A 57,671-nucleotide genomic window follows, 5' to 3' on the forward strand; every position below is an offset into this window, starting at 1 on the left:
CTAAAATCACTTCCTTTACAATGATACAGTATCTGAATTTTTTCGTTTTTAAAAGAAGTATAAATAAAACAAAAATTAATTTATGCTAAATGCACAACAGGTTCATTTTACTATTGTTTATTACGCTGAATTGTAAGAATGCTAAGCTGAAAATTTTATCTTTAAAAACTACTATTTTCTCTGGAGATCAAATTCCTGCCACCCTTTTAATGAATTGATGCATTAAACCGTTGATAGCGTTTAATTTGAGACCGTCTCTTGAATAACATACTTTATCTACTTCTCTTTCTGGCGAATAAAAAATAGACCAAAACCGCACTGATGGCCATTAATACAAATCCTAGAAAAAACGGTGCTCCTGGAAATATAAACGGCGCCGAATCCTGCGTAAAATAATAAAATATATTCGTCATTAATGGTGGTCCAATAATCGCGGTAAAACTAATTAAACTCGCTAAGGCACCTTGCAATTCGCCTTGCTCATTTTTGGGAACTTGGGAAGAAATCACCGATTGTAAGGCGGGTCCCGCAATTCCCCCTAAACCATAGGGAATCAAAAAGGCAAACATCATCCAGCTTTCACTGGCGAAGGCGAACAGAATCATTCCGGTAGCATACAAGGAAAGGCCGTACACAATGGTTCGCTCATTCCCCAATTTGGGCTGGATAATTCGGATCAAATAGCCTTGTACCAAGGCGGCCATCAAGCCTACAACGCCCAGGGAAAGACCGACAATTTTTTCGCTCCAACCAAATTTATACATGGTAAAGAAGGTCCAGTTGGTTTGTACGGCGTGCCCCGCAATGTAAACCAGAACCAAAGTAGAAATTAAGCCTAAAATCTCCGGATGTTTTTTTAGTTGCAGCAGCGAACCCACTGGATTGGCACGTTTCCAGTTAAATGCCCGGCGATGCTCTTTGTCAAGACTTTCTGGTAGAATAAACCATCCGTAGAGAAAGTTGACCAAACACAAAACAGAAGCTGCATAGAAAGGAACCCGTGCGCCGTACTGCCCCAAGAAACCACCAATCACCGGACCAATGATGAAACCCAACCCGAAAGCAGCGCCAATCATTCCAAAGTTTTTTGCACGATCTTCATCATTAGAAATGTCGGCGATATAGGCGCTTGCCGTGGTAATACTGGCTCCGGTTATGCCGGAAAATATTCGTCCGACAAAGAGCCAAAAGATGGTTGGCGCAATTGCCTGGATGAAAAAATTCATTGAAAAGCCCAATAAAGAAAATAAGATGATGGGTCTTCGTCCAAACTTATCGCTTAAGCCACCCAACACGGAAGCGAAGATAAATTGGGTCCCGGCGTAGGCAAAACTGAGCCAACCACCATACCGCGACGCAACACTTAAATCTGTGGAGCCAATTAACTCCTGAATCAGGGCTGGTACAACCGGAATTACGATTCCCCAACCGGTAATATCAATGAGCAGGGTGATGAATATAAACCCGATAGCAGCAGATTTTTGATTTTTTTTCATTGCGGAAGCAAAGATAGTTTTTTTCGGAATGTAGGGTGTAATTGCACCGCAAGAAAAATTGTGAACAGATTCGCATGGATCGGTTCAGTATGCAAAAGACGTCATTTTATACAGTTTCTATCTAAATGTATTGGTTTAATACGTAATTATCAGTCAGCGAATTACACAAACGGAATTGGTAGCAGAGCTTCAACTGAAGAAAATCAAAGTTGCTGATTTGGAAAAAGAAGTCCGGATTTACCGGTCGGCTTACGGTATTAAAGAGCGCTAATGGCTATGAGTTGGGAGGGTATTGCATGTCTTGGTTTAAAAGTTGGAGGTTTTGGCAATTAAAAAACCACAACATTTGCTTGTGGTTTTGAATGATGACGACTAAGAGGCTAGATGGATTACATAGCGGAATGCACGGATTTTAAATCTGCGCCATCGCGAATTAGGGATTTTTTTTAATCTTTTTCAATTGATCTGTATGATAAAGGCTAACTCTCGAATATGCACCGTTTCTCTAAATTAAAAAATAGTCTTATAAAAAACAACAACGCTGCAACCCGACTTGAGTGGAGCTCTTTTTGCGGAGCGTAGTGGAGCAAAAAAGCGGGAACGGAAGGCGGATAAGTTGCCCAATAAAAAAATACGATTACATGCTGTACAAAAAATGTCCCTCTTTCGAAGGACATTCATTTTTATATTGCAGAAAAATCTAGTGTTTCGCTGGTAATTCTTCTTTGTCTACGGAGGTTCTGCCGTGTAATTTTTCTTCTTTTCCTTTTCCTTTCAAGAAATCATAAGCGATTGCTGAAGAGACGAAAATGGAAGAGTAGGTTCCGAAGGCAATACCTAGCAACAAGGCAAACATAAATCCTCGTAGGTTTTCTCCACCGAAAATAAAGATGGCTAAAATAACCAAAATGGTGGTGAAGGAGGTATTAAATGTTCTACCTAAAGTACTGGAGATTGAATCATCAAATAATCCGGCTAAGGTTAGTGATTTTTTGTCTTTTAAATATTCACGGATTCGGTCAAATACAATTACCGTATCATTGATTGAATATCCCAATACGGTAAGAATCGCCGCAATGAAATCTTGGTTAATCTCCATATTGAATGGCATGAACTTGTGCAGTAAGGAATAGGTTCCCAAAATAATGATCGCATCATGGGCCAAGCCAACGATTGCTCCCAAGGAGAATTGCCACCTGTTAAATCGAATAAGGATATAAAGGAAGATTCCTGCCAACGCGGCAATTACGGCAAACATACCGCCGGTTTTGATATCATCGGCAACTGTTGGGCCTACTTTGGTTGAGGACACAATCCCAGCATGCGCGGTATCTGCGGATTTAAATTGCTGCAAGGTGAGATCTGCTGGCAGACTCGATTTTAAGCCTTCATATAATTTTTGCTCAATCGTTTGATCTGCATTTAAGGAAGAATCATCAATTAAGTAATCGGTAGAAATTTTCAATTGGTTATCGTTGCCAAAAGTTTTGGCTTCTACTGCGGAATATTTACCATCTTCTGTTTGGAAGAATTTGGCTAGACTTTGTTCAACTTTGGTTGCATCAATCGGTTGATCGAATTTTACAACATAGTTTCTACCACCGGTAAAGTCGATTCCGTATTTGAATCCGTTCACCGCGATTGAAATTAAACTCGCAACAGTTAGGAAGGCAGAAATCATATACGCGTATTTTCTTTTTCCAATAAAATCAATCCAGACATTTCTAAATAAATTTTTGGTTAAAGGGGTCCATACTGAAAGACTCTTGCCTTTATTTAATCTTGCAAAAATCATCACTCTTGATAATAATACCGACGTAAAGAAGGTCATCAAAATACCGATGATTAAGGTAACTGCAAATCCTTTGATTGGTCCGGTACCAAAGACATACAAGACTATTGCGGTTAAAATGGTGGTCGAGTGACCATCGATAATTGCAGAAAGTGCATGCTTGAAACCATCTTTATAGGCTTCTAAAATATTTTTTCCGGCGAAGAGTTCTTCTTTGGTTCTTTCGTAAATAATTACGTTGGTATCCACCGCCATGGCCATGGAGAGTACAATACCTGCGATCCCTGGCAAGGTTAAAGTCGCATCAATAGAATCCATGATTCCGAAAATGTAGAACAAGTTGATGATCATCGCGATGACCGCATACACACCAGCTCCACCGTAATAGAAAATAATGTACGCTACGATTACCAAGAAGGCAATTATAAAGGAAAGCATCCCTGCATCAATTGATTGCTGCCCTAAAGACGGCCCAACAACATCTGCCTGAACTATTTTCGCACTTGCAGGAAGCTTACCCGCTCCAAGAACGTTTACCAAATCCTGTGCTTCTTCTTGAGAGAAGTTCCCAGAAATCTGTGTTCTACCGTTGGGAATTTCATTCATTACATTGGGTGCGGTATAGACTACATTATCCAAAGAAACGGCAACTGATTTGTTAACATTCTTCGCAGTCATGGTTTTCCATTCTTTGGAACCTTTAGAATCCATTTGCATATCTACCACTACTCTTCCTAATTCATCATAGTTTACTCTGGCAGATTCTACGGCACCATCAACAGGCGCTTTCTGCGAAATATTACCACGAATTGCATAAAGAACCAAGTTATTTTCGTCACCAGACTCTGGCTTATAACCCCACATAAACTGGGTGTATTTGATATTTGCCGGACGAAGGTCTTTGGCAATTTTTGAATTTAAAATCTTGTTAACCGCAGCAGTATCTGAAAGCTTGATATTTCCCACGCCACTAGCTTTAAGCGAGTTCAACTGAAGCATGTTCATCAGGTTGACATTTTTTGGAACACCAATAGAATCAGCTTTTGCAGCTGCTACTGTTGATAATTGATCCAGATAAGGCAAGACCTCTTGAATGGTTTGCACTTCCCAAAACTGTAATTTTGCTGAAGTTGCAAGCATTTTTTTCACACGGTCGATGTCTTTAATCCCGGGCATTTCTACCGAGATTCTACCTGTTCCTGCTACACGCTGAACATTAGGCTGGGTTACGCCCATTTTGTCGATACGGGTTCTGATTACTTCATAAGCAGATCCTTCGGCAGCACTAATTTTTGTTCTAACGATATTTTTAACCTGCTCGTCGGAAGAGTTAAATTTAATTTCGGTAAGGTTGGTGTTTCCAAAAAGTTCTGGATCAGCCAATTTTAGGTTGGTTCCTTTTTCTTTATTTACCGCATCAAATTCGATAAAGAAATTATCGATATAATTCCTCGTAGAATTTCTCTGGGCTTTATCCGTTCTGTCCAGGGCTTCCAAGAGAATTGGGTTAGGAGAATATTGGGTTAAATCATTTACCAAATCTCTTTGGTTGATTTCCAACAGGACGTTGATCCCTCCTTTCAAATCCAGACCTAACTTCATTTGTCTTTCTTGAGCTCTGGAGTAATACAACTTCGTAAATCCAAGGTTAAGAGTGTCTTTCGAAAGACGAGCGATTTCCTTGTTATATTTTTCGGGGTTGTTTCCCGCAATGGCAGTAGCTTGTCTTTCAATTTTACCAGCATACCATGTTGGTAACAATTCGTTAAGACAAATAAGTCCCAGAATAACCGCAACCAGCGTAATAAGTCCTTTTCCTTGCATTGTTAATAGTTTACAACATTAAAATTATAGTCGGCAAATATAATGATTTTCAATATAATTAAGAATTATTTAACAACTCATTTTGAAAATTTCATCAAGTTCAAGCTGTAAAGCGTTTCAATACGGAAAAAAAGCAACGCTTCTACCGTCTAATTTGTGAATTTCCACCCTGAACTCACGCTTAAATTAGGCATTTTCCGCTTCTATATGCCAAATAAATTAAAGATAAATGAAGTTATTTCACTTGTAAATTCTTAAAAGTTTTGAGGAACTCTCCTCGGTTTTTAGCTTCTGATTTAGAAAATTTTCTTTCTATAAAGCGATCCATTACTCCTCAACGTACTTAATTTTGAAGTTGATTTTTTTTGTGCTATTGTTTGATATCGAGCCCATTCTCTTTGGCAATTCTGAGAAAATCTTTTTCACTGCCCTTTTCCTTCATCTGGCTGTAAATTACTTTGATCATTTGAAGAGAGTGGGCTTCATAGTCTGATTTTTCACGGCCATATATTTTATGCGCTTTGATCATGTACCGCAGGGCATTTTCGTAATCTCCTAGAAAGCTTAGGTTTCTGCCGAAACCATAGTAGCCTTCTGGATTTTGTGGTTGATATTGAATCAGTTTTGCATAATACTCATTAGACGTTGCATATTTTTCTTGTAGATTATAAACCGCTGCAATATTCATTAAGGCAAAATCACCTTCAGGAAAAATGGCCAATGATTTTTTATAGTAGCTGATGGCTTCATCAAAATGATCCAAGCGACGATGAGAAAGTCCAAGATCATCGTAAGCGATTACAAAAAGTTGATCATGTTCCAACGCTTTTTCAAATGATTTTACCGCCCATTCGTAATTGCCCTGTTCCATAAAATCTTTACCAATATTGTATGAAATATTCGCCTCGTGGTTTGGAGAGGAACCATAAAAAATTTCTTTTTTTTGATCGATTTCATTGCTAGGGTCGAGCACACAATTATTTTCAATCATGGTGTACACTTTTTCCAAAGTCAACTTCATCCCTTTCACCGTTCCGATTTTTTTCATATTCCCTTTTACATCGCCTACCATTAAGGATTCGGTTAAGGAAGTTGAAATGCAGTTTTGATAATTTTCATCATTAAGCACGGTTAATTTTTTAAGACATTCACATGATTTTTCCGCCGCAGACTGCTCTAAAGTTTGACTAAAATACATTGAGCCAAAAAATAAAATAAAAAAAAATAATAATGGTTTCATAAAAGTTGCTTTGAAGAGTTAGGTGAAAAAAAATGCTATCCAAAAGTATAAAAATAACCCCAGTTGAGTTTCATTAAAACGAGTCTAAATCCTTGATTAAAAAATGAATTGCATAATAATTGATTGTTATCACTCATCAATTTAATAAATACAATTAATTATTATGAAAAATACAGAAAAAAAATACGGTGAATTACGTGGTAAAACAGTTGTAATTACGGGTGGAACAAGTGGTGTAGGCAGAGCTGCGGCCGAAGCTTTTGCGTTGGAAGGTTGCAATGTGGTAATCGCTGCCAGAGGTCAGGAAGGATTAGATGAGACCGTTGCTTTATGCCATGATTTAGAGGTGGTAGCGTTGGGCGTTCCCACCGATGTTTCCGACGCAGAGCAAGTTAAACATCTGGCAGAGCAGGCCTTGCAATTCAATGGTCGAATCGATATATGGGTAAATAATGCCGGCGTGATGGCCAGCGGAAAGTTTGAAGAAATACCGGTTGAAACCATGGACCAGGTTATTAAAACCAATTTATTAGGATTTTTACATGGCGCTCATGCCGTGCTTCCTGTTTTTAAAAAACAGAAAGAAGGAATTTTAATAAATAATGTTTCGATTGGTGGGTGGATGCCGGCTCCCTATTCTACGGCATATTCCAGTACAAAATTTGGAATTCGCGGGATGGTCGAAGGTTTACAAGGTGAAGTTTCGGATGAACCGAATATCCACATTGTGGGCTTATATCCGGGTATTCAACAATCAACAGGAAATATGCACTCTGCAAAATATTCGGGTTTAGATTTTAAAATCCCGCCTTTTTCCTCCGATCCTCGTGAATTAGCAGCTCAAATGGTTAAAGCCGCAAAACACCCAAAGAAAAGTATCATTACCGATGGTTATGCACAAATAATGAAAGTGTTGTACGGTATTTTTCCGAGCGCGATCATCAACACCGCCTCCGCAGCTTTACGATTGGTGATGAAACCTGGCGCTGAAACCAATACGGATGGCAACGTGAAATATCCCTCCAAAGAACCTATGCGAATCTATGGGGAAATGGCTATGCCTGTTCCGTCTAAAAAAACAAAAACCGTGATGATGATGGTTGTAGGAATAGTGCTGGGATTTCTTTTGGTTAGATCCAATAAAAAATAATGTCCTCCGATTTCAAGAAAAAAATAAAAAAGCAAGAATTTCATCTTGCTTTTTTTACACTATTTAATTTTTTAACAACAAGTCGGGCCGCAACATTGCTCCAGCTTCTCGGCGTAGACGGTGATGCTGAATATGATATTTTTATTTGAATTATACGTTTCTATTTCGTCTTGATTCAAATAATTTTTTAAAATATCTGTCGGAATAATAATGGGTTTTTCTTTTTGAATGGTGATGTTCTTAAAGCCAGAATTTTTAATAATTTCTAAATAATCCTCCTTCTGAATAGCACTTGCCACGCAACCTGCATACATTTCGGCGGCATTTTTAATTCGTTCCGGAAGTTCTCCTGTTAAAACAATATCAGATATACTGAAATGCCCACCAATTTTCAAAATCCGATGGACCTCACTAAATGCTTTAGGTTTATTGGGTACCAAATTCATCACGCAATTACTCACCACGACATCTGCAATATTGCTCATGGTCGGGATATTTTCTATATCACCTAAGCGAAATTCTACGTTGTTGTATTTTAACTTATCCGCATTACTTCGAGCTTTATCTATCATTTCCGGTGTGAAATCAATTCCGATTACTTTTCCGGTTTCCCCCGTTTCATGTCTCGCCACGAAACAGTCGTTCCCAGCTCCACTCCCTAAATCAACGACGGTATTTCCGGGTTGAATCTTGGCAAATTCCGTGGGTAAACCACAACCTAATTTTAAATCTGCTTCAGCACTATATCCTTTCAGATGATCATATTCATCGCTCATTACATTATAGACTTCGGTCGTGCATCCACCGCTGCCACAGCAAGATGCCGCATTCGTTTCCTGATCCTGCAAAGCAATTTCGCTGTATTTTTGCTTTACCATTTCTTTGATTTGTTCGTTGGTATTCATTGGGTGTTGGGTTTTGGGGGCTACATTTTATTTTAAATTAAATCGAAATTAACAACACGATTTTCTACTCATTAATTTGTTTGATATTTCTTTTAAGTAGAGATGTAGTTGTTCAATCGTAGCTTCATTAAGACAGTAACAAACGGAATTTCCTTCAATATTTCCCTTGATGATTCCAGCATTTTTCATTTCTTTTAAATGTTGAGAAACCGTGGGTTGAGCAAGTGGAAGTTCAGAAACAATGTCGCCACAAATGCAGTCATTCACTTTTAAAAGGTGCTCTAGAATGGCAATTCGAGCTGGATGAGCCAAAGCTTTCGCTATTTTTGCCATTTCATTTTCCTCCTCTGTAAAGTGCTCTGTTTTACTTGCGCCCATGGGTTAAATTCTATATTGCAATATTACGATAAAGAATTTATTTTGGAAACAATTTGTCGATAAAATTTAATTATTTCAAGAAATTACATACCAATTCATTTTAAAAAGGCTCAGTTTTGTTTCAAATCAATACCTTTACATTCCATCAAAATAAAAAAAGTGATCACCAAATTAGCACTCAGACCACCCTTAGATATTCCCATTTTAGAAAACAGTAGTGAGGTAGAAACCTTTCAAAATCGTACATTAAGACCCATCTTAAAAGTACAGAACGATCTTTATTTGGCTCATTTTGAAAGTTATGCAATACGACAGAAATCAGATTACGAAACGCTATCGGGTGCTAAGAAAAGAACCTTTATCGAACAAAGTATTCAAAAAGATAGTGTTCTTAAAAACACTTTGATTGGAATGACCATTGGTCTTTTTACCATTGAAGAATTCGCTGTTTATGGAGCGCAAGCCAAAGATTATAACAGAAGAATCATCACCATGTTGATCGAGCGGCTCAAGAGTATCACGAAATAACCGTGTTGGTGAAATCATCAAAACGGAATAACTCCCATTAACAAAAAAACAGCATTCTGATCAAGAATGCTGTGGTGTACTATAAGAGGTTCAATCACTATCCGTGGGTATCAATCTCATCGTTAACTTCTTCTTTCTTTTTTCCAAAGAAAAACTTCGCTATAATTGGAACTGTGGTAATTAAAACGATAATGATAATGATCATTTCTAAGTGCGATTTTAAATCAATATCGAATTGAGTTTTGAATAACGCATCTAAATAATGTCCGGCAAAAATCAAGGAGAACGACCACAAGAAAGCGCCAATTATGTTATCGATTAAAAAGCGGGTTTTATCCATTTTCACAATTCCGGCAACAATGGGTGTAAAAGTTCTTACGATGGGTAAAAATCTCGCCATAATTACGGCCAGAGCGCCATGTTCTTCGAAAAAGTCATGTGCTTGAAAAAGATATTTTTTCTTAAAAAGAAATGAATCTTCTCTTTTGTAAAGTGCGGGACCTGCTTTTCTACCAAACCAATATCCTATTTCGTTACCAATTATGGCAGCAATTGCGACCGATGTTGCCAAAATGGTGGTATCTAGTAAATCACTTCCTGTAGAGCCAAATGTTTCTTTAATGATCTCAACAGCGTAAATTCCGGAAACAAAAAGTAAACTGTCACCCGGCAGAAAAAAACCTATAAATAAACCAGTTTCTGCGAATACAATAAATAAGATGAGCCAAAAACCGCCCATTTGGATATAAAATTCAGGATTTAAAAGATCCTTCCAGCTTTCGAAATTTTCCATGGATGCAAAGATAATAAAAGACAGCGTCTATCAATATGAACAAATTGTTAAAGTTTCCTAAATTTTAGAGTAAAAAATCATCGTCCGACACGGCAGTTCCATCTGCCATCAAAAATGCTTTAAGAAAAGGAGTTAGGCCACCGTTCATCACGCCATCTACATCAGAAGTTTCATGACCCGAACGTACATCTTTTATCAATTTATACGGGTGCATTACATAGTTTCTAATCTGGCTTCCCCACTCAATTTTCATCTTTCCGGCTTCGATTTCGGTTCGGGCTTTCATGCGATCTTCGAGTTCCATTTCGTATAATCTTGAGCGCAACAACTGCATCGCTTTTTCTTTATTTTGAAGCTGAGAACGGGATTCAGAATTTTCAATAATAATGCCAGTAGGTGCGTGGCGCAACCTGACCGCAGTTTCTACTTTATTTACATTTTGGCCACCCGCTCCACTGGAACGCATGGTTTCAAAAGAAATATCGGCGGGATTAATATTAATATCAATGGTATCATCAACGAGCGGATACACATATACGGAGACAAAACTGGTATGTCGCTTTGCATTGGAATCAAAAGGAGAAATCCTAACCAAGCGATGCACACCATTTTCGCCGCGTAAATAACCGAAGGCAAATTCACCCTCAATTTCTAAGGTTACCGTTTTGATGCCGGCAACATCTCCTTCCTGATAATTAAGTTCACGTATTTTGTACCCTTGGTTTTCTGCCCACATGGTGTACATTCTCATCAACATGGAAGCCCAATCGCAGGATTCTGTTCCACCAGCTCCGGCGGTAATTTGCAGCACTGCAGAAAGTTCATCACCTTCGTTAGAAAGCATATTTTTAAATTCTAAATCCTCAATTTTTTGAACCAGTACCGGAAAAGACTCGGTGAGTTCCTTCTCTGATTCTACATCTTCTTTCGCAAAATCCATTAAAATCTGAATATCTTCAAAGCGTTTAAATATTTCTTCGTACTCATTGACCCATTTTTTTTTGGAGCGAAGTTGCTTCATAAAAACTTCGGCCTCCTTGGGATTGTCCCAAAATTCTGGCGCGACGGTTTTCTCTTCGTCATTAGAAATTTCGATTGTTTTCCGGTCGATTTGCAGGTGCTTGTACAATTCTCCGATTCTGGCTTGCACGTCTTTTATTTGGTCGCTGTTGATCATAAGTGTTGCAAAAATAATTAAAATAGTTTTAAAAATGCATTAAAATAAAGGAGTGTAGAAAACACAACAACTGAATTTTATCTCTTAGTAATCAAAATATTTTGAGTTATACGATATAAAACAACAAGAGGACGCACCACTTAAAATAATCATATTAGCAATAAAAACCCCTATGAAAACAGTAATACACCAAAGAAAACATTAAATATCTTTATATTTGATAGATTTTATTAAAAAATATTGTACATTTGAATTAAACTAATTAAAACCTTTATCATGAAAAAACTTTTATTCTTAGCGATTGGTCTGGCAACTTTTCAGGTTGCTCATGCGCAAATCTACAACAACGGAGGCCTGAGTACCGGGACAACTTCTAACAGTGGAGCTTCAGCACCAGCGGGTTATACCTGGGCGGAAGTTCAGAACAATACAGGTAACACGACTGAATCCAATACCTCTTCAGGATATTCTGCTGTGGTTACGACCAGCACAGTCTTTTTTGTTGCTGACGATTTTACGATTCCTGTTGGCGAAAAGTGGAATATTACGGCAATGGAATTCTATATTTACAGAACTGGCTATACTGGAGCAACAGCACCTTTTGATATCGTTCGCGTAAATATTTTCGATGGCGATCCTGCGGTCGGCACCAGCACGAGCGTTTTTGGTGATGACACCACCAATCGTTTTGCGTCTGGAACAGATTCCAAAATGTATCGAATATTTAATTCTTCAGTTCCGGCTCCGGGAAGTACTACGGGAACCACAAGAAAAATATGGAATGTAAAAGCAAATGTTTCTACGACTTTGAATCCTGGAACATATTGGGTGAAGTATCAATTTGAAGATGCTGCGAAAAATGCAGGTTTTGCACCAACAGTGACTATTCCTGGAACTCGAGGTTTACCTGAATTTAATGCGAAACAATGGACTGGAAGCACCTGGGCAAGCATCATTGATGATGGAAATCCAGCGACCGCACCAGATTATCCACAAGATATGCCATTTATCATTACGTACACGGCGGAAGCTTTAGGAACCTCTGAAATAAGACAAATGGATAACCGAGTAAGAGTTTACCCTAATCCTGCAGCGGACTATTTTAAATTAGCTTTACCAAGCGAAACAGATAAAGCAAAAACTACCGTTTCATTATATGACATGAGTGGAAAAATGGTAAAAGAATTTAAAGTAGCTGATCAATATGACATTTCTACGTTAGGTAAAGGTGCATACATGGTTAAGGTGAAAGATGGCTCTACCGTTAAAGTTACCAAATTGATTAAAAATTAATCTTTCTGAAAGATTATTTAAGCAAGAAGCCGTTTCACTTGTGAAACGGCTTCTACATTTTTTCTTTAATCTAAGAAATTATTTTTGAAGATCTTCCATTTTCTGCGTGGCTGCCATAGAAACCATCAGATCATTGAGTAAATTACTGGCTGAACTTGGTGAGTTCGGCAACAAGACCAAACTGCTCTTGTTACTGGATCCGATTGCTTGGAGCGTATCATAATGCTGGGTAACCACGATTAAAGCAGACGCTTCCTGCGCATTGATATTTGCATCGTTGAGCATTTTCACAGATTCTTCTAAGCCTTTTGCAATTTCTCTTCGCTGGTCTGCAATACCTTGACCTTGAAGTTTTTTCGATTCTGCTTCTGCTTTTGCAACAGCTACAATTCTAATTTTCTGGGCTTCAGATTCGTATTCTGCGGCAGTTTTTTCACGTTCGGCAGCATTAATTCTGTTCATCGCATGTTTCACTTGTTCATCTGGATCAATATCCGTTACCAAAGCTTTGATAATATCGTAACCATAACTTTGCATGGCTTCCTGTAATTCGCTTTTTACCGCAATGGCGACATCATCTTTTCGTACAAATACATCATCCAATTTCAACTTTGGAACTTCAGCTCTTACCACATCAAAAACGTAGGAGGTAATCTGATTTTCCGGATTTTCTAATCGATAAAATGAATCTGCCACTTGCGCTTCAATAACTTGATATTGTACAGAAACTTTCATTCGTACAAAAACATTATCCAAAGTTTTGGTATCAATAATTACATCCAACTGTTGAATCCGCAAATTCATTCTTTTGGCTACTTGGTCGATAAAAGGAATTTTTAAGTGCAGACCAGATTGGCGCACGACGTGAAATTTTCCTAAACGTTCTACAATCGCCGCTGTCGCCTGCTTCACTGTAAAAAATGAGGCAAATAAAACAACAAGGCCGAAAAAGATAATAAATCCTAAATAAGTCATAGGTCTTTTTTTTATGGTTTTTGTTAAATCATTTTGATTTCGGATAAAGATAATTAAAATTTGTCGATTTTACATGGTCATTCCAATATCAATTCCTTTGATCTTTCGGTATAAATCGGTAGCGAAATTATCGGTCATTCCGGAGACAAAATCAATCACGCCAAGAACCTTCTGATAATCGCTTCCCTCTTCATAAAGAAACTGTTTGGGCAATAGTTTTAAGGCCATTTTATCATATGATTTACGGGCATATTTTTCTGTTAAAATTGGGGGTATAAAGTGATTCAATAATTCATACATGACATTAAAACCAGCGTTTTCGATTTCGACCACATTTTTCTGATTGTAGATTTTTTCAATGGAAAAATTTTCAATTTCCTGCAAAGAGGGATTGTCGGTTTTATAAATATCCAAAAGCGCTTTATCTAAAGTTCCTGCTAAAATATCATCAAACTGTTCTTGGTAAATCTGGATCGATTTATTTATTAAAGCATTAATCACCTTCGCTCTTAAATAAGAAATTCTTTCGTTCGCATTGGTCAGAATGGCGAGTTTATCTTCCACTCTTTTTGTGTTCTGATTCTCTGATTTGATCAGGTCAAAAAATAGGTTTTCACAATCATTGGTCGACACAATTCCCAAGCGGTGCGCATCTTCCATATCGATAATATTATAGCAAATATCATCTGCCGCTTCAACCAACCATACAAAAGGATGTCTCTTAAAAATCATTGGATCCTCACTTTCCTGCGACAGATGAACCGATTTTGCAATATTTAAAAAGGTTTCTTTTTCATTCTGAAAAAAACCAAATTTCTTACGGTGAATGATGCCTTTTTTCTTAGCGATTGCCTCGCAGGGATATTTAGCAATACTTGCTAGCGTTGTATAAGTGAGTTGCGTACCACCTTCATCTTTGCCAGTTTGCTGATGTGTTAAAACTCGGATGGCATTCGCATTTCCTTCAAAATTCACCAAATCTGCCCATTCTTTTTCATTGAATTTCGCCTTTAAATCTTTCTCATTTTTTTCAAAATAACTGGCGATTGCATCTTCACCGGAATGTCCGAAAGCTGGGTTTCCAACATCATGGCACAAACATGCGGCGGCGATTACATTGTGTAAATTATGCTGATAAAAATTCTGAGCATTTTCATCAAGATCATTTTTATAATTATTAAAAATAAAATCTCCAACGGCACTTCCTAAACTTCGTCCAACGGAAGAAACTTCCAGAGAATGAGTTAAGCGGTTGTGCACAAAAACACTTCCCGGTAGTGGAAAAACCTGGGTCTTATTTTGTAATCTTCGGAAGGAAGCAGAAAAAATAATTCGGTCAAAATCCCGTTGAAAATCAGTTCGCGACGCCGAAGTTGCCGGGTGATTGCCGGTTCGCTGATGGGTAAAAAGGCTGTTTAAAATCATAATACTTTCCCAAAAATAAGTCTTAAATTTAACTAATAAAAGTTTTTAATATGAAAGTTTATTTTTTACTGGTGCCTTTGCTTATTTTGTCATGCGAGAAAAAATCAGAAAGTGGCGAAAAAGCCCAATTGAGCACCGAACAACAATGCTTTATTTTGAATGAAGGTGCTAATTTTGATGAGATTGTAAAGCCCGTGCCACATCCTACGCATGCAGAGATTCTTAAAAATCTGCCCGCTCACATTCACATGAAATCGCTTACTGACTTTAAAAAATTTAATTATGATTTAAAAATAACGGAAGCATTGCAATCAGCTGAAGATAAATACTTCGGTTCTGAAGAATATCAACAAAAATTTGGCGAGTGGATTGCTGCTTTACCTGAATTTAAATATTTATCCGTTCAGGATCAGTACGCTTTAGCAAAAAATAAGTATGGCTTATGGCTGGTTGAAAAAAACAAAGGCGATTTTAAACCTTACTTTTTAGGATTAACTCAGAACGTTTATCTTACCGAGTTTTATGGAAAAGATCAAAAATTCTTGGATAATAATCAATTTTCGATGAAGGGAACACTGGTTGATATTCAAAGATTGTCGCGCATTCCAATGCTGCCGAAATATGATGTTATTAAAGAGGGTGTTCAGTTTACAATCAATCTGGAAGATATAAAGAAAGACAGTGACCAAGATGGTTTCAATGACCTTTTTGAAAAATTCATCGGTTTAAACTCAGAGGCAGCTGATACCGATGGAGATGGTATCGCAGATTTTATAGATCCGAATCCTAAGTTTAAATCTGGTACCGATAAGTTTACAGTTATGTATGAAACTTTGGTTGACCATCCAAAACCGCCGACCAAATACTCTTTTGTAGAAATCCTTACCAATTGCGATTATTTTCAAGCCATCAATCCCAAACATATAAAAGTTTTGGTGTACAATACCGCAGAACAAGCACCGATTAAAGAAGATGTACTTGACCATTTCTTCCCGGGGAAATACAGTAAAATGAAAAGTTATAAAGGTTATCCTGAGGTCTATTTCACAGATTTTTCTGATGAAACTGGCGACGGAACAATCTCTGCAGAATTTGTAAATGGCAAATGGAAATTTGATAAAAAATACACTTTAACTTTCGGGATGTAATTTATTTCATCCTTATAAAGCCTGCTTAAGTTTGCCCAAAAAAGAGAACTTTTCTTTTTCCCCAAGCCTAAACGGGCAGGAAATTTCTTTAAAATTAATCAAAATAAGTTCTAAAATTATTTTAGTAGAGAACTTTTTAAACAAAAAAATTCCTGAAGATAATCTTCAGGAATTTAAATTTTATGCAAATTTGATTACATATAACTTTCAATCGGAGCGCACGTACACACCAGATTTCGGTCTCCATAAGCCTCATCAACCCGAGAAACGGAGGCGAAGAATTTACGGTCTCGAACCCATTCCAAGGGATAGGCAGCTTTTTCACGGCTGTATGGTCGATCCCAATCATCTGCAATGACGACCTGTTCGGTATGAGGTGCATTTTTAAGAACATTATTGACCGTGTCAAATTTCCCATCAGCGATTTCATCAATTTCTCTTTTAATTGAAATCAATGCTTCTGCGAAACGATCCAATTCTTCTTTGTTTTCAGATTCCGTAGGTTCGATCATCAAGGTTCCTGCCACAGGGAAACTCACTGTTGGAGCGTGGTAACCATAATCCATCAAACGTTTTGCAACATCTGCAACTTCAATTCCCAGGGGTTTAAACTGGCGGAAATCAATGATACATTCGTGGGCAACTCTTCCTTTTCTGTTTGAGTACAACACTGGGAAATGTTCACCTAAAACTTCTTTTAAATAATTGGCATTAAGAATAGCATGACCCGTCGATTTTTTCAAACCAAAGGTTCCGAGCATTTTCACGTAAGCGTAAGAAATATTTAAGACCAATGAGGAGCCGTAAGGCGCACCAGAAATGGCCTCAATTGATTCTTTTGTTCCGATTTTAATATTGGGATTGCTCGGCAAAAACTTAACCAAATGTTCTGCCACACAGATTGGGCCAACACCAGGGCCACCGCCACCATGTGGAATAGCAAAGGTTTTGTGCAAGTTCAAGTGACATACATCTGCGCCAATATTACCAGGCGAGGTGTAGCCTACTTGTGCATTCATATTCGCCCCGTCCATATAAATTTGTCCACCATGGGAGTGAATTAAATCGGTAATTTCAATGATATTATCATCAAAAAAACCGTAGGTTGACGGATAGGTAATCATCACTGCAGCAAGATTGTTGCTATGCAATTCGGCTTTTGCTTTTAGATCTTCGAAATCGATTTCACCACTTTCAAGATTTTTCACCACCACCACTTTCATCCCTGCAATGACGGCTGAAGCAGGATTCGTTCCATGTGCAGATTGCGGAATCAAAGCAATATTACGATGCCCTTCGCCACGGGATTTATGATATTCACGAATTACCATTAACCCTGCATATTCCCCCTGTGCGCCAGAGTTGGGTTGCAAAGATGTTCCTGCAAAACCTGTGATTTCTGCTAAATCCTTTTCTAATTCTTTAATTAAAATCTGATAGCCGCCTGCTTGTTCGGTTGGTACAAATGGATGCACGCTGCCCCATTCAGCCCACGACAAAGGCAACATTTGCGTAGCTGCATTGAGTTTCATGGTGCAAGAACCAAGAGAAATCATAGAATGAGTCAATGAAAGATCTTTTCTTTCTAAACGCTTGATATAGCGCATCAACTCTGTTTCTGTATGGTATTTGTTGAAAACTTCTTCTTTAAGGATTTCATCTGTTCTTAAAAATTCCTGTGGAATCTGAACTTCATCTTTAAAAATTAATTTAAAACTTTGCTTATCTAAAAAGCCAGCAAAAGCATCAAAAAGATATTGAACTTTGGCTTCCGTTGAAGATTCATTTAAAGAAATACTGACGATTCCTTCAGAGAAATAATTCAGATTAATTTTTCGATCGCGCATCACTCGGATGAGTCTGATCTTATCTTCTTCATGAATTCTAAATTTCACCGTATCAAATATTGATTCTTCCACCATATCATAGCCCAACATGGACAGGCCATTTCGCAAAGCAATTGCTTTGAAGTGAATTTGATCTGCGATGAAATTCAATCCTTGTGGCCCATGATATACGGCATACATTCCTGCCATTACGGCTAAAAGAACCTGCGCTGTACAGATATTTGAAGTTGCTTTTTCTCTTTTAATGTGTTGCTCTCTGGTTTGCAGTGCCATTCTAAGCGCTCTTTTCCCATAAGCATCTTGGGAAACTCCGATAATTCTGCCTGGAAGATCACGTTTGTATTCGTCTTTACAAGCGAAAAAAGCAGCATGAGGACCGCCATAACCCATCGGAATCCCAAATCTTTGGGTGGTTCCAACCGCACAATCGGCACCCATATCCGCTGGTGATTTTAATTTCACCAACGCCATAGGATCACAGGCTACAACAACCTGTAATTCAAATTCTTTATAATATTGTATGTTTTCTGAATAGTCGATAATAATCCCGTTTTTACCAGGATATTGTAAAAGGATGCCGAAATACGAATCATTAAACTGATGCGTTTTGTGATTTCCGATGATTACATCGATTCCTAGGCCTTCTGCTTTGGTTTTTAAAACTGCAATGGTTTGCGGAAATACCAAATCGGAGACGAAAAATTTCTGAGAGCCGGCTTTTTTCTGCGTTTTCGTTCTGCTTTCAAAGAACATGTGCATGGCTTCGGCAGCAGCTGTAGATTCATCTAATAGCGATGCATTTGCCAATTCAAATCCGGTTAGATCACAAATAACTGTTTGGAAATTTAATAATGCTTCTAATCTCCCTTGTGCTATTTCTGCTTGGTAAGGCGTATAGGCGGTATACCAAGATGGATTTTCTAAAATATTCCGTTGGATGACACTGGGCAAAATGGTATTGTGATAGCCGAATCCGATATAGTTATCGAACATTAGATTTTTTGCAGCCAACTCTTTGGAATGGGCTAACATTTCTTGCTCCGAAAGTGGCTCTGAAATATTGAGTTCCTCTCTTAGTCGAATCGAATCTGGAATGGTTTGACCAATTAGTTCTTCCATACTCGCAACGCCAACTTTCTCTAACATTGCTTGTGTATCGGCTTGATTCAAGGAAATGTGGCGATTTACAAATTGTGTGGTATTCATATATTTTTACTAGATTATTTCTGAAATATAGGTTCGTAAAAATACAAATTTTTAAGCATTGTCGCAATTGACAAATCTCATTTAATTCTAATCAAAAACTTTAAAAAAAATAAAAACTTTTATCATTGACAGGAAGAGAAAACCCGTAATAATCTCACCTTAAAATATTTAGCAAAAAATAACACTCTTATTTTGATTTATTCTAAATTAAATTTATATTTGCAAGATGAATGGTCAGATTATCCCTTTTAAAGTATTGCCGCTAAGGCCGTTTAATGAAATCAATGAGGAAATAGCATGTGGCAAGAAGAATTGCTGTAAAAAATTTAAGAAAGGAAAAAGGTGCAAGAAATGCCCTGGAAGGCTTAAATTGGTTTGAATTCTAGCGTGTTTTAGCGGCTTTGAAATATCGCCAATAAAATAACAAGAATAAAAATAATGAATAATCCTATTCTCACAACTCTCGGAATTCCATGTGGATTTGAAAGAGTACGCTTTTCGGTTTTGAAAAGATTTTCTACCTCACTTCGAAATTCGTCGTTTTTATTTTCAAAAATTTCGGTAATCGTAATTCCTTGAACAACGGTTTTATTCAGTAACGAATTGGTCACATGCAATAACAACTGAAATTGGCCGTCTTTAAATTCTGTAATTCGAATTATTTTTTCACCATATCCCTTTTGCAAGCCAAAGGGTAACACTTTAACAATATCTGCATTTTGCGTTTGCCAAGTAATGATGACTTCTTCACCTTTTTGCACCCGAACTTTATTTGCAGAAAACGATTTGATGGACGGTGGTAAATTGGGTCGATAACTTCGGTTTTGGTGACTTAAATTATCATCATAAATTCTTCTTTTCTCCGTATTAATCAATATTTCGTAGGCTTCTTGAATTTCAATGAAACGGGTTTCAAAAAAATCATCATCGGGATTTTTATCGGGATGGTATTTCAATGATAATTTGCGATACGCCTTTTTAATGTCTTCTTCAGAAGCATTTTCATTAACACCGAGAAAATAATAATAGTTTTTCATTCGAATCAAGAAGGGAATTCGGAGTTGCGTTATTGGAACGGCAAAAGTAAGAAATTAAAAGTTTTTACTGCTGACAATTTAAGATAAATAAATCCCAAAAAACCAAGTCCACACCATTAGAATTATTTGCATGGGAAGTCTTTCTTTATACAAATAAGCCATACCAGGACCGGTAAAATCAGCTTTAAAAAGATTGATCCTTTTCTTGGAGGAATTGATATTTGCAAAAAAGATGATTATAAAAAAGAAAATTAATACCACCGCGGTATTTTCTCGCAGAGCTGGAATCATCAAGCCAACTCCGGCTGCTATTTCTAAAACTCCGGTAAAATAAACCAAGAATATTTTGGCGGGAAAGATTTCCGGAATCATCATCGCCATTCCTTGTTGATATTTAAAATGGGCCAAACCTGTGAAAATGATAAAAACCGCCAGTGCTAAATTCCCTGAAAATACAAAATTCCAAAAACCTTCTATAAGTCGGGTCGCCACCAATGATAAAATAAACGTGACCGCAATGATTGATAAGAGTTTCATATTTTTTCTGCCAGATTTTTGAGCAGCTCAAACCCTCTATTAAACCCCTTTGTCATCTCTACCTTATGCGCACCATCACTATGAACTATTGCACGAAGTTCCGTTATATTTTCGTCAATAGCACGTAGAAAGTATTTTTCTTCGGCGCCACTCCATTCTTTCACTTCTTTAGTTTCGGTATCTTCTACTCCATTTTTCACCAATCCTAAATGGGAGAAAATAACTTCAAAAGGTTCATTTAAGCTTTTGATGGTAGAGACCATTCCCTCTCCTTCTTCATTGGTAAAGTAGGTTTTACCCCCAATTTTCCAATCAGATTTCATCATTGAACCAGAGGCGAAAAATTGAGTCCAAAGTGAATAGCTTTCGGGAGACCAAAGCAAATCCCAAACTTTCTGAATGGGCGCGTTGATCTGAATTTCATAATTTAAAGTTTCCATAATAAAGTTTTAAAATAGTTAAGCGATTGATTTCAAAGAGATTTAATCCATAGAAATTTACGAATTATAGGCCGATTCTAAGTCGGAAATTTCTATCTTTTGCATACTCATCATGGCTTCTACAACTTTTTGTGCTTTCTGTGGCTGGTCAAAATCATTCATCAATTCTAACAATCTTTTAGGAACAATTTGCCAGCTGACACCAAATTGATCTTTCAACCAGCCACACATTGACGCTCTGCCGCCAGCAGCAAGAAGTGAATTCCATAAGTGATTGGTTTGGATTTGATCATCGGTCATAACGACGATCGAAATTCCTTCATTGAAATCAAAGGGATGATCGTAGGAATTATCCAAGCAAAAAAATGTATATTGATCGATTTCAAATTGAGCATGTTGCACATTTTCAGCGTCTTCATGGGTTTCATTTCCCAGACCTGCACCATATTTTAATACCCTGCCAATTTTAGATTGCGGAAAAATAGAAGTGTAAAATTCCATCGCCTTTTGGGCTTTCCCATTATTTTGATGAATAAACATTAAGGTCGGAATTATTTTTTGTTCCCCTTGTTTTTCACCAAGATAAACTTGCCAGGTTACCCCGAATTGGTCCCTAACCCAACCGTACATTTTTGACCAAGCGTATTCACCCAAATCCATTAAAACAATTCCATTTTTGCTCAGCTGAGTCCAATATTTCAGAACCTCATCTTCGTGTTCACAAAGAACCATAAAAGAGATGGAGGCGTTTTTTTCGAACTGTGGCCCGGCGTTGAGAAACATTAGTTTTTGCCCGAATAACTCCAGATTTAAAACAACAGGGGTATCTGCAGTAATTTTTCCGCCGAAGGTTTCGCAGTAAAAATCCGCAGCCTCCTTGCCATCGCCATTAAACCAAAGACAGGGAAATATAGTATTGTTCATATTTTTCAATTAGATTATGTAAATACTTATCGAATTTGCGACAAATATTTCAGTCACGCACGACAAAGATTTACTTATATTCATGCTATTTTTTAAATTGTTCGGTATGCAATTAAGAACCTGTTTAAATTTGCTTTAAAAAAGAAATTTTCTTTTTCCACAACTCAAAAGGGTGTAAATTTCTTAAAAATACCTCAACTTTAAACCCTTTACGGATTGGGGAAATTAATTTTGATGAATTTTAAACAAGCTTTAAGGCTCATTGAAATTAAAAAACAGCATTAAAAAACGCTGTTAAATGGATTAATTATTCTCGACGTATTTATGAAAACGATCCAGAATTGCGTAGTACCCTACTCGTTGCATTTCTCTGGAATATTGTTGTTCCGGCTCGAAAACCTCTATAATTTCAGTGGTATTTTCATCGATTTCTTTAAAATAGACTTCAATGGTTCTGCCATCTTTTAGAATACTTTTCACGTATTCTTTATCTCTAATTTCCACAATGTCACCCGCAAAGTTATATCCGAAGCTTTTGTCTTTATATTCTAACCGATAATCAAATGATCCTCCTTCACGAAAATCAATATCGGCATTGGTGCAATGCCAATTTGGTGTGGTGAAATTCCATTTTACAATATGCTTTGGATTGTAAAAATAATCCCAAACTTTTTGAATGGGTTTTAAAATTGTAATGTTAATCGTTATCGGCTCCATAGATTATTTTTTATAAAAATACGGAATAATTTTCATATTTGTGAGGACGGTGTAAACGCACTGGTTATTTATTTATTTTTTGCTAAAAATTCTGCTAAATTATGAGCCTATTTAAATTTGCTTTCAAATAAAATTTCTTTTTCCCCAAAACTAAAGGGTGGAAAATTATTTAGAAATTCATCTTAAAAAAAAATTCTTGCCAGTTTTGTATTACTAACAAGAATTCCATCAATTATTATATAATTATTTTAGAGCCTCTAATGCCTTTTCGTAGTTGGGTTCTTGTGCGATTTCTGGTACTTGTTCTGTATACAGAACTTTTCCGTTTTCATCGGCCACAATAACTGCTCTACTCAACAATCCCTGCATGGGTGAATCCTTGATTGTAACGCCATAATCCTCACCAAAAGTCCCACGGAAGTCTGATAAGCTCACTACATTATCTAGACCTTCAGCAGCACAAAAACGTTTAAGTGCAAAAGGCAAATCTCTGGAAACATTGATCACCACAGCATCTTTGTATTTGGCAGCTTCTTCATTAAACTTCCTTGCAGAAGCGGCACACACGCCCGTATCAATGCTTGGGAAAATATTAAATACTTTTTTCTTGGAAGAAAAATCCTGATTCGATTTGGTTTTCAATTCCTCATCAATTAATTCAAAAGTTTTTACTGTACTTCCTACTTCAGGTAAATTCCCGCTGGTTTGAACGGGATTACCGTGCAATGTAATATCTGCCATAATTGTATTTATTTATATTGATTCAAAATTAGGAAAAATAAAATCATTGAGGAAAAATTGAAAGTTAAATTAATCTTAATATTGAGGAGTTTAAAAAATTAACCGATCACTCTTCTACAATGTTCGATATTTCTAAAATCTTTAGTAAATCTATTGCAGTCATATAGCCTGTGTGTTGGAAAACAATTTCATGCTTGGGATTTAACAATACTAAAGTAGGATAAGAAACTTGCCCAGCGGAACTTCCTAAGGCCAGTGCTAATTCATGATACCCAGTTTTGACGCCCGTTGGCTGGTAAGTAAAAACAGCATCAGCAAATGCAATAGTCGATTTTTCTTCCCCATTAAGCGCTACGAAATAAAATTTTTCTTTTAATAAATCCTGCACTTTATTATTTTTAAAGGTTGAATTTTGCATGGTTTTACAGTACGAACACCAATCGGTATGAAGAAAAACAAGGAGATTTCTCTTTTCAGTCTTTTGAAGATTTTCTACATTTTCAAGAGGATGAATTTTTGATTGCGAAAAACCCCGCATCAAAGTTCCTATAAAAAAAAGTGTAAAAAATAAGGTTAGCGGTTTCATCGAATTATTTTAAAGTAAATTTCAGCCCAAGAAAACCACGTATCCCCTGATTTGGAGCATATACGTAATTGGGATCAAAAGTTAGTGCGTACGGGTTTTCTGGCGTTGCCACGGCTTGGCCATCAGCATCAAATTGTACTTGTTTATCAAACGGATCATGTGCTCTTGAAATAAGAAACGGATTTCCTTTAGTCGGCGTCCAGTTTAAAATGTTTTTCACACCAGCATAGATTTCAAAGTTCTTAAAACCATCAAAAGTAAACTGAATATTTTGAATACTCCACCAGGGCGAATACGGTTTTCTAGGATCTAAATCTCCTAACAAAGGTAAACGCATGGGCCCATAAATGTTTCCGGTATAATCAATCACCATTTTCCACGGCCGTATTATATAGGAAACCGCCCAGGTTCCTGTGAAATTTTCTGTTAAGATCTGATGTTCAGTAAATCCGTCGGAGGTAAGTGTATTTTCCATGATTGTACCACCCAAAATAACCTTTAACCCGTTTGCAAAATTAAAGTCAGAATTTAGACTGACTCCTCTACTGACTGCGAAACCATCAATATTATCATAAATAATTTGCACTGTATTGGTTTCGTAATCGGGCACAATTCTATAGGTAAAATAAGTATAAAAAGCACTCGCATCTAAAGTAATATTGGAGCCTGAACCGAAATACATTTTTTTAATGTAGTTAAGATTGGCATTATATGATTTTTCTGGTTTCAAATCAGTTAAAACCACCACCTCTCGCGCACCGGTTAAAGCAGCATGATCTTCTGTGAAGAGGTTTACCACGCGGAATCCGGTGCCCGCATTGAGTCTTAAAATATTATTTTGATTGATGGACCATTTATAAGCCAGACGAGGAGTAAAGATATTTCCATGAATCGTATTATAATCATAGCGAAAACCCAAAAGTAATTTATGATGCGCTGTTAAATTAATTTCATCCTGAAAAAAGATTCCTGGAAGAACTATTTTCTCGGAATCGTTTTCGCCTGAAATACTTGAAGTTCCCACCGTATTATCATCATAAAAGGTATATCGCAACGCGGCACCCAATAGCAAATCGTGTAATCCTGCTTTTTTATCCCACGTCAACTGACCGAAACCAATTTTCTGCGTAGCGATATAAGAAGTTTCCCCATAACGGCTGTCCTGTTCGTGATTTACGAATGAGAATCCTAAAAATAGGTTCTCTTTTACAGGAAGTTGATAATTTCCAAAAACCTCAACACGGTTGGTATAGATGCTTTCACCATAAATTTCATCACCACCTCGGAACGATTTATTCCAGCGCATATCCCCGCCCCAACGGTCTTCATACATATATCTAGCAGCTACGGAAAACAGTCGGTTTTCTTTTCGGTGGAAATTCCATTTTTGGAAAACAGAAATTCGGTCTTGCAAGGTAATGTCTGTGAAATTATCATGATTATCATCAATTTTGTTTTGGTAATTAAAGTAGTTAATTCCGGTGAGGACTTTTGCTTTCTTTCCTGCACTAAACTTAAAACCTAGATCTAAATTATATTCTCCCCAAGTGGTCGAAAAAAGATCAGCACTAAATAAGGGAGCATTCTGAGGATTTTTCGTAATCACATTGATCAAACCACCCACTGCTTCACTACCGTAAAGTGAAGATGCAGGCCCTTTGACAATTTCAATTCTTTCTACCAATGAATTTGGAATGCCAGCCAAACCATATACGGTTCCGAGTGAACTTACAATCGGCATTCCATCAATCAAAATCATGGTGTAAGGACCTTCTAAACCATTGATGTGAATATCGCCTGTGGAGCAGATATTACAATTCAACTGTGGTCGTACCCCATTTACATTTTGCAAGGCATCAAAAATACTGGGTGTCGGGTTTTTCTTAAAATAAGCGGGCGCATATACTTCTACCGCAACCGGACTATCTGATCTTCGCACTGATTTTAAAGTTCCGGTGACGACTACATCTTCAATATCAGCACCTCTGTCGAGCGGTTCTAAATTAATCTCAAAATTTAACTGATCCTCTTTCTTTAACAATATCTCTTTATAGAAAGCTTGAAAACCATCTACTTTTACGCTTAACTTATAGTGGTCAGGTGGGATTTCATCAAATCGGAAAACACCTAAGCTATCTGTAAATACAGCATATGGTGTTCCTTCTAAAGAAACATGAGCGGCAATTTTTGTTGTTCCCTCTCCATTAATTCTCCCCGAAATCGCAGCATTTTGACCAAAACTAAAATTTGCCATCAGCAAAAGTGCCCCAAACATTAATCCTTTTATCATTATATTTAAGTTATAAAGGCAAAACTACAAAAGTTAGCCTAATCTAACAAATAAAAAAAAGATCGAAATTAATTTTTAGTTTTCAATGACAAGATCGTATTGATCTAAAAGGCCGGAGATTGCCATCAGCGAGAATTTGGCTTTTTTTAGGCGGTTTTTTTCGGGATCGATAGAATAATTGTAGGCAGTGCGAAAATCTGCTTTATCTAAAATGCTGTTTATAAAAATAGATTGAGCAAGATCACATTGATCAAAAACAACTTGAGTCAGATTGGATTCTGAAAAATCGATTTCACGCAATTGGCAATCTTTAAAAATAGTTTTTTTGATATTCATTTGGAAAAAAGTCGAATGATTCACTTGGCAATTTTCGAAAGAAAACGAAAGTCCAAAATCGTTACAAGTCTCAAATTGCAGTCCGAGCATTTTACAGCCAATGAATTTCACCTCTCGCAATACCGTTCCGTGCAAAAGCGCCAAGCTGAAATTACACTCCTGAAATTCACAATCCAAAAATTTGAATTCACTGAGATTTGCTTCTTCAAAATTGCAATTTCTAAAAACACAGCTTTCATATTCTCCTTTAAGAAAAGAAGTATGGGTAAAATCTAGTTTGTTAAAATTTTGATTTTGTGAATTCTGTGACATTGATATTTCCTTATTTCAAATTATTTTTTCGGAGCGGTCTAGCAAGAATAGTCGCCAATTTATCAGGAGCTTTAAGGCAATTTACTTTTTCTTATTTAACGACTTGACCGTCTTCCCATAGACTTTTTCGAAGCTTTTGTCTTTGTTTACATTGATAATCCCTTCAGAAAAATAAGCAATAAATCTTGACGGATCAGCTTTGGTCTCATTTTAACAATCTCTCTGCTGCGCATCAAAAATTAAAACAGAGGCGTACATTTCCGTCCAATTCTCTTTGCCATCGCAATAAACGGTGTATAGATTTACATCATCATCAAAAAGCTTTACTTTTTCCCACACTAAAATAGGATGCCTTTCTGCAGACGGTTTAATTTCTTTGCTCCATTTCCCAAACCGTTCAAACATTACCTTTTTCGTATTCATCGCTGAACTTACAGCGTGAAAACGCAATTCATTTACAGCAATAGCACTATCTTTAAGCTGAATTTTTTCCAGCGTATAATTTAGGTACCCGTTTTCGAAAATTACGGGTGTATTAGGATTTGCTGTACTACGCGGAACTCCTACACCACTTATCTGACTGCTCCCATTTTTGGAATTATCTTGCGCTTTAGAATAAACCGTTACTAAAATTATCGCTAAAATAAAAAATTTGTTTTTCATTTTGATTTCGAAAATTAAAAATTAAAATTGATTATACTCGTCAATAAATAATTTGGTCATTGACTATAGTTCCACCGATTTTCTCCATCTTTTTTCACGCCACACCTTTTGCTCTTCTTTGGTTAAAAACGACCACGCGATAATCCGGCTTGATTTATTACCTGTTCCCATAGGAATGGTTTTAATTTGCACTACTTCAAGCGCATTCAATGCTTTATAAATTCCTTTTAGATTCGATTGTTTCGAGACCAAAGTCGAAAACCAAAAAAAGTTCTGCGCAAATTCCCGACTTTCGCTAATCATGTCGTGAATAAACTGAGACTCGCCACCCTCACAAATCAGTTCATTGCTTAGGCCAGCAAAGTTAAGTTCTGGTCGGACGGTTTTTTTACCAGCTAGATTTTTCACTTTACGGTGACTTCCTTTTTGCGCTTCCTCGGTCGAAGAATGAAAAGGTGGATTACACATTGAAAAATCAAATTTTTGATCATTATTGATTATTCCTTTAAAAAAATATTGTGAATCTTCCTGTAAGCGAATTTCTATTTTTCCTTCTAATATTGAATTTGAACTGACAATATTTTTGGCCGCCTCAATCGATTTCGGCTCAATATCAGTTCCGATAAAATCCCAACCGTAGGCGGAAACACCAATAATTGGGTAAATAGAACTGGCGCCAACACCTATATCTAGAACTTTAATGGTTTCACCAGAAGGCAATTCACCAAAATTACTTTGACTTAATAGATCAGCCATATAATGCAGATAATCAGCTCTGCCAGGAATGGGCGGACATAAATTCTCATCCGGAAAATCCCAGTTTTTAATATCGTAATAATGATTTAACAAGGCTTTGTTGAGTAATTTTACCGCTAAAGGATTGGCAAAATTAACCGATTCAACACCATATTTATTAATGGTTAGGTGTGCAGACAATTCAGGCACAGCGATTTTAAGCGCCTCTAAATCATAGCGCTCGCGGTTTATATTTCTTGGATGAAGTCTTATTTTTTCTGATGTATTTTTCTCTGTGGACATAACTTAGGGTATTTTTTGAAGGAGACCTAGCGTAACGCTACTGCAAAATTTCTTATTTGCAAAGAACGAAAAAAGTAGGTTGGAAACCTAACAAACTTCCTGCGTTCTTTATATTTCCACCATTATACCTTCGTTTGACAACGATTTTACTTTATTTAAAGTGGTCATTATAATTAAAGGCTATAGAAACAAAAATCATAGCGTACAAAATTTAATTGTAAGGAAATAGAAGTAAATTTAGCGGCTAATTTATTATTAAAATAAAAGATTTTTAATGGCTAAAAAACATTCAAATCGCTGGTTTATTGCGATGATGGGAACGCTTCTCCAGGTCATACTAGGAACGGTTTACGCTTGGAGTTTTTTTCAAAAACCCATCATGATTGCATATGGTTGGACCAACGTGCAAACAATGTGGATCTTCAGTATTGCCATTCTTTTTCTAGGGCTAGCTGCTGCTATTGGTGGAATGATTCTCCCCAAATATGGGCCTCGAAAACTGGCAACCTTTGGAGTCCTATTTTATGGATTAGGTTATTTGGTCAGCGCTTATGCAATGTCTATAAACAGTTTGCCGCTTTTCTATTTGGGCTTCGGTTTCATTGGTGGAATGGGGCTGGGTTTAGGTTATGTAACGCCAGTCGCAACTGTTTCCAAATGGTTTCCTGATAGAAAAGGACTGATTACCGGAATGGTTGTCATGGGATTTGGTTTGGGTGCTTTGGTGATGTCGAAAATTATTGCTCCTCTATTTATAAAAAGCGCTGAAGGAGATTTGATGCACGTATTTATTTACATTTCCGGTGTTATTTTGATTTTAGGAATTCCTGCCGCATGGTGTTTGAAGAATCCACCTCAAGGATTTGTTCCGAAAGGCTATGCGCCTCCGACAGCAAATAAAAACAATCAAGAAGTTGAAAATAATCTAACGGTTAGGAAGAGCTTACTTTCACCAAAATTTCTGGGCATGTGGTTGGTTTTTTTCTTTAATATATCAGCTGGAATTATGTTGATCAGTATGCAGTCGCCCATGATGCAGGATTTAATTTTGAGGGAAAACCCCACGATCAATACAGAATCTCTTGCTGCGACAGGTGCAACGCTCATTGCCATCAGTTCTTTGTTCAATGGTTTGGGTCGATTTCTATGGGGTGGACTTTCAGATTACCTCGGGCGAATCCAGGTTTTTCGACTGATTCTTGGCTCCCAAATAATCGTTTTCATCGTATTAATATTTACCAGCAATCCTTGGGTTTTTGGTGCCGTGGTTTGCTACATTCTGCTTTGTTATGGTGGTGGATTTGGCGCAATGCCTTCATTTATTCTCGATGTTTTTCACGAAAAATTGATGCCTGTTATTTATGGGATTATGCTCACCGCTTGGTCAATGGGCGGAATTGTCGGGCCACAAATCGCCGCATTTATTCGAGATTCTCACACCCAAAACCCGGAGCAAATCGGCTCCAGAACGTATCTGACAGGAATTGTTTTATTAGGAATCGGCTTTATTATCAGTTTAAGATTAAGCAACACCTCCATCATGAGCCAAAAAAAATAAAATTATAATACCTTATTCTCCTTATACGAAATCACTTTTTCTGGCAGCGACTATTTAAAAGATGAATTAAAATCGATTAAAAACAGCTCCTATTTGCCTAATTCTACCATATATTTAATGATTGCCAAGCGGGAATCTGACCTTGGATCTGTCACACTGGTGGAAGTAGGATAAATTTTAATGATATCCGGATGGTCTTTATTTAAAAAGCCCATATTTGCTTCACCACCAGTCATTAAGAAATCGGCGAGCGCGACGTGATAGTTTTTTTTAGGATCTATCGCAACTTCTTTTAAAGTCCAACCGCTTTTTTCTGGATGATAGTCCACTGCTGAAGAATATTGAAGGAATCCGCCGGAGCCTACATTATTTCTTCCGGCTTCTAAGACCTGAATGAGGAGACTTCCTTTCATATCAACTTCCATAATTGATCCGCCATAGGGCAAAGTTCGAATAATATCATATTCTGTCACCGGCATCTGAATGATATCATCCACCCGGATAGAACCGGAATTTAAAAGCACCACATCAGCGGTTGGCACCGCTTTTTCCATCGCAGCCACAGCAATTCGCGTCAAATTTGTTTTTCCACTTCTAATCATTTCTTCCCGGCCATCTAACGGTTCTCCTTCGTCCCGAATTATGCGCTGTGCATTAAATCCTAAGGCAGCAAAATTGGTATCACCGATGTCCATCCATTTTTTTACAATGAGTGCTGTTGCGGGATCTTGAGCGGTGGAACGATCCAACATCCGCAATTCTGGAACTACGGAGGTCGATTTATTTTTTACATCAATCGTTAAATAATTTACATATGCCGATTTAGCATTTGCATGCGCTTTGGTGATATAAATGTTACCCACTTTTTTGAATTGCATATCATGTTCATGTCCACCCATAATTAAGGACAAGCCTGGAACGCGCTGCGCCAAAATATGATCTTCGGCAACGGCGAGATGGGTAATTGCGACCACTGCGTCACAGGAATCTTTTAGCTGGTGGTATAATTTTTCTGCAACTTCAAATTCATCGGTATAGCTTACGTACTCTGCTTTATTGAACGGAAGAGTCAGCCCGATAAATCCAATTTTCGCCTTGGTGCCGTCTTGATCCTCCACATCTAAAATATAGGTTTGTGGAAAAGATTCCTTTCCTGCGGAATTGGTTTTTATAAAAGGTGCCACGCCCGATTGCGTTTTGTGAAACGTATTGGAGGCAATCCACGTAAAGGTGGATTCATTGATTCTATCTTGCAATTCGTCTTCTTTAATATCAAACTCGTGATTCCCAAAAACGGCAAAATCTAGACCTGCAGTATTTAATGATTCCACCATTTGTCGGCCTCTAATCCGTTTTCCTTCAAATTTTAAACTGTTGTAAACAGAGGGACTTAGAAAATCGCCCGCCATCACCATAAAAGTATTGGGATTTTTTGCCAATTCTTCTTTTTTTAAAGTAGCCACTCTGGCAACGCCGCCAATTTTGCCACCTTGGGTTGCCGCGATTTCGTAAACATCATTAATTTGGACAAATGTTACCGTAATTTTCCCATCATCAGTGGTTGATGGTGAAGCAGTTTTTACGGTTTTACAGGATGATAAAGTGAGCGCAAAAACCAAGGCATAAAATGGAATTCTCGTTTTCATTATGATAAGTTTAAGACACAAGTTATTACTAATTAACCAGTTCGGCAAATATATTTTGGGGTAAAGGATTACAAAGCAAAACCTGGGTAAGGCAGAACTACCCTGCGTGAGGGCGTAGGTGAAACTCTTTTTGCGAAACGCAGTGGAGCAAAAAAGTGGGAACCGGAGACCGACTTTTCTTTTTTCGAGGGAACGGCTGTGGCAAAAAAAGAAAAGACACGCCCAAATTAAAATAAAAAATCTTCTTTGCGGGCGAAAGTTGAATTATTTATGATTGTTTTATTTCGAAAAAACAGACGTCGGCATTTTGATAGTGTTCCTGCAATTGTGAGGCGTCTTTCAGTTTTTTCATGCCTAAAAAATTGAAGCCCGCATTTTTGTAATGGTTGATTAACCGATCATTTTGACCGCAGGTATCCATTCTGATGAATTTTTTATTTTCTTTTTTGATAAAATCTTTCGCCCATTCTACAATGATTTTTACAAAATTATTTCCTCTAAACTCCGGATTGGTAGCGATGCGATGAAGGTAGATGGCATCATTGTTTTCGCGCTCTTCCCAAATCTGCGCATCATTATAAGTAATGGCCCAAATGCAGGCTATTTTATGATCGATCACTATTTTAAATTGCCTGTTTTGAAGCACTTCAGTAGCGATAAATTCGTGATCAAATGCTGGCCAAACATTTCCTGGAAAGGTGATTTTTTGATAATCGGTTGCGAGTGTATACAATCTAAAAATTTCTGGAATATCATCCTTAGTGCTGTTCGTTATCGTCATTGTGTAAGGTAAAATGTAAATTGTTTTGGTAAAGATAATTATAATCTGATTGAAATGCTGGAGCTGTGCAGATCGTAAGCTAAGAAAAACAGCAAGCTGGGCGTACTTTTAAATTAAAAAAATAAGCGACTTTTTCAAGCCGCTTATTTTTTTGTTCTATAAACTTCGTTAGATCGTCATTGAAAAAATACGGGTTTCGGGTTTGTTTCGCAGCATTCTGAGGTCGAAAGTCATGGCAACATTTCGGGTAAAGGCGCGGCCTTTCTCGGTAATTTTTATGGTGTTATTGGCAATTTCTACCAAACCATCGGTTTCCATTTCTTTTAAAACTTCTAAGGCATTTTCTATTTCCGGGAAAGTGGTTTTTACGTCCCAAGCGGTTTCCAAGCGACACATTATATTTAAGATATGTTTTCTGATGGTTAAGTCTTCTTGATTCAAAACATGGCCTTTTACCACTGGAATAATTCCTTCTTCTACTATCTTCTGATACTCTTCAACCGTTTTATTATTCTGTGCAAATGCATACCAAGAATCAGAAATTGCCGACATTCCCAAACCTACCATCAATTGGGTTTTACTGGAGGAATAACCCATGAAATTTCGGTGGATATCTCCTGAAACCATGGATTGATAAAGATCATCATGCTCCAAAGCGAAGTGATCCATGCCGACTTCGATATAGCCTAATTCTTCTAATAATTTTTTTCCGTTGGTGTACAATTTTCTTTTCTCTTCGCCACTTGGTAGATCATTTTCGTCGAAGCCTCTTTGTCCCACGCCTTTAATCCAAGGGACATGCGCGTACGAATAAAACGCTAAACGATCTGGCTTTAATTCCAACGTTTTTCGAATGGTGTACTCCATTTTCTCCCAAGTATGGAATGGTAGTCCAAAAACCAAATCATGCGAAACCCCTTTGTAACCAATTTCACGCGCCATTTCTGTTACTTTTTTCACATTTTCAAAAGGCTGGATTCTGTTGATGGCTTTCTGTACTTGCAAATCGTAATCCTGTACGCCGAAACTTGCCCGACGGAAACCTAAATCATACAAGGTTTGTAAATGTTCACGAGTGGTGTTATTGGGATGGCCTTCAAAAGAAAATTCTGGATTTTTGGCGATTTCTGCTTTGGCAAAAATTCCGTCCAATAAAATTCTGAGATTTTCAGGAGAAAAAAAAGTGGGTGTGCCACCACCCAAATGGAGTTCCTTAATTTTGGGCGTTCTTCCGAATAGTTTTACATATAAATCCCATTCTTTCAAAACGCTTTCGAGGTACGGAGTTTCTACGGAATGTTTTTTGGTAATTCTCTTGTGACAGGCACAAAAGGTGCAAAGCTGCTCACAAAAAGGCAAGTGAATATAAATAGAAATCCCTTCGGAATCATTGGTTTCATTAAAACTTCTTAAGACTGATTGCTGCCAAAGATCACTGGTAAAACTTGCATCGTCCCAAAAAGGAACGGTTGGATAAGAGGTATAGCGTGGGCCGGGAATATTGTATTTATCGATTAAAGAATTCATTTATTTGTCAATTTTTTTTAATAAAAACACGGGAATTCCGATTGGAATTTTCTGGTGCAAATTTAACTCAAATTAAATGAAACCTAAATTTTCTACGATTGATAAATGACATCGTTGTATTATTATTTTCCTACCACAGCTTCTTTTTTCTGAATCAACGCCTGCACTTCATCAGCGAAATTTTTCCCCAAATCGATGTAGGCGGCTGAATTATAATGCCAAGGATCATCGCCATAACCATAGTTTTTGGTTGATCTAACAATAGCGGCGGCTTTATCTTGCGCCACAAATTTCTCTTGTGCATATTGTATAAGTTCTCCTGTTTTCCAAACTCTTCCGCTTGGATCTTTGCCCGAATCCGAGATTTTCCCAATCACGACGGGTACTTCTGCATCGCGCAAACTGGCTCGAAATCCTTTAAACAAAGTAACTAGATGACCATAATAATTTTGCGCAATTTCTTCGGTATAGCTTGCATCGCCTTCGCCTTGCATCCAAATAATTCCGTTCATTACCACTTCTTCATTCTTCTGAAAATCTATTTTTTGAAAAGCATTTTGGACTGTGTTTAAATAGTGTTTAAATTGATTTCCGCCGGTTTTTCCAAAATAATCAGAATCCCAACATCCGAATGGCCCGCGTGCTAGACTGTCTATCGATGTTCCTTCCCTGGCATATTTAATGATTGCAATTTTATCTTTCGGGTATAATTCTTTTAATCTCTTAGCAAAAGATAATTCTGGACCGAACCGATCAGAGTGTTTGTTGGTTTTTCCATCGGTGGTAAATTGATGCCCGTGCCCAGGTTTTAAAATTTCCCATTTTCCTACGCCTCCATTTGGTTCATGATCAGCCACAGCTTTGCCTTGAAAGATATAAACATCTTTGAATGATTTTAGATCATCAGGTAAATCTTTGGTAAAACCAAAACCATTCATATTGCTTTGTCCGGCCAAGACGAAAACTCTAATTTTTTGAGAGAATACAAACAAGGGTAATATCGTGAAGAGTACGAAGTTGAATTTTTTCATTTTTAAAGTTTTAGGTTCATTTTTATAATTCTATTTTTTCCTGCGAAAACCAAGGTATTTTCATCGATCCATTCGCAAACATATAAGCCTTTTTCATCAGAAATTATCTTCCAAGTTTTTCCGTAATCTTCAGAGAATTCGATCTGCTGATCACCAACAGCAATAAGGTCTTTTCCGTTGGATTTCGGGCGAAATTTTACGCAGGTTTTATAGCCTCCATTTTTTTCGGACGCTTGAATTTGCCAGGTTTCGCCGCTATCATTGGTGGTGGCAATATTGTTACTATTTTCTGCTTGTTGGGTATAATCACCGCCAACTGCAACACCGAATTTTTCATTAAAGAAATCGATGGAGTATATTCCTTGGGAAGAAGTTCCTTGAATAAATGGCGTTTTAAATTCCGACCATTTTTTGGGATTATTCCAAGAAAATCTAAAAATTCTTGCATGAGTTCCGCCGCTGGCAATCCACACGGTATTTCCCCTCATGGCAATATTTGAATTACTAGCCGCAAAATGGGCTTCTTTTTCAAAATAGAAGGGCTGATCATCCTTTAAAATAACTTTTGTTGGATGTTTTTGGGTCTTTTTAAAAATAAGTGCATTGAGAAAGCCCGTGGGAGTTGGATCACTGATCGCTAATCCCCGATTATGATCATCGAATATGAATGCGTCATAGAATGCAGATTCAAACTCGTCTTCATAGATCATCTGCGCTTTCAAATTTTTCTTGTCGATACGAAATACATATACAGGAATATCAATATTGATGGTGTAAAAATCGGTATCATTCTGAGCTAAGGTACGAAACTGTAAATTTTTTGCAGAGAGTTTAATTTGTTTTTTATCGGCAGAATCCTTTATGCTCACAAATCCGAATTTAGAATGCGTACCAGCATACCAGACTTTGCCATCGTAAATTTGTAAGGCACGGATTGAAATATTATCTTTTAATAAAGTCTGAATTTCTACTTTTTGCCCAAACAAAAAATTTGCACCCACGAGAATAACGAACAGTCGTATCATTTTTTTCATTCCTACAAAATTAATTAAATTAAAAAATTATTCCACATTAATAATTTAAAAAAGCAAGCATTCGAAAAATTCATGAAGTAAAACCGAATAATTTGGGTTTGATTTGTTTCAAAAGCAATACCCTTAAAAATTAAAAATGATTGCAGGCATTTTTTAGATGAACAAAAATCACTTTTTAATTGAAGCCGAAAATCTTACCTTTGTAAAAACAAAAGTAATATGAAATTTTTTATCGACACTGCAAATCTGGAGCAAATTAAAGAAGCACAGGATTTAGGAATTTTAGATGGCGTAACGACCAATCCATCATTAATGGCTAAAGAAGGGATCAGCGGAAAAGAAGCGATTCTAAACCATTACAAAACCATTTGCGAAATTGCAGATGGCGATATTTCTGCCGAAGTTCTGAGCACCACTTATGAAGAAATGATTAAGGAAGGTGATGAATTGGCTGCAATTCACCCAAATATCGTCGTAAAAATCCCGATGATTAAAGACGGAATTAAAGCGTTGAAATATTTTTCAAATAAAGGAATAAGAACCAATTGCACTTTAATTTTCTCTGCTGGGCAAGCGCTTTTAGCCGCAAAAGCAGGAGCAAATTATGTATCTCCATTCTTAGGAAGATTAGATGATATTTCGGTGGACGGAATGAATTTGATTGAAGAAATCAGAATTATTTTTGACAATTATATGTTTGATACTGAAATCCTAGCAGCGTCGATTCGCTCGCCAATGCACATCATCAACTGTGCGAAAATTGGGGCAGATGTGATAACCTCTCCGTTGGATTCGATCCTGAATTTATTAAATCATCCTTTAACAGATAAAGGTCTGGCACAGTTTGTAGCGGATGCAAAAAAATTAGGATAAGAAGATTATGCTCTTATTCATTATAAAACCGCCTGCGAAATCAGGCGGTTTTTTGATGGTAACAATAATAAAGATGCTCGTAGTAATGAAATATAGTATTCCATTTTCATCACCAAAATCTTCTGAACAATATTGCTATAGAATACGAAATCATGACCTTATGAAAATCATGAACACGGCACTAATAAAAGTGGCATCAATTCAAATATTTTGTGTAATTTAGTTTTTATAAGAACATGTAACAAACCATTGATAAAATTAGATTATATGAAAAAACTACCTTTATTATTTTTACTTTTTGCGTCTCTTTTTACCTATTCTCAAATTAGGTTTGAAAAAGGATATTTCATTACAAACACTGGTGAACACTACGAAGTTCTCATTAAAAATGTTGACTGGAAAAATAACCCCTCAGCAATTGACTACAAACTAAATGCAGAAGATCAGCTCAAGCGTATTTCTGTAGATCAGGTTCAGTTGTTTGAAGTCTATAATCAGTCTAAATATGTATCGGGTATGGTAGACATCGACCGGTCTCCATCTAACCTTGATCAAATGAGCGATGAGCGGGAGCCTACGTTTATAAAAGAGAAACTTTTTCTAAAAGAAATTGTAAGTGGTGATGCAACTTTATACGAATATACCGATGGTAATCTTACCCGGTTTTTTATAAAAAGGGGCACGGAAAATATCATCCAACTGATTCATAAACCTTATTTACACGACAAATACTCGATTGCGTATAATGACGCTTACAAAGAGCAACTTAAAAATATGCTTGGGTGTACAGGTATTAAAGATTCGTCAATAGACAACATGACTTATAAAAAAAATGCATTGGAAAAGGTATTTCTACAATACAACAACTGTAATAATCCAGACTATCAACCAGTAATAGCTACTAAAAGAAAAGGTAAATTTAATGTAAGTGTTCGTCCTAGATTAACTATATCTGATGCCGAAACCGAAAAACCGTCGCCTGTTTTTGAAACTAAATTTGAAAGCAAAAATGATTTTGGGATTGGTGTAGAGTTAGAGTACGTTTTACCATTTAATAAAAATAAATGGTCTATTATCTTGGAGCCTACCTACCGAACTTACCGCTCCGAAGTTTATAAAAGTTGGGCATCACTCCCCGACCAAATCTATGTTAGTACCATCGAATATCAATCGTTACAATTCCCAATTGGTTTGCGACACTATTTCTTCATCAATCAAAAATCAAAAATATTTATAAATGGTGTCGTTGTGATTGATGCAGCAATGGATGCAAAAATAGAACAGAAGGGTTTTGAAGGATACGTTTACAACACCTATGAAATTAAAACCAAACCTAATATCGCATTTGGAGCGGGCTATAATTTCAATAACAAATTCGGAGCTGAAGTGAGGTATTTCACATCGTCAAATATTACTTCAAGTTTTGTTGATTATCGAACCAATTATAAAGCCCTGTCCTTTATACTGAGTTACAATTTCCTTTAAATAAAACCGTATATACTCTTTCCAAAATAAACCGCCTAACTTTATTTGGCGGTTTTTTGAGGTAAACTTTTTCTTATCAGATTGTAGAGATCTATACTCTAAAAGGTTGATTTTTATAAATCAGCCTCTAGGGTTTATTTTTTAGGGGAAGTCTGAAGTGAAAAAATTGTGAAATCTTTTACAAGGGCTCGCCATAATCTACTCGGTTGTTGTATAAACTCATAAAAAAAACCAGCTAAAAGCTGGTTCAATGGGTCTTATTTCTTAGATTCCTCTACAGAAACTTTTCTGAAATCCTTGAACAATTTGCTCAATTCTAAAGCAGCTTTACGAGCTCTAGTCCCTGCAGCTTTGTTTCCTTTTTCCGCTTGTTGCGTTGATTCTGTGGTGAATGTTTCAAACTCAGCGTTGATTTTTTCAATAAGTTCTTTCATAATATATAATTTTAGTCTGCAAACATATGATTTATCATGGATTTAGCCTAATATGAAAGGAAAAAATTTCAGTTAAAAACGCTTTTTTAAAGAGTCCTCAATTAAAAGTTCATAATACAAATCTTCAAATTAAATTGCGCACAATATAATTGTTTGCTATATTTGCATTTGAAAAGTAGTAAAATTTAAAAAGAATATAATGTCATTATTAGAAAATTTACAATGGAGACATGCTGTAAAAGCATATGATTCTACGAAAAAAGTTTCGGCAGAAGATCTAGAAAAAATATTAGAGGCGGCTCGTTTGGCTCCAACTTCTTCTGGACTACAGCCCTTCCGTATTATCGTGGTCGAAAATCAGGATTTAAAGGAGAAGATGGTAAAGGGGACATTGAATCCCGAAGTGATGAAAGACTGCTCCCAAGTTTTGGTTTTCGCTGCCTGGGACAGTTATTCCGATGAGAAAATCGATGAAGTTTACGATCGTCATACGGAAGAACGCGACCTACCAAAAGGCAGATTCAGCAGTTATACCGACAAATTAAAACAAATTTATGGTGCGCAAACGGCTGAAGAAAATTTTGCACATACCGCAAGACAAACCTATATCGCTTTAGGGCTAGCCATGGCACAAGCTGCAGAACTAAAGGTCGATAGTACCCCCGCGGAAGGTTTCAGTAACGAAGTCGTAGATGAAATCTTAGGATTAAAAGAATTGGGGTTAAAGAGCGTTACACTACTCTATCTAGGCTATCGAGATTTGGAAAAAGATTTCTTATCTCATATGAAAAAAGTAAGAATTCCGATGGAGGAATTTATTATTCAGAAATAAACCAATAAATAAAGTGAATAAGCCATCCTATGGAAAACCCAAATACACCCAAGCTCGGAAATCAAATCTGCTTTCCACTCTACGTGATTGCGAAAGAAATTACCGGCATGTATCGTCCGTTTTTAGATGAATTAGACCTTACTTATTCTCAATATTTAGTGATGATGGTACTTTGGGAAAATGATGGCTTAACCGTGAATCAGATCGGCGAAAAATTATATCTGGACAGCGGAACATTAACACCGCTATTAAAAAGATTAGAAGTAAAATCTCTTCTGCAACGAAATCGAAAAAAAGAAGATGAACGCGTTGTTGAGGTTTCATTAACCGAGCAAGGAAAAAATTTACAAATGAAAGCTTGTGCAATTCCTGGGAAAATGGTTGAGAAACTTAATATATCCGCAGATGATTTGGCAGAACTTAAAACTACAGTCGATAAAATTTTAAATAAAATAGAAAAATGAAAAAATTATACACCACCAGTGTTACCGCAAAAGGCGGCAGAGATGGTCACGTAAAAAGTGACAACGGAATTATAGAAATGGAGGTCAGAACGCCAAAAGCTTTAGGTGGCATCAGTGATGATTTTGCCAATCCAGAAATGCTTTTTGCTGCCGGATATTCCGCCTGTTTTGACAGCGCTTTGAATTTGGTGCTTAAGAAATCCAGAATAGAAACAGGAGAAACGATGGTGACTGCCAAAGTAAGCATTGGCCAAATAGAAAACGGCGGCTTTGGTTTGGCGGTAGAATTGGAGGTGAATGTTCCGGGTGTTTCTTTAGAAGAAGCAAAATCTTTGGTTGAAAAAGCACATCAGGTTTGTCCGTATTCCAATGCGACACGAAACAATATCGAGGTTAAAATGGCGGTGACCAATCATTAACTTTAAAGATTGCTTTAGAAACCCATTCATTTCACCATTAAAATTCAAATCAATTTATAATTAGCTTAAAAACAAAAACGGCAAAACATTAAAGTTTTGCCGTTTTTAAGTGACCGCGAAGGGATTCGAACCCCCAACCCTCAGAGCCGAAATCTGATATTCTATCCAGTTGAACTACGCAGCCAAATTTTTTAGTTTTGGAGTGGTGAATTTTTGAGAAATTTAACTGAAACACTCAATTACTATCCATTCAAATACGCTAGAAAATAATTCTCACTCCACCCAAAAACTGTGCTCCCAAAACTTTATAACCTTTGTAAGTTTGATACTGGGTATTGAGTAAATTATTTCCGAGTGCGAAAATACTGAATTTTTTGTGAACTTTGTACTCTGCGGACAAATTTATATCAGCAAATCCGCCAACTTTGTCATTTTTGTCTTCGGAACTGAGGTAAATACTCGGATTAATTCCATTATTATTCACTTCAAAAGAATTGGTTGTTTGGTCCGTTGCAAAAATTGCTTTTGCTTCAAGGTTCAATTTTTTATCCAACATCGAATACTTCCCACCCAAACTTGCTCTTACCAATGGTTTGTTAAAAATATTTGCATTGTTATCGAGGTTGTATTTTTCAAATTTAAGTTCCGCATCAAAAGAAAGATTTGCCAACGGAAAATATTGCACACTGGCTTTGGCTTCACTCACTGTTCCATTATCATACACTGCCGAGAATGTATTGGCAAAGTCATAAGCCGGACGATTACCATCGACATCATAGGTAAATAAATTATTGGCGCGAAAGAACAAAATATCATTCATTTTTCCAAATCCTCCGCTGAAATCATATTTAATGTTTTGATCAATGTCACCACGTAAACCAAAGTAGAATTTATATTTCGTTTCCGTCGGACGCAATTCCTGATCAGAAACCAAATAAGGATTCTGTTCCAGTAAATTAGCATAGGTATTGAGTTTTAAACCACCTTCGATTCCGGCGTAAAACTTAAATTCATCAGCGGCCGCATACTGCAATTCTGCTTTTGGAAACCAATACGTTTTGCTATTTTGACCATGCTTTGCCAAAACTAAATTAGAATTTTTAGCATTTAAAAATGAAAAATCAGAACCAATCATTAAATAAGATTTTCCTTTAAATAAAGTCATTTTCGGTGCTAAAGTCGCATTAAAGAACTGAGACGAATTTTTGTTCAATAAATCAAAATCAGATTTTACGGTTTCTAAATTTAATCCCAAGTCCGCATTGAAACTCACATCATCAAAACTTGGCAATTCTACGCCATGCTTCGATAAATTCACCAAAATTTCTGCCTGATTTTCCTTCGTGCCAAAATGATCACTTAAGAAAGAAGATTTAAGTCGGACATCATTCAGAAGGTCATTGGAGTAAAAATCGTAGTAACCATTGACTTTAAACCGGTTGGTTTTCTGTTTTAAATCAATATTTGAAGCTGGAGTTATTGCATAAATTCCGTAATAATTATAATCGTTTAAACCATAATCTGCATTCACACTCAACTTGCCTTTTGCTCCGTAAGAATTTAAATAGGCGCCGAAGTTAGCAGTGCTTTGGTTAGAATCCCAAGCATATACTTGCTTCAAACCAGTGGTAGAAAGAAAATGAACATCGCCACCGACTTCCATTCCACTTTCTAATTTGGTAGAAATATTTCCATCGGCCAAAATTTTACCATAATTCCCCATACCGAGTTGGAAATAATTATTGTGGTAATCTGCATCAAACTTTGGCGAAATATCTTCACCTTGAATTAAAGAAGTTTTAAAATCAGATGAGGCCGGAACATTGGTAATATCGTACGTTGGCGGGTTCGCAGATTTTTCTTCCGGTGGATAATTTTTCTCCGCTTCGATGGAGGTTTTTTTCTTTTCTATTCTCTTTACTTCCGGTTCGCGTTGCCGATCCAAAATCAGTTTTTCTTCTTTAATCTGCGAAAAAACTGCTGTCGAGGAAAATAATAATCCAAGGAAAAATAGATGTTGAATGCTCTTATTCATTGATTCTTTTATTAGATTCAATGGGCTTTGCCCATTGCTATTTTATTTCGCCACTTCGTGGCTTTTAACATTTTTAATTTCTTTAATCATATTCAATGGGCTTTGCCCATTGCTATTTTATTTCGCCACTTCGTGGCTCTTGACATTTTAAATTTCTCTTATTAGATTCAATGGGCTTTGCCCATTGCTATTTTATTTCGCCACTTCGTGGCTCTTGACATTTTAAATTTCTCTTATTAGATTCAATGGGCTTTGCCCATTGCTATTTTATTTCGCCACTTCGTGGCTCAACCTTGTTTCGGGCCTGCATTGAAAAAAACTCCATTTTTTCAAGCCTCAAGTCCCTCTACTTTGGCGCGGGATTTAGGGTGAGGACTACTTTTTAATTTGTTTTTTTAAATCTTTCGCTTCACTTACAATCTCGGGGAAATCAGCATAATTATCCATAATCTGATCAGCCGTATAACTCGCTTGGTAATTGTCCTTTAAACCAATGTAATTTCTCACCATCAAAACCAAAGATTTTGCTCCCCAATATTCTTCAGAAGCATAATTATTGGCCAGTTTAAAAATGGTTTCATTGGAAGATTTAAAGGCTTTACCTTTGTTTTGAAAAAATGCTTTTGCATACAAAGCTTCGGCAGCCACTTCGGTATTTGAAGATTTTTCTAAAGCCGAATAGGCGGTTTTTGCTTCTGAATCTTTTCCGTTGTTCATCAAACTTCTGGCTTTAATCACTTTCGCCAATTCATTAACTGAGGCCGAATTTTTTGGATTTTGCAAAACCATATCAGCCAACGTTTCTGCTTTTTTGAAATCTTTTTCGGCAGCGTATATTTTCATTAATTCTACATTCGCGAAATTTTTCACATTTACATTGGTAGAATTGGAAAGTGAAACCAAATATTTTTTGGCTTCATTGCTGTTGTTCTGCGCGATAAAAATTTGTGCAATTCTTGTCTGCGCATCTTCTTGATAATCGTTTTGAACCTGAGCAACTTCCTGTAAAACCAATAAGGCTTTTGTAGAATTTTGCGTCTGGAAATAACTTTCGCCCAACTCATATTGCGCTTGGTATAAACCTTCGCCGGTTGGATTTTGTGTTAAATATTTTTCAAAAAGTGGAATAGCGTTTTTGTAATCTTTATTCGCATAGAAAGTTTTCGCACGGTTCAGATTAATTTCATCGATTTCAGAGGCGTCAATTCGAACGCCAATACTTTGGGCAAAATTCTGATAGCCTGAAACATCATTGTTTTTAATAAAAAGCGGACGCGCAGCCTGAACAATTTTACTTGCATATGCCGTGTTTTTATACTGATTTCCGAGTGATTTTAATTCAGATAAAGCTTTAGAATCTTCATTTTGATCGATGTAATTTTGCGCTCGATAAATTTGGGCATTGGCAACCAAATCTTTATCTCCACTGGTTTTAATGACTTGGCTAAAATAATCGTTCGAGTTTTTAAAATCGTCATTTGCTGCATAAGACGTTGCAATCTCATATTGCGAATCATCAAAATATTCAGAGCTTTTATACTGAGTCAGTAGTTTTTTCAGTTCGGCAATTTTCGCCACAGTGTCCCCTTTAAATCCAAGAGCCATGGCTTTTTGGAACAAAGTATAATCGTCGGCATTTTCTGTTTTATCGTAAATGGCAATTGCCTCGTTTAAATCATTGTTTGCGTAATACGTATCTGCCAAACGAAGTTCTGCATCATTTTTAAATTCAGGTTTGGGATTATTCAAATAGGCTTTGAAGTATTCTTTGGCCTTATCAAATTTCTTTGATTTAAAATAAGCATAACCCAAGTCGTAATTTAACTGTTGCTTTTCTGGGAAATTCTCGGATTTCAGTTTTTCAAAACGTACGATTGCAGAAGGATAGTTTGATTTTTGATAATAGGTTTGCGCCAACCAATATAATGCTCTGGAATTAAATTCTTTATTGATATTAAATTCAAGACTTCGCATAAAATACTTTTCTGCTTCATCCAAATTTCCCTTATTAAATTCCTCTGTTCCTAATAAATAAGAAACTTCTTGATCCACTTTATCGGTTTCTGGCGTAGAATTCGGCATTTTGTCGATCGCCGCAAGCGTTCCTTTATAATCACCCGAATAGAGATACGATTTTACCAATAGCGATTTCATCTCTTTTGTATCCGAACTGATGGGATATTTAGAAATATAATTCTGAATTACATTTGAAGCGGATTCAAATGGATTTCCGAGTTCATAACTCAATTTCGCATATTGTAAATGAGCGAGCTGCTGCACTTTTGCGTCATAGGTCATTTGGTAAGACGAACGAAAAGCCGAAAGTGCTTCCTGTTTTTTACCGACTTCCAAATAGGCATTTCCCAATTGGTAATACGCATTTTGAGAGGTTGCCGAATTGCTGTTCAATAATTGGTTATAATAAGAAACCGCTTCATCATATTTTTTAAGATGCGCAGAAACAAATCCCATTTCGTACAAATCACTTTCCGAGGGATTTTCTTTACTTTCCAAATAAATTTTCAAATGCGGATAAGCCGAATCGTAATCGCCTTTCATAAAATAACTTTCACCAATCATTTTATGAACTTCTGCTTTGTAATCTGCAGAAATATTTTCATTAAGTAAAGCATTTCCTTCTCCAATCGCTTTATCGTACTCTTTATCATTAAAATAAAGCTGAACGTAGTAGGGTTTTACAACACGCGCATATTTATCATTATAATTTATCTGGTCAAAAAAAGTAAAAGCTTCCTCACTTTGTCCGTCTGCGTAATACAAATGTCCCAGCATATACGCGATGTCATTTTTATCGGAACCTTCGGTGGTTTTATACGCTTCTTCCAAGGCTTCGATGGCACCTTGCGAATCACCAGTCATGAATTTCGCATAGCCGATTTTCGTTATATATTGGGTGTTTTCTTCTTTTGAAAGCTGGTATTGATTGACGTTGTTTAAAGTTTCTAAAGCTTTACCGAAATCTTTTTGAGTCAAATAAAAATCGGCCAAAGGCAAATTGGCCTGCGCAAAATAAGCTGAGTTTGGATATTGTTTGATGAAGGCATCTAAACCTTGCTCCGCATGATTTTTACGTAAAATAACGCCGATTACATTATCGAAAAACTGGGCAGCTTCTTTTTTTGAATAGGATAGGTTTTCATTGTAGAAATACTGTCGAGCATATTCAAATTGAGAAGCGTTATAAATTTTATTTTGATACAAGTTTTCCGCTAAGTTGAAGCGGTAGTTTTCGCGGTCGTTGAAGAATTGAGATTGCTGAGCCTCGGTAAAACCGAAATAGAAAATTGCTGTTGCAACTAAGATTTTTTTTGAATTCATTTAATCCTGATTTTCGGAAGGTTTTTGAATTAATTGTGATGAAAAATTCCTGAGAATGATTTCCACATTTAATCAACGAAAATAAGGAAAAGTTATTGTCTATACAAGTAAAATTGTTGGTTGTGGAAATGTGGATAACATTCAAAAAGCCGTAAATTAGGATTCAAAATTTAAAACTTTTCTTAGTTTCTATTCTTCAGCAAAATCCAACCTTGTCGCTGCTCTGTTTTTTGCGTGACCGGATCAAACCACGAAACCATATACCAATAAGTGGAAGTTGGTAATGATCGACCAGTTACTTTACCGTCCCACACTGTTTTTGTTGGGTTGGTAGATTCAAAAACCTTTGCGCCATTGCGATTAACAATTACGATTGAAACCTGCTGCATTTTATCCAGATTGTCTATTTTCCAAGTATCATTAAATCCATCGGCATTTGGAGAGAACGCATTGTTGATTTTAATAAAATAAACAGTTTTTGGCGGCCCAAAGCAACCTGTTGCAGATTGAACCTGTATTTCGTACGATGATGCAGTCGGATTCTGCAAGATGTTGGAGTTTTGCACAACCCCATTAAAATAATATCGATACGGTTTTACACCACCATTTGCAATCACTTCAATCGAATTATTGGTTTGGTTGATGACTTCAATTTTTGGTTGATTTTCCTCAGAAATAATAAAGTTGTGCGTGTAGGAACATCCATCGGAATTTGTTAATTCTACCGAATAATTTCCTGCACCGCTGAACATTACAGTTTGGGTTGTTTCACCTGTACTCCATTTCCAACTTAGATTTTCAGAGCCAGCATCAATCGTTAATGTTTCCCCAAAGCAAATAAAATATTTATCGATGAGTGTTGTGGACTTTGTCGGGGTATTTACTATTAAATCAATTCTCGCAGAAGACGGACAAAAATTAGGAATCGTAATTTTCAGGTAAACCGTTTGGGCAAATGCTATTTCATTGGTATAATTTGCGGGAATCAATTGGGTGAAAGCTGCATCTTTAAAATATTCAAAAGTAGCAGATGCGTCAGTGGTAAAGATTGACTTTTTTAAAGCTAAATCAAAAGTCGTTTTGCCATCAAAATTGGTATCACAAAGAATAAAATCTGTGATGGTGGTCAATAGAACAGAATTCCCACCTTTAATAAAAGTAACCGTTTGAACCTCGGAAATACAACCCGTCGTTTTATCTTTCATTTTAAATTGAACGGTTTTCGGCAAAATAGAAAGATCGAAATTCGCAGGAAGTGTATTTCCCAAAGCATCGGTAAAGGTATATTGCGAGGAATTATGAATGACTTGATTCTGAAAATCTTGCAAAGAGAAAGTAGTTTCTGCGCAAATTAAAATTTGAGATATAAGAGAAATTGGCTTCGGTAAAAAAGTTAAATTAATCGGAATTTGATCACTACAAGTTGTATTGTAAATCACCTTGATATAAGGATTTACGCCAAAAATCGCGCTATCATAATTGGCAATTTGGCTGGCATTTAATAAAGTTCCATTGGTGGAATAATATTCTAAATTCACCGTAACGGGTAATTGCGCATTGGTTAAAGAACTTGTATTTTGTGTTAAATTAAAAATAGAATCTCCAGTACAATTACTTTTATTAAGGGTCGTTACCAATAATTTCGGTTTTAAATAAACCAAAATTGAAATCGACGGATGATCAGGCGAAACACAACCTGTGATATTATTTACCACTCGGATAAATAAGGTGGAATATCCCATTCCACTTCTGAAATTATAACTCACCGCATTTGCACCCGATTGCGCTTCAGCCATAGAATTATGAAAAGTCACCGTAACATTAGGGTCTGCATTAATTTCAGGAATCAAAGACGCCAAATCAAAAGTCTGTGTGGCACTCGCGCACTGCGGTGGAAGTTGGGTCGTTGGTGCATTGGCAATGACTTTCGAATTGAAAATAAATTTTAAAGTCACTACCGTTTCGCACGCAAAACTCGGATGTTTTATTTTGACCAACACCGGATTGTTGACTTGCGGATTGACTGAATTTAGTTTCTGATAAGTAGTTCCACCATCTAACGAATAACTAAATTGATAATTATTTCCTGAAAAAAACTGATTTTCAAAACTACTCAGATTAAATACATCAGTGCCAAAACATAAGATGTTCGGGCTATATTCTTTACCATTCAAAGGCAAGGAAGCAAAGGTAAGATCGAATGTTGCAGTGAAACTACATGGCGCGGTCGTGAGAGTACTTTCTGCGATAATGGTTATGGATCGTGTAGAATTTTCAATCAAATTAAAATTGGCTGGCGACAAAATATCAACTCCATTTTCCTGAAACTTCAAAGTGTATTGGGCTGGATTTGCTGGATAATAAGCATAGAGATTCACGGTTGTTTGGGTACTGCCATCCGTTTTACAAATAAATTTTGGACTGTTATCAAAGGGCGGAAAATTGCCATTCAAAGACAATGAAATCGGTGCTGAATCTAAGGTGCATAAACCGGCAGAACCCACTCGAATGATCCGAACAACATAATCACCACTGGAGGTGACCGACAGGGCGTTGCTCGTTGATAAAACAATTGGATCACCCACTTTCCTCCATTCATAAGTTACATTTGGCACCAAAGCAGTTTCTAAATTAACCTGAGCACAAGTGGAACTAAGGGTTGTAATTACCGGCGTTTTTAAGCTTTTAAAAATAACCTCATCTGAAACGGCTGCGCCAATTTGGGTACCGGTATCAGGATCAATATAGGAAACCTCTATTTTTAAAACATCAGAATCGGCGGGTATAAAATTATTTAAGGTATCTGAGTTGGTGCCAATCAGCAAGCCATTGTTGGTCCATTTAAAAACCGGTGTCAGATTTTGATTGGGAGTAAACAACCAGGCCTTCCCTTCCGTTCGCCAGGGGCCATTATTATAGTTTTGACCTGCTGTACTGTGAACAGGAACCCGAAATTTGGTAGCATCATCATTTTGAATACCCAGAATCGCGTTATATTTAGTCTCTGTTTTATTATTTACATAAATAACAATTCTGCCATCTTCTAATAATAAGATATAACTGTAATAACTTGCACTCGAAATATCACCCAATCCATCAGTCCTAATTTGATTTTGAAAAGAAACCATAAGTCCATTCACACCACCTACCACGACACTCTTGTGCAGATAGATCACCGATCCATTCACAGACTTGGGAACCAAATCGGTATACCCAAAGAAAATTTGCGCCAGATTTAATTCTTGCGTGGGATTTGTTTTAAATATTTTATTATAATCGGTGGAAGGTAAAACCGAGTACGAATTATAAGCCGGAACCCCACTAAAAGTACGGTCGGTATAGATGATATTATTTTTAAGATTATCCAATTCGGCATCGTTGGTAAATACCAACCGTCCATTACTGCCCATCACTGCTTTAGAATACGATTTTCCATAAAAGCTAAAATTAAAACCAATAGCAAAGGCCTCGCTGAATTTATCAGCACCGGCAGCCGGAAAAAGAATGGGAACTGAACCCGCAGAAAGTCCAAAATCATTCGGTGAAACGCTGCTCATTGTATAGTCACCTGTTGAACTAGAAACTGCATCTACTTTCAAATTAAATTGCTCACCAGCACAAAAATACTGCTCTGCCGGATAGACTGCATGATCAGCCGGATTGTACAGTTGAACAGATTGTCCATATCCAAGGGTGAAAAGAAGGGTAAATAAAAAAAAAGAAAACTTCTGCATCAAATCAATTTTTCGTAAAAATACGTTATTTATTGAAACAAAAATTTTGTCTATTTTAGTATATAAGTTCCCAAAAAAATAAATTTTTTAAAATTTTCTGTTACATTTGTGTAAATTAAAAATAAAGATGAACCAACTTTTCAGAAGAAAACAATATAAAGCAAGTGAACATTCCTCTGGGTTAATACGTGTTCTAGGAGTCTGGGATATTGTCTTTTTCGGCATTGCCGCCATTATCGGTGCGGGAAGTTTCAGTTCTTTAGGCGAAGCCGTATTCAGGGGTGGTCCTGGGGTCATCGTTTTATATATTATCTGTGGTTTTGCATGTGGATTTACAGCTTTATGTTACGCCGAATTTGCAAGTAGAATTCCCACAGCTGGTTCCGCTTACACCTATGCCTACGCTAGTTTCGGCGAATTAATGGCCTGGATTATCGGTTGGGCTTTAATTATGGAATATTCGTTTGGGAACATCTATGTCGCATTTTCCTGGTCTGATTATTTCACCAGTTTCCTGGGCAGAATTGGCCTATTTATTCCCGAATATTTAACGTGTAGTTATCCTGAAGCCAAAAAAGCATTCTTTGGAGGTTCTCAAAATACAGAATTACTCAATGCTTGGAAAACTGCACCAATCATTGGCAATCTTAAAATCATTTTAGACATTCCAGCTTTGGTTATTAATGGCTTAATCACTTGGTTAGTCTATGTTGGAATCAAAGAATCAAAGAACTTTAATAACATTTTTGTAATCCTAAAATTATTTATCATTCTTTTGGTAATCGCTGTTGGGATTGCCTACATCAACACCGACAATTGGTTCCCAACAAGTGTAGTTACGGGTGAAAGTTCATTTATGCCCAATGGTTTTGCAGGCGTAATGAGTGCTGTTTCTGGTGTTTTCTTCGCCTATATCGGATTTGATGCGTTAAGTGTTCTCTCCGAAGAAACCAAAGATCCACAGAAAAACTTGCCGCGTGGCATGATCATTTCGCTGGTTTTATGCACCGTCATTTATATCATTCTGACTTTAGTTTTAACGGGAATGGTCGACTACAGAAAGTTTGATGGTGTAGGTGACCCTCTCGCCTTCATTTTCGAGAAAACAAATGCGAACGTCGCCTGGATGGAGTTCGTGGTTTCTTTGGGAGCGATTGTAGCCATCACAACGGTACTGCTCGTTTTTCAAATGGGACAACCAAGAATCTGGTACGCGATGAGCCGTGATGGACTGATGCCGAAAAAATTCATGACCATTCATCCGAAACACAATACCCCTTCTTTTGCAACGATTGCTACAGGTATTTTGGTTGGAGTTCCGATTTTATTTACCGACAAATCATTTATTTTGGATTTTACGAGCATCGGAACCATTTTCGCCTTCGTGCTGGTCTGTGGCGGAGTTTTATTACTTCCTGCCAAGAAAAAAATACCCGGCAGATTTCACATGCCGTATATTAATTCTAAAATTATTTTTCCCGTTCTATTCTTGGGTGGATTAACCTTTTTCTACTTTTGGCAACCCGCATTTTTTCACAATTTAATGGATTGGCGAGATCCAGCCGAAGGTGAATTTAGAATCTCAATGTTCTTTTTCCTACTCATCAACATAGGGTTGTGCATTTTAGCCATCGTGAAAAATCTGTCCTTAATCCCACTCATGGGTTTAAGTTCCTGCCTTTATTTATTAACGGGAATGACCCATAATAATTGGTTCTGGTTCTTGGTTTGGTTTGGAATTGGGCTGGTGATCTATTTCTCTTACGGCTTTAGAAACAGTAAGCTCAACCGAGATCTTAATGGAGACCTGGATTGATTTTAAATACTTCTCTTTTTTAAATAAAAATAATCTTAAGACCTAAAAAAATCCGGAAGCTGTATTGCTTCCGGATTTCTTTACTATTTTAAAAATTTAGTTGTTGTAAATCTGTTTATAATATTCATCTGCCATTCGGTCCGAATTAAAGGCAACTTTCACATCATCCATTGCAGTCTGCTGAACCTGGCGCCAGTCATCTGGCCGGTCATAATACATTGGGATTATTTCATTTTCTAAAATTTCGTAGAGTTTATTAAGGTCGTAATTGTCTTGATCATAAACGCTCATATTGTCGTAGTCTGCTTTGGGAACAACGAAAGCGTTTTCGCCATGTTTCGCAAATTCTGGGATCCAACCATCATCGGTTGATAAATTTACGGATCCGTTCATCGCTGCACTCATTCCTGACGTTCCTGAAGCTTCTCTGGGAACTCTTGGATTATTTAACCAAAGGTCAGAACCTTGTTTCATCGATTTACTCAAAGCCAATTCATAACCAGTTAGAACGGCCATATTTTTGTAATTCTTGCTTTCTTCAACCAAACTGTTGAACGTAGAAATCGCAGCATAATCCATGGGATAAGGTTTTCCAGCCCAAATAATTTGGACAGGATACTTAGGATTATTCAACAATCTTTCAAACCTTTCTTTATCATGAAGCAATAAATCTGCTCTTTTATAACCGGCAAATCTTCGGGCCCAAACGATGGTAAAGACGTTGGGATCAAATAAATTCCCAGTTTGATCTGCTACAATTTTGAAAAATCTTTTCTTCAAATGTTTTTTTCTAAAATCAAACAACGTAGCATCGTCTTCATCTTTGGATTGGTACAAAGGTTTATCTGCCCAATATTTATATTCTTGTGCATTCGTAATGGCCTTAATCTCGCAAATTCTAGGGTACTTGCTCCACATTGCTCTGGAGACCACGCCATGCAGTTGAGAAACACCATTGGCAATTCTAGCCATGCGCAGCGCACAAAGGGAATGGTTGAAGCGGTCATCTTCTACTCCTTCAATCGTTTTCACTTCCTCGATAGATAAGCCTGAAAAATAAGACATATCATGACACATGAAAATATTGTGTTTCTCATTTCCTGCTTCTTCCGGTGTATGCGTGGTGAATACAAGTTTTTCTTTTACTTTTGCCAAGTCGCCACCGAATTTTTTCAACAAATAAAATGCGGCTGGTAAACCATGTGCTTCATTCAAATGATAAACATCTCTGTCGAAATTCATCATATCTAAAAGTTTTGCACCGCCTTTTCCCAGTAAAATATACTGTGCGATTTTGGTCGATTCATTTGCATCATACAACCGGTGACAAATTGTTTTTGAGATATGGTCGTTTTCCGGTACATCTGTCGAAAGAAAAAACATTGGGGCAGTATGGAAAATTTCGGGAGCCAGATAGTACACCTTTACCCAAACCGGTGCAGAATGAATATCAATCTGAAACTTGATGCCGGTATCTTCTAAAAAAGAATACATCTTTCTGGTCCAGGTTGGTTGCAATGTTTGGTCGTGATTTCGTGCTTGATCGTAATATCCGAACTTCCACAAAATACCGATTCCCACTAAATCCTGTTTAAGATTATAAGCGCTTTTCATGTGAGAACCTGCCAAGAAACCCAGGCCGCCAGAATATATTTTTAGCGCCTGATCAATAGCAAATTCCATTGAAAAGTAGGCTGCTTTTTTTGAGTAATCGGGGTTGATGCTATACGGCATCGAAAAGTTTTTGAAGTCCATCTTTATATTTTAAAAATCAATTGCAAATGTATTGATTTTAAGTTGTGCATAAAATGATTCTTCGGGTATTTTTTGAATAACTGTCTTATCTCATTCCAATATCCTTGATGATCCCTCCTATTTTAAAATACCTATTTTATGTTTCCAAAAATTTACAGCGATTCATTCTATAATTTTAACAAAAATCAATTTTAAAGTCAATTTTACCTAAATTTGAGCAATACAATTTTCATTAAAATCAAGTTAAAATGAAAAACATTCTCCTTAAACGATTTCAATATTATAAAGAACTTGCTGAAAAAATCCTTCACCAAATTCCTGAGGAAAAAATAAATTGGAACGCCACTGAAGAAGCCAATAACATGGCAAATTTGATAAAAGACCTCTCCCAAAAAATAGAATCGAAGGCGAGAATTTTTCTAACAGAAGAGCGCAAAAATCAAAAAACAAAAAGAAACACAGGATCCAGAACCGAACTAATTTCAAAAATAGAACTGCTGAAAATCTGGGAAAAAGGTTGGACTATTTTATTTGAAGATTTAAATCAAATTAAAGAAAATCATTGCGACTACAACTTTTTAGAAGAGGCTTTGGAACAACTTTCCCTCTATTCATTTTACATCGGGCAAATTGTTTTCATGGGAAAAATGATTCTCAATGAAGATGGAAATATTGTAAAAATGAAAGAAAATCTTTCCGAAATAAATCCTAGTGAAAAATTAAAAAGTGAAGAATCATCGGACATTCAACAGAATGCTTCTCCCATTTGCTATGCGAAAAGTGATGAAGTTCGAGATGAATTCAGAACCTAAAAACGCTGATATAAATCACTTCTGACAAAAGTCAGTATTGTTTATAAAGTCATTTTATAAGATGTAGCTAATTTTACTGCATCAAACTAAAAGACATGAAAGCAGATGACCGGCTTAAGAATTTAGAGAAGGTTTTATCCGATTTAAAAACCAAGAAAAACTTAGGTTTTAATGATGTTTGCGACTTGCTCTTCACTTTTCAGTTCAAAGATTTCGATCAATTGTTTCAGATTTCACCTTTGGAAGTTCCCCAGGAAACCTTTATGCGCATTCCAGTGTATCACGATGAATTTGTAGCGGCACTGAAGATTTGGGGAGTTCAGCATTATTCTGCCATTCGCGATCATTCTAATTACGACGCTAAAATTAAAGTTCTAAAAGGAAGTTTGACCGAAGTCTCCTATCGTGAAAACTCGAATTTCATTGAGTATGATTCTAAAGCAACCGCCCGAACAGGTGATATTTTGGTTGAAGAACAAAGCGACATTAATTCCATCATCAATAATTCGGAAGAAATTTCGGTGAGTCTTCATGTCTACCGAACTCCAAAACTCGCGCTGGAAGGTGTAAGAATTTTCGATACAGAAAACCGCCGAATCGCTTTTCTTTCCGACCAAGCCCAAGCTTGCTCTTGGAATTTGCCCGACCCTAGTTATCAAAAGATCATTCAAATATAAAAATCAAAAAAATCATTTTAAATTAAATTTCATTCATTAAAAAATCACAACTTGTTGTGGTTTTTTTTGCTCCAAAGATTGTAGCATTAGAAAAAAAATAATCTTTAAATTTGCACCATTCAATTATGGAACACTTACCTTTAAAAACCGCCGCATTTCATACCCTTGGCTGCAAACTTAACTTTGCAGAAACCTCTACCATTGCCCGCCAGCTTACAGGTGCGGGTTATGAAAAAGTTAGTTTTGATGAACCTGCGAATGTATATATCATCAATACTTGTTCGGTGACTGAAAATGCTGATCGTGAATGTAAATTTCATGTAAAACGCGCAATGAAAGCCAATCCTGATGGTTTGGTCGTTATTTTAGGCTGTTATGCACAACTGAAACCCGAAGAAATTTCGGCGATTGAAGGAGTCGATTTGGTTTTAGGAGCTAAAGAGAAGTTTAATATTCTAAGTTACCTCGATGATTTGCAGAAATCCGATCACCACGGCATCATTCATTCCTGTGAGATTGACGAGGCCGATTTCTTCATCGGAAGTTATTCGATTGGTGATCGTACCCGTGCTTTTCTAAAAGTGCAAGATGGTTGTGATTACAAATGCACGTATTGCACGATTCCTTTAGCCAGAGGGATCTCCCGGTCTGACACCATAGAAAGTGTGGTGAAAAATGCGACCGAAATTGCACAAAAAGGAATCAAAGAAATTGTTCTGACTGGAGTAAACATCGGTGATTATGGTAAAGGTGAATTTGGAAACAAAAAACACGAACATACTTTCCTGGATCTGATTTCAGAGTTAGATCAGGTGGAAGGAATTGAACGGATCCGAATCTCCTCCATCGAACCGAATTTATTGAAAGACGAAAGCATTGAACTGGTGGCGAAAAGCCAAAGGTTTGTACCTCATTTTCATATTCCGCTGCAAAGTGGTAGCGATGAATTACTGAAAAAAATGAAGCGTAGATATTTAACCAATGTGTACACCGACAGAGTAGCAAAAATTCGCGAAGTAATGCCCGATTCCTGTATCGGAGTGGATGTTATTGTAGGATTTCCAGGCGAAACAGAAGAAAAGTTTTTAGAAACTTATAATTTCCTGAACGAACTGCCAATTTCTTATCTGCACGTTTTCACTTATTCTGAGAGAGAAAATACGGAAGCAGCAGAAATGCACGGCGTAATTCCCATTCCCGAAAGAAAGCGACGAAACAAAATGCTCAGAATTCTTTCTGAGAAAAAGAAAATGGCTTTCTACCAAACCCAATTAGGGAAAACACTTCCTGTACTTTGGGAGCATGAAAATAAGAATGGATTGATGTTCGGTTTTACCGAAAATTATGTAAGGGTTCAAAAACCTTTTGATGAAAACTCAGTTAATCAAATTGAAAAATTAAAACTTTCTAAAATAAAAAGCGACGGAACTGTTTCTGTACTTGCCGCTTTTGAAGATTTCTTGGCGAAAATTTAATTTATTTTACCGGCTTTACTTTACCCATATCTAAACTTTGAAAGAGGTTCGGAAAATACATTAGTAAAATAAAGTAGATAATAATCATCAGTACGATTATTGAAATTGCAATTAATACGATTGGTCCGGGTTTATTTTTACCAGTGCTTGCCATAACTTTAGGATTAAATCTTCGCTTATTTAGCATCAACATTTCCACCAGTTTGATCAGGCGTTTCGGTTTGTACCTTTACCAACTTCATTTCTTGAAAACGTGGTTGTAGAATTTTTGCGATCAATCCTGTCCAGCCAGTTTGGTGAGAGGCTCCTACTCCACGGCCACTATCTCCATGGAAATATTCATAAAACAAAATATAATCTTTAAAATCAGGATCATCCTGAAATCTTGGATACTGCCCATTAAAAGGGCGTTTACCATTTTCATCTTGCAGGAAAATTCGGGCTAACCGTTTTCCGAGGAAATCTGCAATCTCCTCTAAATTCAGATAATTCCCACTGCCAGTCGGACATTCTATTTTGAAATCTGGACTGTAGTAAAAGAAGAATCGTTGTAAACTTTCTATAATTAGGAAATTCACCGGAAACCAAATTGGGCCACGCCAGTTACTGTTGCCACCAAACATATCGCTATCGCTTTCTGCTGGTAGATATTTCAACATATAATCAGTTCCATCTAAATTAATATGAAACGGATTGTCTTCATATTCCTTTGATAAAGCCCGAACTCCGTAATCGCTTAGAAATTCATTTTCATGCAAAATTCGCTCTAAGAGTTTTTTCAAACGGTGCCCTCTTAACAAAGAAAGTAAATGTTTGGAATCATCGCCTTTTACTTCCCAATGGGAAACAAGAGATGCCAACTTCGGCTTGTTTTTTAAAACCCAGTCCATTCGTTCTTTAAATGCAGGCAATTTATTGAGCATTTCTTCATCGATCACTTCCACGGCAAACATCGGAATCAAACCTACGATGGAGCGAATTCGCATAAACATAGTGTTACCACCTTTCAACTGTAAAGCGTCATAGAAAAATTCATCCTGATCATCCCAAAGTGAAAATTCGTCATCACCCATATTGTCGAGTGCATTTGCAATATGCAGGAAATGTTCAAAGAACTTAGTCGCAAGATCTTCATATACTTTATTA

At 36.8% G+C, this 57,671-nt stretch carries 46 protein-coding genes and 1 tRNA gene (1 of these 47 running past the window's edge); 14 read left to right on the forward strand and 33 right to left on the reverse strand.

From position 1 onward, the window contains the following. Positions 1-272: 272 nt before the first annotated feature. The 3 genes from QWY78_RS08065 to QWY78_RS08075 all read right to left on the reverse strand — a co-directional run bounded on the left by QWY78_RS08065 (position 273) and on the right by QWY78_RS08075 (position 6,310). Positions 273-1,496 carry a TCR/Tet family MFS transporter gene (locus tag QWY78_RS08065; RefSeq protein ID WP_290218476.1) on the reverse strand — a complete coding sequence of 408 codons (1,224 nt, stop codon included), beginning with the start codon at positions 1,494-1,496 and terminating at the stop codon, positions 273-275. A gap of 700 nt (positions 1,497-2,196) precedes the next feature. Continuing rightward, positions 2,197-5,112, reverse strand: coding sequence for a protein translocase subunit SecD (gene secD, locus QWY78_RS08070; RefSeq protein WP_290218479.1), 2,916 nt, complete (start codon positions 5,110-5,112; stop codon positions 2,197-2,199). Positions 5,113-5,482: 370 nt separating this feature from the next. Next, positions 5,483-6,310, reverse strand: coding sequence for a tetratricopeptide repeat protein (locus QWY78_RS08075; protein WP_290218481.1), 828 nt, complete (start codon positions 6,308-6,310; stop codon positions 5,483-5,485). A 205-nt stretch (positions 6,311-6,515) separates the two neighbouring features. Between QWY78_RS08075 and QWY78_RS08080 the strand changes: the two genes are divergently transcribed. Further along, entirely contained in the window at positions 6,516-7,502 is a 987-nt protein-coding gene (locus QWY78_RS08080) for an SDR family oxidoreductase (protein ID WP_290218483.1), read from the forward strand. 71 nt (positions 7,503-7,573) lie between these two features. Here the strand turns inward: QWY78_RS08080 and QWY78_RS08085 are convergent, their stop codons facing one another. Beyond that, complete coding sequence (locus tag QWY78_RS08085) at positions 7,574-8,407, reverse strand: arsenite methyltransferase (protein WP_290218486.1); 834 nt, start codon at positions 8,405-8,407, stop codon at positions 7,574-7,576. A gap of 48 nt (positions 8,408-8,455) precedes the next feature. Continuing rightward, positions 8,456-8,785 carry an ArsR/SmtB family transcription factor gene (locus tag QWY78_RS08090; RefSeq protein ID WP_290218488.1) on the reverse strand — a complete coding sequence of 110 codons (330 nt, stop codon included), beginning with the start codon at positions 8,783-8,785 and terminating at the stop codon, positions 8,456-8,458. 159 nt (positions 8,786-8,944) lie between these two features. Here QWY78_RS08090 and QWY78_RS08095 point away from each other — a divergent pair, with 159 nt between their 5' ends. Then, a complete protein-coding gene (locus tag QWY78_RS08095) occupies positions 8,945-9,313 on the forward strand; it encodes a glyoxalase (protein WP_290218491.1) in 369 nt (122 codons plus the stop codon). Positions 9,314-9,410: 97 nt separating this feature from the next. Here QWY78_RS08095 and QWY78_RS08100 read toward each other — a convergent pair whose 3' ends face one another. After that, positions 9,411-10,106, reverse strand: coding sequence for a DedA family protein (locus QWY78_RS08100; RefSeq protein WP_290218493.1), 696 nt, complete (start codon positions 10,104-10,106; stop codon positions 9,411-9,413). A gap of 64 nt (positions 10,107-10,170) precedes the next feature. Next, positions 10,171-11,283 carry a peptide chain release factor 2 gene (gene prfB, locus QWY78_RS08105; protein WP_290218496.1) on the reverse strand — a complete coding sequence of 371 codons (1,113 nt, stop codon included), beginning with the start codon at positions 11,281-11,283 and terminating at the stop codon, positions 10,171-10,173. 276 nt (positions 11,284-11,559) lie between these two features. Between prfB and QWY78_RS08110 the strand changes: the two genes are divergently transcribed. Continuing rightward, positions 11,560-12,576, forward strand: coding sequence for a T9SS type A sorting domain-containing protein (locus tag QWY78_RS08110; protein WP_290218499.1), 1,017 nt, complete (start codon positions 11,560-11,562; stop codon positions 12,574-12,576). A gap of 78 nt (positions 12,577-12,654) precedes the next feature. Here the strand turns inward: QWY78_RS08110 and QWY78_RS08115 are convergent, their stop codons facing one another. Both QWY78_RS08115 and dgt read right to left on the reverse strand, forming a co-directional pair. After that, the gene (locus QWY78_RS08115; protein WP_290218501.1) at positions 12,655-13,551 is read right to left on the reverse strand and encodes an SPFH domain-containing protein; all 897 of its coding nucleotides are present in this window, start codon (positions 13,549-13,551) and stop codon (positions 12,655-12,657) included. 69 nt (positions 13,552-13,620) lie between these two features. Then, the gene (dgt, locus tag QWY78_RS08120; RefSeq protein ID WP_290218503.1) at positions 13,621-14,976 is read right to left on the reverse strand and encodes a dGTP triphosphohydrolase; all 1,356 of its coding nucleotides are present in this window, start codon (positions 14,974-14,976) and stop codon (positions 13,621-13,623) included. A gap of 50 nt (positions 14,977-15,026) precedes the next feature. Between dgt and QWY78_RS08125 the strand changes: the two genes are divergently transcribed. After that, the gene (locus QWY78_RS08125) at positions 15,027-16,124 is read left to right on the forward strand and encodes a hypothetical protein (RefSeq protein WP_290218506.1); all 1,098 of its coding nucleotides are present in this window, start codon (positions 15,027-15,029) and stop codon (positions 16,122-16,124) included. Positions 16,125-16,318: 194 nt separating this feature from the next. Here the strand turns inward: QWY78_RS08125 and gcvP are convergent, their stop codons facing one another. The 12 genes from gcvP to rlmF form a co-directional block, all read right to left on the reverse strand. Further along, positions 16,319-19,177, reverse strand: a complete 2,859-nt coding sequence (gene gcvP / locus QWY78_RS08130) for an aminomethyl-transferring glycine dehydrogenase (RefSeq protein ID WP_290218509.1) — start codon at positions 19,175-19,177, stop codon at positions 16,319-16,321. A gap of 392 nt (positions 19,178-19,569) precedes the next feature. Further along, entirely contained in the window at positions 19,570-20,214 is a 645-nt protein-coding gene (locus QWY78_RS08135; protein WP_290218512.1) for a J domain-containing protein, read from the reverse strand. Between the two features lie 78 nt (positions 20,215-20,292). After that, on the reverse strand, positions 20,293-20,751 hold the full coding sequence (locus tag QWY78_RS08140) for a DoxX family protein (protein ID WP_290218514.1): 459 nt from the start codon (positions 20,749-20,751) through the stop codon (positions 20,293-20,295). Continuing rightward, positions 20,748-21,191, reverse strand: a complete 444-nt coding sequence (locus QWY78_RS08145) for an SRPBCC family protein (protein ID WP_290218517.1) — start codon at positions 21,189-21,191, stop codon at positions 20,748-20,750. The genes QWY78_RS08140 and QWY78_RS08145 overlap by 4 nt, the downstream gene beginning before the upstream one ends. Before the next feature lie 57 nt (positions 21,192-21,248). Then, positions 21,249-22,115 (reverse strand): VOC family protein, encoded by an 867-nt coding sequence (locus QWY78_RS08150; protein WP_290218520.1) that lies wholly within the window; start codon positions 22,113-22,115, stop codon positions 21,249-21,251. 303 nt (positions 22,116-22,418) lie between these two features. Further along, positions 22,419-22,832, reverse strand: a complete 414-nt coding sequence (locus tag QWY78_RS08155) for an SRPBCC domain-containing protein (protein WP_290218523.1) — start codon at positions 22,830-22,832, stop codon at positions 22,419-22,421. Positions 22,833-23,075: 243 nt separating this feature from the next. After that, positions 23,076-23,573 (reverse strand): thiol peroxidase, encoded by a 498-nt coding sequence (gene tpx, locus QWY78_RS08160; protein ID WP_290218525.1) that lies wholly within the window; start codon positions 23,571-23,573, stop codon positions 23,076-23,078. Positions 23,574-23,679: 106 nt separating this feature from the next. Then, entirely contained in the window at positions 23,680-24,159 is a 480-nt protein-coding gene (locus QWY78_RS08165) for a thioredoxin family protein (RefSeq protein WP_290218528.1), read from the reverse strand. Positions 24,160-24,163: 4 nt separating this feature from the next. After that, on the reverse strand, positions 24,164-26,449 hold the full coding sequence (locus QWY78_RS08170; protein WP_290218530.1) for a TonB-dependent receptor: 2,286 nt from the start codon (positions 26,447-26,449) through the stop codon (positions 24,164-24,166). Positions 26,450-26,524: 75 nt separating this feature from the next. Then, positions 26,525-27,097 carry a pentapeptide repeat-containing protein gene (locus tag QWY78_RS08175; RefSeq protein ID WP_290218532.1) on the reverse strand — a complete coding sequence of 191 codons (573 nt, stop codon included), beginning with the start codon at positions 27,095-27,097 and terminating at the stop codon, positions 26,525-26,527. Positions 27,098-27,307: 210 nt separating this feature from the next. Continuing rightward, positions 27,308-27,760, reverse strand: coding sequence for a hypothetical protein (locus QWY78_RS08180; RefSeq protein ID WP_290218536.1), 453 nt, complete (start codon positions 27,758-27,760; stop codon positions 27,308-27,310). 63 nt (positions 27,761-27,823) lie between these two features. Then, positions 27,824-28,798: a 23S rRNA (adenine(1618)-N(6))-methyltransferase RlmF gene (gene rlmF, locus QWY78_RS08185; RefSeq protein ID WP_290218538.1), complete on the reverse strand. Its 975-nt coding sequence runs from the start codon at positions 28,796-28,798 to the stop codon at positions 27,824-27,826. 274 nt (positions 28,799-29,072) lie between these two features. Here rlmF and QWY78_RS08190 point away from each other — a divergent pair, with 274 nt between their 5' ends. Then, positions 29,073-30,356, forward strand: coding sequence for an L-lactate MFS transporter (locus QWY78_RS08190; protein ID WP_290218541.1), 1,284 nt, complete (start codon positions 29,073-29,075; stop codon positions 30,354-30,356). An 89-nt stretch (positions 30,357-30,445) separates the two neighbouring features. Here QWY78_RS08190 and QWY78_RS08195 read toward each other — a convergent pair whose 3' ends face one another. The 5 genes from QWY78_RS08195 to QWY78_RS08215 all read right to left on the reverse strand — a co-directional run bounded on the left by QWY78_RS08195 (position 30,446) and on the right by QWY78_RS08215 (position 36,375). Continuing rightward, positions 30,446-32,002, reverse strand: a complete 1,557-nt coding sequence (locus QWY78_RS08195; protein ID WP_290218544.1) for a bifunctional metallophosphatase/5'-nucleotidase — start codon at positions 32,000-32,002, stop codon at positions 30,446-30,448. A gap of 268 nt (positions 32,003-32,270) precedes the next feature. Next, the gene (locus tag QWY78_RS08200) at positions 32,271-32,783 is read right to left on the reverse strand and encodes a GNAT family N-acetyltransferase (RefSeq protein ID WP_290218546.1); all 513 of its coding nucleotides are present in this window, start codon (positions 32,781-32,783) and stop codon (positions 32,271-32,273) included. 168 nt (positions 32,784-32,951) lie between these two features. Beyond that, the gene (hemN, locus tag QWY78_RS08205) at positions 32,952-34,310 is read right to left on the reverse strand and encodes an oxygen-independent coproporphyrinogen III oxidase (RefSeq protein ID WP_290218548.1); all 1,359 of its coding nucleotides are present in this window, start codon (positions 34,308-34,310) and stop codon (positions 32,952-32,954) included. Between the two features lie 122 nt (positions 34,311-34,432). After that, positions 34,433-35,341 carry a sialate O-acetylesterase gene (locus QWY78_RS08210; RefSeq protein ID WP_290218550.1) on the reverse strand — a complete coding sequence of 303 codons (909 nt, stop codon included), beginning with the start codon at positions 35,339-35,341 and terminating at the stop codon, positions 34,433-34,435. A gap of 2 nt (positions 35,342-35,343) precedes the next feature. After that, positions 35,344-36,375: a WD40/YVTN/BNR-like repeat-containing protein gene (locus tag QWY78_RS08215; RefSeq protein ID WP_290218553.1), complete on the reverse strand. Its 1,032-nt coding sequence runs from the start codon at positions 36,373-36,375 to the stop codon at positions 35,344-35,346. A 219-nt stretch (positions 36,376-36,594) separates the two neighbouring features. Between QWY78_RS08215 and fsa the strand changes: the two genes are divergently transcribed. Next, on the forward strand, positions 36,595-37,248 hold the full coding sequence (fsa, locus tag QWY78_RS08220; protein WP_290218555.1) for a fructose-6-phosphate aldolase: 654 nt from the start codon (positions 36,595-36,597) through the stop codon (positions 37,246-37,248). Positions 37,249-37,515: 267 nt separating this feature from the next. Continuing rightward, positions 37,516-38,733, forward strand: a complete 1,218-nt coding sequence (locus QWY78_RS08225; protein WP_290218558.1) for a porin family protein — start codon at positions 37,516-37,518, stop codon at positions 38,731-38,733. Positions 38,734-38,990: 257 nt separating this feature from the next. Here QWY78_RS08225 and QWY78_RS08230 read toward each other — a convergent pair whose 3' ends face one another. Further along, positions 38,991-39,167 carry a BF3379 family histone-like protein gene (locus QWY78_RS08230; RefSeq protein WP_027377988.1) on the reverse strand — a complete coding sequence of 59 codons (177 nt, stop codon included), beginning with the start codon at positions 39,165-39,167 and terminating at the stop codon, positions 38,991-38,993. 199 nt (positions 39,168-39,366) lie between these two features. On the opposite strand from QWY78_RS08230, the gene QWY78_RS08235 reads away from it, so the two are divergent. The 3 genes from QWY78_RS08235 to QWY78_RS08245 are packed head-to-tail and all read left to right on the forward strand — an operon-like array spanning position 39,367 to position 40,882. Next, positions 39,367-39,999 carry an NAD(P)H-dependent oxidoreductase gene (locus QWY78_RS08235; RefSeq protein ID WP_290218565.1) on the forward strand — a complete coding sequence of 211 codons (633 nt, stop codon included), beginning with the start codon at positions 39,367-39,369 and terminating at the stop codon, positions 39,997-39,999. A 29-nt stretch (positions 40,000-40,028) separates the two neighbouring features. After that, positions 40,029-40,463 carry a MarR family winged helix-turn-helix transcriptional regulator gene (locus QWY78_RS08240; RefSeq protein ID WP_290218569.1) on the forward strand — a complete coding sequence of 145 codons (435 nt, stop codon included), beginning with the start codon at positions 40,029-40,031 and terminating at the stop codon, positions 40,461-40,463. After that, on the forward strand, positions 40,460-40,882 hold the full coding sequence (locus tag QWY78_RS08245) for an organic hydroperoxide resistance protein (RefSeq protein ID WP_290218572.1): 423 nt from the start codon (positions 40,460-40,462) through the stop codon (positions 40,880-40,882). Before QWY78_RS08240 ends, QWY78_RS08245 begins: the two co-directional genes overlap by 4 nt. A 110-nt stretch (positions 40,883-40,992) precedes the next feature. Here QWY78_RS08245 and QWY78_RS08250 read toward each other — a convergent pair. The 4 genes from QWY78_RS08250 to QWY78_RS08265 form a co-directional block, all read right to left on the reverse strand. Next, positions 40,993-41,066: transfer RNA gene (locus QWY78_RS08250), tRNA-Arg, on the reverse strand. A gap of 75 nt (positions 41,067-41,141) precedes the next feature. Beyond that, entirely contained in the window at positions 41,142-42,917 is a 1,776-nt protein-coding gene (locus QWY78_RS08255) for a TonB-dependent receptor (protein WP_290218575.1), read from the reverse strand. Between the two features lie 375 nt (positions 42,918-43,292). After that, positions 43,293-46,256 (reverse strand): tetratricopeptide repeat protein, encoded by a 2,964-nt coding sequence (locus tag QWY78_RS08260; RefSeq protein WP_290218577.1) that lies wholly within the window; start codon positions 46,254-46,256, stop codon positions 43,293-43,295. 182 nt (positions 46,257-46,438) lie between these two features. Next, the gene (locus tag QWY78_RS08265; protein ID WP_290218580.1) at positions 46,439-49,990 is read right to left on the reverse strand and encodes an FIDD domain-containing protein; all 3,552 of its coding nucleotides are present in this window, start codon (positions 49,988-49,990) and stop codon (positions 46,439-46,441) included. Between the two features lie 127 nt (positions 49,991-50,117). Here QWY78_RS08265 and QWY78_RS08270 point away from each other — a divergent pair, with 127 nt between their 5' ends. Continuing rightward, the gene (locus QWY78_RS08270) at positions 50,118-51,806 is read left to right on the forward strand and encodes an amino acid permease (RefSeq protein ID WP_290218583.1); all 1,689 of its coding nucleotides are present in this window, start codon (positions 50,118-50,120) and stop codon (positions 51,804-51,806) included. 96 nt (positions 51,807-51,902) lie between these two features. On the opposite strand, the gene glgP is transcribed toward QWY78_RS08270, so the two are convergent. Then, on the reverse strand, positions 51,903-53,561 hold the full coding sequence (gene glgP / locus QWY78_RS08275) for an alpha-glucan family phosphorylase (RefSeq protein WP_290218585.1): 1,659 nt from the start codon (positions 53,559-53,561) through the stop codon (positions 51,903-51,905). Positions 53,562-53,809: 248 nt separating this feature from the next. On the opposite strand from glgP, the gene QWY78_RS08280 reads away from it, so the two are divergent. From QWY78_RS08280 to mtaB, 3 genes are all read left to right on the forward strand, one after another. Then, the gene (locus QWY78_RS08280; RefSeq protein WP_290218588.1) at positions 53,810-54,373 is read left to right on the forward strand and encodes a DUF1572 family protein; all 564 of its coding nucleotides are present in this window, start codon (positions 53,810-53,812) and stop codon (positions 54,371-54,373) included. A 95-nt stretch (positions 54,374-54,468) separates the two neighbouring features. Then, entirely contained in the window at positions 54,469-55,050 is a 582-nt protein-coding gene (locus QWY78_RS08285; protein WP_290218592.1) for a cysteine dioxygenase, read from the forward strand. Positions 55,051-55,175: 125 nt separating this feature from the next. Next, positions 55,176-56,525: a tRNA (N(6)-L-threonylcarbamoyladenosine(37)-C(2))-methylthiotransferase MtaB gene (gene mtaB, locus QWY78_RS08290; protein WP_290218595.1), complete on the forward strand. Its 1,350-nt coding sequence runs from the start codon at positions 55,176-55,178 to the stop codon at positions 56,523-56,525. 176 nt (positions 56,526-56,701) lie between these two features. Here mtaB and QWY78_RS08295 read toward each other — a convergent pair whose 3' ends face one another. Further along, positions 56,702-57,671 carry the end of an MGH1-like glycoside hydrolase domain-containing protein gene (locus QWY78_RS08295; RefSeq protein WP_290218596.1) on the reverse strand. Its footprint extends 1,706 nt past the window's final position, so 970 of the gene's 2,676 nt are visible here — the last part of the coding sequence; its start codon lies off the right edge, out of view — the gene reads right to left on this strand; it ends in the stop codon at positions 56,702-56,704.

The sequence above is a fragment of the Kaistella yonginensis genome (assembly GCF_030409525.1).
In the GTDB taxonomy this organism is placed as follows: Bacteria; Bacteroidota; Bacteroidia; order Flavobacteriales; family Weeksellaceae; genus Kaistella; species Kaistella yonginensis.

What these genes read in the sequence shown, in the direction of transcription:
- QWY78_RS08065 (WP_290218476.1), bottom strand. Translation starts at nt 1,496, where the DNA reads ATGAAAAAAAATCAAAAATCTGCTGCTATCGGGTTTATATTCATCACC.
- secD (WP_290218479.1), bottom strand. Translation starts at nt 5,112, where the DNA reads ATGCAAGGAAAAGGACTTATTACGCTGGTTGCGGTTATTCTGGGACTT.
- QWY78_RS08075 (WP_290218481.1), bottom strand. Translation starts at nt 6,310, where the DNA reads ATGTATTTTAGTCAAACTTTAGAGCAGTCTGCGGCGGAAAAATCATGT.
- QWY78_RS08080 (WP_290218483.1), top strand. Translation starts at nt 6,516, where the DNA reads ATGAAAAATACAGAAAAAAAATACGGTGAATTACGTGGTAAAACAGTT.
- QWY78_RS08085 (WP_290218486.1), bottom strand. Translation starts at nt 8,407, where the DNA reads ATGAATACCAACGAACAAATCAAAGAAATGGTAAAGCAAAAATACAGC.
- QWY78_RS08090 (WP_290218488.1), bottom strand. Translation starts at nt 8,785, where the DNA reads ATGGGCGCAAGTAAAACAGAGCACTTTACAGAGGAGGAAAATGAAATG.
- QWY78_RS08100 (WP_290218493.1), bottom strand. Translation starts at nt 10,106, where the DNA reads ATGGAAAATTTCGAAAGCTGGAAGGATCTTTTAAATCCTGAATTTTAT.
- prfB (WP_290218496.1), bottom strand. Translation starts at nt 11,283, where the DNA reads ATGATCAACAGCGACCAAATAAAAGACGTGCAAGCCAGAATCGGAGAA.
- QWY78_RS08110 (WP_290218499.1), top strand. Translation starts at nt 11,560, where the DNA reads ATGAAAAAACTTTTATTCTTAGCGATTGGTCTGGCAACTTTTCAGGTT.
- QWY78_RS08115 (WP_290218501.1), bottom strand. Translation starts at nt 13,551, where the DNA reads ATGACTTATTTAGGATTTATTATCTTTTTCGGCCTTGTTGTTTTATTT.
- dgt (WP_290218503.1), bottom strand. Translation starts at nt 14,976, where the DNA reads ATGATTTTAAACAGCCTTTTTACCCATCAGCGAACCGGCAATCACCCG.
- QWY78_RS08125 (WP_290218506.1), top strand. Translation starts at nt 15,027, where the DNA reads ATGAAAGTTTATTTTTTACTGGTGCCTTTGCTTATTTTGTCATGCGAG.
- gcvP (WP_290218509.1), bottom strand. Translation starts at nt 19,177, where the DNA reads ATGAATACCACACAATTTGTAAATCGCCACATTTCCTTGAATCAAGCC.
- QWY78_RS08135 (WP_290218512.1), bottom strand. Translation starts at nt 20,214, where the DNA reads ATGAAAAACTATTATTATTTTCTCGGTGTTAATGAAAATGCTTCTGAA.
- QWY78_RS08140 (WP_290218514.1), bottom strand. Translation starts at nt 20,751, where the DNA reads ATGAAACTCTTATCAATCATTGCGGTCACGTTTATTTTATCATTGGTG.
- QWY78_RS08145 (WP_290218517.1), bottom strand. Translation starts at nt 21,191, where the DNA reads ATGGAAACTTTAAATTATGAAATTCAGATCAACGCGCCCATTCAGAAA.
- QWY78_RS08150 (WP_290218520.1), bottom strand. Translation starts at nt 22,115, where the DNA reads ATGAACAATACTATATTTCCCTGTCTTTGGTTTAATGGCGATGGCAAG.
- QWY78_RS08155 (WP_290218523.1), bottom strand. Translation starts at nt 22,832, where the DNA reads ATGGAGCCGATAACGATTAACATTACAATTTTAAAACCCATTCAAAAA.
- tpx (WP_290218525.1), bottom strand. Translation starts at nt 23,573, where the DNA reads ATGGCAGATATTACATTGCACGGTAATCCCGTTCAAACCAGCGGGAAT.
- QWY78_RS08165 (WP_290218528.1), bottom strand. Translation starts at nt 24,159, where the DNA reads ATGAAACCGCTAACCTTATTTTTTACACTTTTTTTTATAGGAACTTTG.
- QWY78_RS08170 (WP_290218530.1), bottom strand. Translation starts at nt 26,449, where the DNA reads ATGATAAAAGGATTAATGTTTGGGGCACTTTTGCTGATGGCAAATTTT.
- QWY78_RS08175 (WP_290218532.1), bottom strand. Translation starts at nt 27,097, where the DNA reads ATGTCACAGAATTCACAAAATCAAAATTTTAACAAACTAGATTTTACC.
- QWY78_RS08180 (WP_290218536.1), bottom strand. Translation starts at nt 27,760, where the DNA reads ATGAAAAACAAATTTTTTATTTTAGCGATAATTTTAGTAACGGTTTAT.
- rlmF (WP_290218538.1), bottom strand. Translation starts at nt 28,798, where the DNA reads ATGTCCACAGAGAAAAATACATCAGAAAAAATAAGACTTCATCCAAGA.
- QWY78_RS08190 (WP_290218541.1), top strand. Translation starts at nt 29,073, where the DNA reads ATGGCTAAAAAACATTCAAATCGCTGGTTTATTGCGATGATGGGAACG.
- QWY78_RS08195 (WP_290218544.1), bottom strand. Translation starts at nt 32,002, where the DNA reads ATGAAAACGAGAATTCCATTTTATGCCTTGGTTTTTGCGCTCACTTTA.
- QWY78_RS08200 (WP_290218546.1), bottom strand. Translation starts at nt 32,783, where the DNA reads ATGACGATAACGAACAGCACTAAGGATGATATTCCAGAAATTTTTAGA.
- hemN (WP_290218548.1), bottom strand. Translation starts at nt 34,310, where the DNA reads ATGAATTCTTTAATCGATAAATACAATATTCCCGGCCCACGCTATACC.
- QWY78_RS08210 (WP_290218550.1), bottom strand. Translation starts at nt 35,341, where the DNA reads ATGAAAAAATTCAACTTCGTACTCTTCACGATATTACCCTTGTTTGTA.
- QWY78_RS08215 (WP_290218553.1), bottom strand. Translation starts at nt 36,375, where the DNA reads ATGAAAAAAATGATACGACTGTTCGTTATTCTCGTGGGTGCAAATTTT.
- fsa (WP_290218555.1), top strand. Translation starts at nt 36,595, where the DNA reads ATGAAATTTTTTATCGACACTGCAAATCTGGAGCAAATTAAAGAAGCA.
- QWY78_RS08225 (WP_290218558.1), top strand. Translation starts at nt 37,516, where the DNA reads ATGAAAAAACTACCTTTATTATTTTTACTTTTTGCGTCTCTTTTTACC.
- QWY78_RS08230 (WP_027377988.1), bottom strand. Translation starts at nt 39,167, where the DNA reads ATGAAAGAACTTATTGAAAAAATCAACGCTGAGTTTGAAACATTCACC.
- QWY78_RS08235 (WP_290218565.1), top strand. Translation starts at nt 39,367, where the DNA reads ATGTCATTATTAGAAAATTTACAATGGAGACATGCTGTAAAAGCATAT.
- QWY78_RS08240 (WP_290218569.1), top strand. Translation starts at nt 40,029, where the DNA reads ATGGAAAACCCAAATACACCCAAGCTCGGAAATCAAATCTGCTTTCCA.
- QWY78_RS08245 (WP_290218572.1), top strand. Translation starts at nt 40,460, where the DNA reads ATGAAAAAATTATACACCACCAGTGTTACCGCAAAAGGCGGCAGAGAT.
- QWY78_RS08255 (WP_290218575.1), bottom strand. Translation starts at nt 42,917, where the DNA reads ATGAATAAGAGCATTCAACATCTATTTTTCCTTGGATTATTATTTTCC.
- QWY78_RS08260 (WP_290218577.1), bottom strand. Translation starts at nt 46,256, where the DNA reads ATGAATTCAAAAAAAATCTTAGTTGCAACAGCAATTTTCTATTTCGGT.
- QWY78_RS08265 (WP_290218580.1), bottom strand. Translation starts at nt 49,990, where the DNA reads ATGCAGAAGTTTTCTTTTTTTTTATTTACCCTTCTTTTCACCCTTGGA.
- QWY78_RS08270 (WP_290218583.1), top strand. Translation starts at nt 50,118, where the DNA reads ATGAACCAACTTTTCAGAAGAAAACAATATAAAGCAAGTGAACATTCC.
- glgP (WP_290218585.1), bottom strand. Translation starts at nt 53,561, where the DNA reads ATGGACTTCAAAAACTTTTCGATGCCGTATAGCATCAACCCCGATTAC.
- QWY78_RS08280 (WP_290218588.1), top strand. Translation starts at nt 53,810, where the DNA reads ATGAAAAACATTCTCCTTAAACGATTTCAATATTATAAAGAACTTGCT.
- QWY78_RS08285 (WP_290218592.1), top strand. Translation starts at nt 54,469, where the DNA reads ATGAAAGCAGATGACCGGCTTAAGAATTTAGAGAAGGTTTTATCCGAT.
- mtaB (WP_290218595.1), top strand. Translation starts at nt 55,176, where the DNA reads ATGGAACACTTACCTTTAAAAACCGCCGCATTTCATACCCTTGGCTGC.